General features: G+C 64.6%; 43 protein-coding genes, 1 pseudogene and 1 riboswitch. Of the genes and pseudogenes, 33 read left to right on the forward strand and 11 right to left on the reverse strand.

Annotated elements, in window-relative coordinates; translation table 11 throughout:
• The 9 genes from LJE63_11755 to LJE63_11795 all read left to right on the forward strand — a co-directional run.
• On the forward strand, window positions 1–719 hold a 719-nt coding region (locus LJE63_11755; GenBank protein MCG6907280.1), incomplete at its 5' end, for a TRAP transporter substrate-binding protein DctP.
• Window positions 720–838: 119 nt separating this feature from the next.
• Window positions 839–1339 (forward strand): TRAP transporter small permease subunit, encoded by a 501-nt coding sequence (locus LJE63_11760; GenBank protein MCG6907281.1) that lies wholly within the window; start codon window positions 839–841, stop codon window positions 1337–1339.
• Between the two features lie 6 nt (window positions 1340–1345).
• Window positions 1346–2689: a TRAP transporter large permease subunit gene (locus tag LJE63_11765; GenBank protein ID MCG6907282.1), complete on the forward strand. Its 1344-nt coding sequence runs from the start codon at window positions 1346–1348 to the stop codon at window positions 2687–2689.
• Window positions 2690–2796: 107 nt separating this feature from the next.
• Entirely contained in the window at window positions 2797–3546 is a 750-nt protein-coding gene (locus tag LJE63_11770; protein ID MCG6907283.1) for a (Fe-S)-binding protein, read from the forward strand.
• On the forward strand, window positions 3539–4969 hold the full coding sequence (locus LJE63_11775; GenBank protein ID MCG6907284.1) for an iron-sulfur cluster-binding protein: 1431 nt from the start codon (window positions 3539–3541) through the stop codon (window positions 4967–4969). The genes LJE63_11770 and LJE63_11775 overlap by 8 nt, the downstream gene beginning before the upstream one ends.
• Window positions 4962–5621: a lactate utilization protein gene (locus LJE63_11780; protein MCG6907285.1), complete on the forward strand. Its 660-nt coding sequence runs from the start codon at window positions 4962–4964 to the stop codon at window positions 5619–5621. The genes LJE63_11775 and LJE63_11780 overlap by 8 nt, the downstream gene beginning before the upstream one ends.
• A 112-nt stretch (window positions 5622–5733) precedes the next feature.
• A complete protein-coding gene (locus LJE63_11785; GenBank protein MCG6907286.1) occupies window positions 5734–6231 on the forward strand; it encodes a universal stress protein in 498 nt (165 codons plus the stop codon).
• 452 nt (window positions 6232–6683) lie between these two features.
• Window positions 6684–6763: riboswitch (cyclic di-GMP riboswitch) on the forward strand.
• A gap of 67 nt (window positions 6764–6830) precedes the next feature.
• Window positions 6831–7262 carry a hypothetical protein gene (locus tag LJE63_11790; protein MCG6907287.1) on the forward strand — a complete coding sequence of 144 codons (432 nt, stop codon included), beginning with the start codon at window positions 6831–6833 and terminating at the stop codon, window positions 7260–7262.
• 51 nt (window positions 7263–7313) lie between these two features.
• A complete protein-coding gene (locus LJE63_11795; protein MCG6907288.1) occupies window positions 7314–8054 on the forward strand; it encodes a hypothetical protein in 741 nt (246 codons plus the stop codon).
• A gap of 210 nt (window positions 8055–8264) precedes the next feature.
• Here the strand turns inward: LJE63_11795 and LJE63_11800 are convergent, their stop codons facing one another.
• Together LJE63_11800 and LJE63_11805 are read right to left on the reverse strand one after the other, a co-directional pair.
• The gene (locus LJE63_11800; GenBank protein MCG6907289.1) at window positions 8265–8663 is read right to left on the reverse strand and encodes a GatB/YqeY domain-containing protein; all 399 of its coding nucleotides are present in this window, start codon (window positions 8661–8663) and stop codon (window positions 8265–8267) included.
• Window positions 8664–8735: 72 nt separating this feature from the next.
• The gene (locus LJE63_11805) at window positions 8736–10007 is read right to left on the reverse strand and encodes a M48 family metallopeptidase (protein ID MCG6907290.1); all 1272 of its coding nucleotides are present in this window, start codon (window positions 10005–10007) and stop codon (window positions 8736–8738) included.
• Between the two features lie 131 nt (window positions 10008–10138).
• Between LJE63_11805 and LJE63_11810 the strand changes: the two genes are divergently transcribed.
• The 4 genes from LJE63_11810 (at window position 10139) to LJE63_11825 (ending at window position 11979) form a co-directional block, all read left to right on the forward strand.
• On the forward strand, window positions 10139–10348 hold the full coding sequence (locus LJE63_11810) for a zinc ribbon domain-containing protein (GenBank protein MCG6907291.1): 210 nt from the start codon (window positions 10139–10141) through the stop codon (window positions 10346–10348).
• A 518-nt stretch (window positions 10349–10866) separates the two neighbouring features.
• Window positions 10867–11064, forward strand: a complete 198-nt coding sequence (locus LJE63_11815; protein ID MCG6907292.1) for a hypothetical protein — start codon at window positions 10867–10869, stop codon at window positions 11062–11064.
• A gap of 4 nt (window positions 11065–11068) precedes the next feature.
• On the forward strand, window positions 11069–11500 hold the full coding sequence (locus LJE63_11820) for a hypothetical protein (protein ID MCG6907293.1): 432 nt from the start codon (window positions 11069–11071) through the stop codon (window positions 11498–11500).
• Between the two features lie 44 nt (window positions 11501–11544).
• Window positions 11545–11979, forward strand: a complete 435-nt coding sequence (locus LJE63_11825; GenBank protein ID MCG6907294.1) for a hypothetical protein — start codon at window positions 11545–11547, stop codon at window positions 11977–11979.
• A gap of 178 nt (window positions 11980–12157) precedes the next feature.
• Here the strand turns inward: LJE63_11825 and LJE63_11830 are convergent, their stop codons facing one another.
• Genes LJE63_11830 through LJE63_11840 form a run of 3 tightly spaced genes read right to left on the reverse strand, consistent with a single transcriptional unit; the run spans window position 12158 to window position 15653 of the window.
• Window positions 12158–12967 (reverse strand): CoA pyrophosphatase, encoded by an 810-nt coding sequence (locus LJE63_11830; GenBank protein MCG6907295.1) that lies wholly within the window; start codon window positions 12965–12967, stop codon window positions 12158–12160.
• Window positions 12967–15372 (reverse strand): PD-(D/E)XK nuclease family protein, encoded by a 2406-nt coding sequence (locus tag LJE63_11835; protein ID MCG6907296.1) that lies wholly within the window; start codon window positions 15370–15372, stop codon window positions 12967–12969. The genes LJE63_11830 and LJE63_11835 overlap by 1 nt, the downstream gene beginning before the upstream one ends.
• The gene (locus tag LJE63_11840; GenBank protein MCG6907297.1) at window positions 15351–15653 is read right to left on the reverse strand and encodes a hypothetical protein; all 303 of its coding nucleotides are present in this window, start codon (window positions 15651–15653) and stop codon (window positions 15351–15353) included. Before LJE63_11840 ends, LJE63_11835 begins: the two co-directional genes overlap by 22 nt.
• Window positions 15654–16145: 492 nt before the next feature.
• Between LJE63_11840 and LJE63_11845 the strand changes: the two genes are divergently transcribed.
• Window positions 16146–17642, forward strand: a complete 1497-nt coding sequence (locus LJE63_11845; GenBank protein MCG6907298.1) for a succinate CoA transferase — start codon at window positions 16146–16148, stop codon at window positions 17640–17642.
• A gap of 56 nt (window positions 17643–17698) precedes the next feature.
• Window positions 17699–18892 (forward strand): phospholipase A, encoded by a 1194-nt coding sequence (locus LJE63_11850; protein ID MCG6907299.1) that lies wholly within the window; start codon window positions 17699–17701, stop codon window positions 18890–18892.
• A 124-nt stretch (window positions 18893–19016) separates the two neighbouring features.
• Here LJE63_11850 and LJE63_11855 read toward each other — a convergent pair whose 3' ends face one another.
• Window positions 19017–19595, reverse strand: coding sequence for a response regulator (locus LJE63_11855; GenBank protein MCG6907300.1), 579 nt, complete (start codon window positions 19593–19595; stop codon window positions 19017–19019).
• 266 nt (window positions 19596–19861) lie between these two features.
• Here LJE63_11855 and LJE63_11860 point away from each other — a divergent pair, with 266 nt between their 5' ends.
• From LJE63_11860 to LJE63_11890, 7 genes are all read left to right on the forward strand, one after another.
• Window positions 19862–20938, forward strand: coding sequence for a patatin-like phospholipase family protein (locus LJE63_11860; GenBank protein ID MCG6907301.1), 1077 nt, complete (start codon window positions 19862–19864; stop codon window positions 20936–20938).
• Between the two features lie 316 nt (window positions 20939–21254).
• Window positions 21255–23072: an indolepyruvate ferredoxin oxidoreductase subunit alpha gene (locus tag LJE63_11865; protein ID MCG6907302.1), complete on the forward strand. Its 1818-nt coding sequence runs from the start codon at window positions 21255–21257 to the stop codon at window positions 23070–23072.
• A 22-nt stretch (window positions 23073–23094) separates the two neighbouring features.
• Window positions 23095–23658, forward strand: coding sequence for a 2-oxoacid:acceptor oxidoreductase family protein (locus LJE63_11870; GenBank protein ID MCG6907303.1), 564 nt, complete (start codon window positions 23095–23097; stop codon window positions 23656–23658).
• 22 nt (window positions 23659–23680) lie between these two features.
• A complete protein-coding gene (locus LJE63_11875) occupies window positions 23681–24982 on the forward strand; it encodes a phenylacetate--CoA ligase (protein MCG6907304.1) in 1302 nt (433 codons plus the stop codon).
• Between the two features lie 78 nt (window positions 24983–25060).
• Entirely contained in the window at window positions 25061–26083 is a 1023-nt protein-coding gene (locus LJE63_11880; GenBank protein ID MCG6907305.1) for a TRAP transporter substrate-binding protein, read from the forward strand.
• Between the two features lie 70 nt (window positions 26084–26153).
• Complete coding sequence (locus LJE63_11885; GenBank protein MCG6907306.1) at window positions 26154–26648, forward strand: TRAP transporter small permease; 495 nt, start codon at window positions 26154–26156, stop codon at window positions 26646–26648.
• Window positions 26645–27949, forward strand: coding sequence for a TRAP transporter large permease (locus LJE63_11890; GenBank protein MCG6907307.1), 1305 nt, complete (start codon window positions 26645–26647; stop codon window positions 27947–27949). The genes LJE63_11885 and LJE63_11890 overlap by 4 nt, the downstream gene beginning before the upstream one ends.
• Window positions 27950–27992: 43 nt before the next feature.
• Here the strand turns inward: LJE63_11890 and LJE63_11895 are convergent, their stop codons facing one another.
• The 3 genes and pseudogenes from LJE63_11895 to LJE63_11905 all read right to left on the reverse strand — a co-directional run bounded on the left by LJE63_11895 (window position 27993) and on the right by LJE63_11905 (window position 32402).
• On the reverse strand, window positions 27993–30968 hold the full coding sequence (locus tag LJE63_11895) for a PAS domain S-box protein (protein ID MCG6907308.1): 2976 nt from the start codon (window positions 30966–30968) through the stop codon (window positions 27993–27995).
• Window positions 30969–31051: 83 nt separating this feature from the next.
• The gene (locus tag LJE63_11900; protein MCG6907309.1) at window positions 31052–31891 is read right to left on the reverse strand and encodes a DMT family transporter; all 840 of its coding nucleotides are present in this window, start codon (window positions 31889–31891) and stop codon (window positions 31052–31054) included.
• 205 nt (window positions 31892–32096) lie between these two features.
• Window positions 32097–32402: pseudogene (locus tag LJE63_11905) on the reverse strand (septal ring lytic transglycosylase RlpA family protein).
• A 551-nt stretch (window positions 32403–32953) separates the two neighbouring features.
• Between LJE63_11905 and LJE63_11910 the strand changes: the two are divergent.
• The 10 genes from LJE63_11910 (at window position 32954) to LJE63_11955 (ending at window position 45222) form a co-directional block, all read left to right on the forward strand.
• Complete coding sequence (locus LJE63_11910) at window positions 32954–33277, forward strand: cupin domain-containing protein (protein ID MCG6907310.1); 324 nt, start codon at window positions 32954–32956, stop codon at window positions 33275–33277.
• Between the two features lie 337 nt (window positions 33278–33614).
• Complete coding sequence (locus LJE63_11915) at window positions 33615–36062, forward strand: PAS domain-containing protein (protein ID MCG6907311.1); 2448 nt, start codon at window positions 33615–33617, stop codon at window positions 36060–36062.
• Between the two features lie 628 nt (window positions 36063–36690).
• Window positions 36691–37071: an RNA-binding protein gene (locus LJE63_11920; GenBank protein MCG6907312.1), complete on the forward strand. Its 381-nt coding sequence runs from the start codon at window positions 36691–36693 to the stop codon at window positions 37069–37071.
• Window positions 37072–37672: 601 nt separating this feature from the next.
• A complete protein-coding gene (locus tag LJE63_11925; protein MCG6907313.1) occupies window positions 37673–38575 on the forward strand; it encodes a response regulator in 903 nt (300 codons plus the stop codon).
• 41 nt (window positions 38576–38616) lie between these two features.
• Window positions 38617–40566: a DASS family sodium-coupled anion symporter gene (locus tag LJE63_11930; GenBank protein MCG6907314.1), complete on the forward strand. Its 1950-nt coding sequence runs from the start codon at window positions 38617–38619 to the stop codon at window positions 40564–40566.
• A gap of 223 nt (window positions 40567–40789) precedes the next feature.
• Window positions 40790–41509, forward strand: a complete 720-nt coding sequence (locus LJE63_11935) for an SDR family NAD(P)-dependent oxidoreductase (protein ID MCG6907315.1) — start codon at window positions 40790–40792, stop codon at window positions 41507–41509.
• Window positions 41506–42741, forward strand: coding sequence for an FAD-dependent oxidoreductase (locus LJE63_11940; protein ID MCG6907316.1), 1236 nt, complete (start codon window positions 41506–41508; stop codon window positions 42739–42741). The genes LJE63_11935 and LJE63_11940 overlap by 4 nt, the downstream gene beginning before the upstream one ends.
• Window positions 42738–43475 (forward strand): DUF1365 domain-containing protein, encoded by a 738-nt coding sequence (locus LJE63_11945; GenBank protein MCG6907317.1) that lies wholly within the window; start codon window positions 42738–42740, stop codon window positions 43473–43475. The genes LJE63_11940 and LJE63_11945 overlap by 4 nt, the downstream gene beginning before the upstream one ends.
• The gene (locus LJE63_11950; protein MCG6907318.1) at window positions 43472–44731 is read left to right on the forward strand and encodes a cyclopropane-fatty-acyl-phospholipid synthase family protein; all 1260 of its coding nucleotides are present in this window, start codon (window positions 43472–43474) and stop codon (window positions 44729–44731) included. Before LJE63_11945 ends, LJE63_11950 begins: the two co-directional genes overlap by 4 nt.
• Window positions 44728–45222 (forward strand): DUF2878 domain-containing protein, encoded by a 495-nt coding sequence (locus LJE63_11955; GenBank protein MCG6907319.1) that lies wholly within the window; start codon window positions 44728–44730, stop codon window positions 45220–45222. Before LJE63_11950 ends, LJE63_11955 begins: the two co-directional genes overlap by 4 nt.
• 40 nt (window positions 45223–45262) lie before the next feature.
• Here LJE63_11955 and LJE63_11960 read toward each other — a convergent pair whose 3' ends face one another.
• Window positions 45263–46303, reverse strand: coding sequence for an ADP-ribosylglycohydrolase family protein (locus LJE63_11960; GenBank protein MCG6907320.1), 1041 nt, complete (start codon window positions 46301–46303; stop codon window positions 45263–45265).
• Between the two features lie 110 nt (window positions 46304–46413).
• Window positions 46414–47124, reverse strand: coding sequence for an SDR family oxidoreductase (locus LJE63_11965; GenBank protein MCG6907321.1), 711 nt, complete (start codon window positions 47122–47124; stop codon window positions 46414–46416).
• A gap of 463 nt (window positions 47125–47587) precedes the next feature.
• Between LJE63_11965 and LJE63_11970 the strand changes: the two genes are divergently transcribed.
• Window positions 47588–47897, forward strand: a 310-nt coding sequence (locus tag LJE63_11970) for a CBS domain-containing protein (protein ID MCG6907322.1), incomplete at its 3' end; no start/stop codon positions are given.

Raw genomic sequence — 47897 nt, forward strand, 5'->3', positions numbered from 1 at the left:
TGTATGAAAAGGGCGGGCTGGAGATGATGCAGGAGATCTATGGAAAATTCAACCTCTTTGCCCTTCCCGGGGGGCAGTGCGGCCAGGAAATGGGGCTTTTCTCCAACAAGCGTGCCACCAAGATGGAGGACTTCAAAGGCATGCGAGTGCGCACCCCGGGCTGGTACATGGACATTTTGAACAACATGGGTGCCTCGGTCAGCCCCCTTCCCGGCGGCGAGGTGTACCTGGCCCTGGAGCGCGGCGTCATCGATGCGGCCGAGTTCTCCTCACCAGCCATCAACTACCCCATGGGTTTCGATGAGATCACCAAGTTTGCCATTCAGCCGGGCGTCCACCAGCCGGGCATCCAGTGCGCCCTCTTCTTCAACAAGGACGCCTACGACAAGCTGCCCGAAGATTTGAAGTGGATCATCGACATCTGCGCCAAGGAAACCCAGCTCTGGAGCTACAACTGGATCAACAGCCTCAACGCCGAGGCGATCCGGCGGTTCAAGGAAAAAATTGAGATCGTCAAACTGGACACCGAGACCCTGGTCGATTTCCGCAAGTTCACCAAGGCCTATCTCGACGAGGTCAAGGCCAAGTACCCCGACGTCAAAAAAGTCCTCGACAGCCAGGAAGCCTTCCTGGAGAGCTTTGCCGACTGGCGTGACGCCCGCAGCGGCGCCACCCCGTGGCCGTATGAAACTTACATCACGGGCCGGATCACCGAATAAGCGGCCGCCGCTCCGGGCCGCCCGCAACGGGCGGCCCGAACCCTGCGGCCGCGGCAGGGGAAGTAAAGCGCCAAGCCCGGCGGCCGTTTTCGCCCAACCCAAGCCAAAAGGACCACCCCATGTTCGCCACGATTTCACGTGCCATCGACACGTTCAACAAAAGGCAGGGCGAAGTCACCTCGCTGCTGGTTCTGCCGCTGCTGGCGGTGGTGATCTACGAGGTTTTCATGCGTTACGTCTTCAATGCCCCGACCATCTGGGGGTTTGAGGTCACCACCTTTCTCTACGGCCTCCACTACATGTTCGGCTATGCCTACACCGATGTTCTGGACGGCCATGTCCGGGTGGACATTTTCACCGCGCGCATGTCGCCCCGCGCCCAGGCGCTCCTGGCGATCATCACCAACGTGGTCATTTTCCTGCCGGTTATGACCTGCCTGACCATCTGGACGTTCAAGTACGGTATCACCTCCCTCAAGGGCCTGGAGGTCAACTCCACCAGCTGGGCGCCGCCGATCTACCCCATCAAGCTGGTCATGGCCGCCTGCTTTCTGTTTCTGCTGCTCCAGGGGATCTCCAATCTCATCAAAGACGTGAAAACGCTTTCGGCTGCGAGGTAATCACCCATGAGTCCTGAAATTCTCACCGTGGGCATGTTCGCCACCCTGATTTTCGCCATCACCTTGGGGCATCCCCTGGCTTACACCCTGGCGGGAGTGGCCACCCTCTTCGGCCTGATCGACAACGGCTTCAACATCCCGGGGCTCTTCGACCTGTTTGCCAACAACGCCTGGGGGCTGATGAACAACTACACCCTGGTGGCCATCCCGCTGTTCATTCTGATGGCTCAGCTGCTGGATCGCTCCAAGGTGGCCGAGGCGCTCTTTGAGGCGCTCTACATCGTTCTGGGCGGCATCAAGGGTGGTCTGGGTCTGGCGGTGGTCGTGGTCTGCACCGTTTTCGCCGCGACCACCGGGATCATCGGCGCCTCGGTGGTGGCCATGGGCCTGCTGGCGACCCCGGCATTGCTGGGTAAGGGCTACCAGAAGGAGATGACCAGCGGCATCATCTGCGCCGCCGGCACCCTGGGGATCCTGATCCCCCCCAGCATCATGATGGTGGTCTACGGCGGCCTGACCGGGCTCAAGGAAACCTCGGTGGGCAACCTTTTCGCCGGCGCCATCTTCCCGGGCCTGATCCTCGCGGGGCTTTATTTCCTTTACATCTTCATCCGCTGCAACCTGAACCCCGCCCTCGGCCCCCCGATTTCCAAGGTGGAGGCCAGCCGGTGGTCCGCCCGCCAAAAATGGGGCATGACCCTGAAATCCCTGGTTCCCCCGCTGGCACTGATCCTGGCCGTCATGGGTACCATCCTCGCCGGTGTGGCCACCCCCACCGAAGCGGCGGGACTCGGTGCTTTCGGCGCCCTGGTGCTGGCCATCCTGAACCGCAAGTTCAGCTGGGAGGTTCTCAAGCTCTCCTGCCAGTCGACCCTCAAAACCACCTCCATGGTGATGATGCTCTTTATCGGCGGCACCTTTTTCTCCACCGTTTTTCTGAGCATGGGCGGCGGCGACGTGGTGGCGGATGTCCTGATCGGCAGCGGTCTAAACCGCTGGATCGTGCTCATGATCATGATGGCCATCGTCTTTTTGATGGGCATGTTCATCGACTGGGCCGCCATTTTGCTGGTCACGGTCCCGATCTTCATGCCCATCGCGATGGAACTCGATTTCAATCCGCTGTGGTTTTCGATCCTGATGTGCGTCAATCTGCAGACTTCCTTCCTGACGCCGCCCTTCGGCTACGCGCTGTTCTACTTCAAGGGCGTCGCCCCGGAGAGCTACAGCATGACGCACATCTACAAGGGGATCATGCCGTTCGTGTTGCTGCAGCTCTTGGCGATGGTGGTCCTGAGCGTCTTCCCGACCGTGACCACCTGGCTGCCGCAACTTTTCTTCGGCGGGTGACACAGCGACAGTCCCAGCCGTAAAAACCGTGCCAGCATCGCTATTCTGTGACCCTGCCCCGGCGGAGCCGACCGCCGGGGCCACCCCAAATCGGAAAAGGCAGTGCCATGCGAAGCTACCCCCTCAAACCGGAAACGGTCTATTTCTTCGGAACCTGCCTGGTGGACATGGTCTATCCGGATGCGGGCATGGCGGCCATCCGCCTGCTGCAACGTGAAGGCCTGCACGTCGTCTACCCCCAGGCCCAGTCCTGCTGCGGCCAGCCGGCCTACAACTCGGGGTTTCCGGACGAAGCCCGGGCCGTGGCCCGCAAACAGCTGCGACTGTTCCCCAAGGACTACCCGATCGTCGTGCCCTCGGGGTCTTGCGCCGGCATGATGCACCGCCACTATCCGGCCCTTTTCGCCGAGGATTCGGACCGGGCGCTGGCGGAGGAGTTTGCCGGACGCGTCTTCGAGTTGACCGAGTTTCTGGTGCACGTGCTGCAAATCCGGTTGGAAGACCGCGGCGCGCCGGTGACGGTCACCTGGCACTCCTCCTGCCACGCCCTGCGGGAAATGGGGGTGATCCAGGATTCCAAGTCGCTCATCCGCCAGCTCAAGAACGTCACCCTGCTGGAGCTCGAAAACGAGCACGAGTGCTGCGGCTTCGGCGGGACTTTCGCCGTCAAGCAGCCGGAAATTTCGGCCGCCATGGTGGCCGACAAGGCCGCCGACATCCGCCAGACCGGCGCCACCACGGTCCTCGGCGGTGACTGCGGCTGCCTGATGAACATCACCGGTGCCCTGCAGCACCAGCGGGTGCCCGTCACCGGGCAGCACATCGCCCAATTCATCTGGGAGAGAATCCATGGCTGAAACCACGGGGTTTGATTTCGCCAAAAACATCCGGCAGGCGCTAGGCGATCAGCAGCTGCGCAAGAACTTCAAATTCGCCATGGGCAGCATGATCCAGAAGCGCCGCCTGGTTTTCGCCGACGAGGACGAGTTCGAACAGCTGCGCGCCATCGGCCAGGCGATCCGCACCCGGGCGCTCGCCAAACTGCCCGAACTGCTGGCCCAGCTGGAAGCGCGCTGTACCGCAAACGGCATCCAGGTCCACTGGGCGGAGACCGCCGAGGAGGCCAACGCCACGGTGCTGGAGATCATGCAGCGCCACGGTGCCACCCGCATGGTCAAGGGCAAGTCGATGGTCTCCGAGGAAATGCACCTCAACCGCTTCCTGGAGGCCCGGGGGATCGCGGTCACCGAGACCGACCTGGGGGAGTTCATCATCCAGTTGGCCGGCGAAACCCCATCGCACATCATCGTGCCCGCCATTCACAAGAACAAGGAGCAGATCGCGCGCCTGTTTCACGAAAAGATCCCCGACACCCCCTACACCGAGAAGGTCGAGGAGCTCAACGCGATCGCTCGCCGCACCCTGCGTCAGAGGTTTTTCGACGGCCAGGTGGGTCTCAGCGGGGTCAACATGGCGGTGGCCGAGACCGGCACCCTTTGTCTGGTGGAAAACGAGGGCAACGGCCGGATGTGCACCACCGTCCCGCCGGTTCACATCGCCGTGATGGGCCTGGAAAAGGTGGTCGAGAAGCTCTCCGACGTCCCGCCGCTGCTGCGCCTGCTGACCGGTTCGGCCACCGGCCAGCTGATCACCACCTATTTCAACATGATCACCTCGCCCCGCAGGCCGGGGGAAAAGGACGGCCCGCTGGAGGTGCATCTGGTCATCCTGGACAACGGCCGCTCGCGGATCCTGACCGACCCCCAATTCCGCCAGACCCTGCAGTGCATCCGCTGCGGCACCTGCCTGAATCACTGCCCGGTCTACACCCGCATCGGCGGTCATGCCTTCGGACACGTCTACCCGGGGCCCATCGGGGAAATCCTCACCCCTCAGATGGAGGGTCTGCAGGAGGCCGGTGTCCTGGCCACCGCCTCCAGCCTGTGCAACGCCTGCGAGGCCGTCTGCCCGGTCAAGATCCCGATTCCCGGTCTGATCCGCGAACTGCGCAACGCGAGCTACACCGCCACCCCCACCGGTCGCGTGCCCGGTGAGGGGTTCAAGCGCAACCTCCCGGAAACCCTGGCCTGGAAAGCCTGGGAAAAGGTCAACCGCACCCCGGCCTTGAATGCCGTCGTCACCCGTCTGGCCGGTCTCCTGGGGGACAAGGCACCCCGTTTGGGCCCCCTGAAAATCTGGAGCCGCTATCGAACGCCCCCCCGGGTGGCTCGGCGCAGCCTGCACGCCATGACCCGCGCCCAAGGAGTCGATAATGAGTGACACCGCCCGTGAAAACATCCTGCGCAAGCTCGCCGCCGCCCACCGACCCGCCCAAATTCCGGAAACCGGGGCGCTGCCGATCGCCGCGCTCTGCCAGGCGGAAAAAATCGAACAGCTCAAGCATTTCATGGAGGCCGTGAGAGGCGAGGTGCACGTGGTCAAGAAGGAGGGCTGGATCGCCCGGCTTCAGGATCTGCTGCGCCCGCGCGCTTTGAAGACCCTGCTCTACGGCCCGGCAACGCCCCTCGGCAAAGCCCTGGCGGCCGGGTGGCCCCCCGAAGACCCGGGGCTGCCCCGACTGGTGCCCTATGCCGCGCCGGTGGAGGATTTCAAGTCCGAGCTGTTCCAGCTAGATGCCGGCATCACCGGTACGCTGGGCGCCATCGCCGAAAACGGGGCCCTGATCCTGTGGCCCACCCCCGAGGAGCCGCGCCTGATTTCACTGGTGCCGCCGATTCACATCGCCCTAGTGGACGCCCGCGACATCTACTGCAATTTTGCCGACGCCCTCACGGCCGGCACCTGGAAGGCGAACATGCCGACCAATGCCCTGCTGATTTCCGGTCCGTCCAAAACGGCGGACATCGAACTCACCCTGGCCTTCGGGGTCCACGGCCCGCGTGAGGTGCTGGTCCTGGTCCTGGAAGCGTGACGGCGGCGTAGAAGCCCGCTTGGTGCGTTGCACCGGGTGGGCCCCGGGATTGCGCCGGAGCAGAAAACCCCAGCCGCCAATAGACACTCAGAACCTGTCCATGGAGATCGCTATGTTACCGGAAATAAAAAAGATCCTTTACGCCACGGACCTCTCCGAAAACGCCCGCTACGCCGCCCGCTACGCAGTCGCGCTGGCCGAACGCTTCAATGCCGAGATCACGACTGTGCACGTCATCGAGCAAATCTCGGCCAACATTCACAGCCGGGTGGCGGCGATGCTGGGAGAGGCCGAGTGGCAGGAAATCCAGGCGCGCCGCCGGGAGGAGACCTTCACCACGATCCAGACGCGGCTCAGGAATTTCTGCCGGGACCTCCAAGACCAGCTGGCCGGCTGCCGGCTGGAGCAGGCCGACATCGTCACCCGTGAAGGGGAGCCGGTCTCTGAAATCCTGGCGCTGGCAAAAGAACGGCCTTTCGATCTGATCGTGATGGGCACCCGCGGTCTGGGCGCCCTGGCCGACGCCGTGATGGGCAGCACGGCCCGCCGGGTGATTCGCCGCGCCCAAATCCCGGTGATGGTGGTCCGCCTGCCCGGGGAAACGAGCTGATTGCTCTCCGGGCACCCGAGCCGGCCGTGCAACCCGGGGTCGCCGGCCGACGGCCCCGTTGTGATGCGACGCCGCCGGTTGAGGCGCCGCCTGATTCTCCCTGCCGCGGCGGTCCTGCAGATCTGCAAGGCCGCCACCTGCTTCTGGCCCGTCTGCGATGGCCCCTCCAAACCTTCAGCGGCAGGCTCCAGGGGACCCTCCAGCTTCCCCTTCACCCCGTTTTACCTCGCTTCCCCCACCCCCTGAGACATGAAAAAAAAGTAACAATCATCCCTTTTTTACCCAATTTAGCGGGAGGGAATTTACCCAAAGCCACTTGATCTGGCGCCCACGGGGCGGCGGCCGGTGGCTTTCTTACGTGCGGCGGGCCGCCGTCGGCCCCAACGGCCCCGGGACGCGCCGACGTCCAGGCGGCCGGTGGCACCCTTATTGCTCCAGAATTGACTACGCCAAAGCGTCAAAGCCAAACCCCGAGTGATCGGGCGACGGAAAGCCGCGGGTCTTGCGCCACCAAGACAGCCGGGTTGCCTTTACGAAGGTCGCCCGGCTTTTTTGTAGGCCGGCATGCACCCCTTGCAACCGAGAAAAGGGAGGAGATCATGCAGAGAGTGTTTCGAATCGCCCGTCTGGCCGGGGTACTGCTGGCCGTCGGCGCCCTTTGGGTCCCGGTGGCCGCCGCCGAACCGCAGGCTGAGCCAATCACGGGCGGGATCGTGATCGTACGCAACTGCCCCAAGAGCGAGATCAAGAATTTCAGCTATATGCTCTCCAGTGTGCCCGGCGGCGGCTGGGCGGAAATATCCAACGCCGGGGAGAGCTTCCGACTCAACTTTTTCTCCTTCACCCCGGAGGACCTCGAGGCCTTCAACCAGCTGGGCAGTCGCACGGAACCGCGGATAAGCGTGATCCTCTACAACGGCGATTTCGTCTTCATGGTGCGGTCCTCCAAAGAGGAGTACCGGGGAGCGCCGCCACCTGAAATCGAAGACCCGCCGGTGGTGGGCAAGGGCGCGCCGACGGTTGATCTTTAGCCGCACCACCTCCCGGCCCATAAAGTTTTGACCGGCAACAAGGAGAACCCGATGAAATCCCTTCGCCACATTGTTCCGACCGTCGGTCTGATCGCTGCAGCCTTCCTGGCCGTTGCGGCCGCTGCGGCGGCCGAAAGTGAAAGTCAGCGGATTTCACGCTTGCGGGCTCAGCTGTGCACGACCCACATCGAATACCTGGACGGGGCCGCAGGCAGCGTCGCGGATCTTGCAAGAGCCCTTGGCGCCCTGGCCCGCCAGCTTCCCGACGACCCAAGCACCGCCGACCTCGGGCAGCGCGTCGCCCAAGCCGCCGAGGAGGCGCGTGCGCTTCTGGAGGCCCTCGACCTCCAGCTGACGGTGGCCGTCAATGCCTGCGACAACCTGGCGGCCCGCATCAAGCAGCCCACCCTGATGCGGCCCGACGAGGGTCAAAGATTCTCTAAAAGTAACGTCATCCGCGGCCTCCGGGAGGAGCTCTGCAGCCTCTACGTGGACAATTTGGCCGAAATCCTGCTGCGCGGCGACTGGATCCTGGAGGATCTGGCGGCGATTCAGGCCGACCCCGCGGCAGCCAGGCTCCGGACGGCCAAGGGAATCGACCTGCCGATGGCCGAAAACCGGCTGCGGCAGCTGGTGGACACCGCCGCCGGCCAGTTCTTTGCCTCGGAGCTGGCGTGCCTGGCCATCGGTGAAAGAGCGGCCAAAAGGGATTTCTGGCGGGCAGCCGAAGCCGGTCTGCAGCCGGGCCTGACCACCAACCCCTATTTGGTGCTGTTGCGAATCTACGACTGATGAAGCGCCGCAGCAGAAAGCCCTTGTCAAACCCAGGGCGATCGACTATTTTTGATCAGGATGGCAGTTTGCCCGGCGGCGACAAAACGCCCGAATATTCAGCTGACCTGTAGGAAAAGCCGTTTATTCCGGCCCGTCTCCCGTCCGCGGCAGTGGATGCCGACCTACAGCGGCAGCCCCTGCCATCCACTTTTAGTGCCCCCACACCCCTCACATGCCCTGCAGGAGCGCCTTGACACGGCTGCCGTCGGCCCGCGGACCGAAGTGTTTCATGACCGCCCCGACGGCCTGCATCTTGTTTTTGAACTGGGTAAAATCGATATTCTGCCGCACCCAGGAAGTGATTTCCTCCTCGGAAGCCATCTGCGGCAGATAGGACGCGAGGATCGTGATGAAGGCCGAATCCCCCGCCATTCCCCTGCGGTCCAGCACCTCGCGCTCCGCTTTGATCAGCTTCTTCAGAATCCTGATGACATCCTCATCGCCGAGCTGTTTCGTCTCCTGCCGCCCGAATTCCCCCAGGACCACGCGCAGGGCTTCCTTGCGGGCCTCGTCGCGGGTTTTGATGGCGGCTGTGAGGTCCTCCTTGAGTTTTGCCTGAATGGACATTCGTGCCTCGCTTTCGATTTTGCGGCCCATCGCCGCTCGGGTCGTTACCAGGCGCCCGATCGGCAGGGCGCGTCAGAAAGTTTTGGGATCCCAACCGAACAGCCGGGGATCCCGGATGGTTTCAATCGCCGCGATCCGCTGGGTGACCGGCGGATGCGCGTAATGCAGCCAGACATAGAACCGGTGCGGGCTGAGATTGGCCAGGTTGTGGGCCGAGAGTTTTTTAAGGGCGCTCTCCAGGGCCTCTTTGCTGCCGGTGGTGGCGACCGCGAAGCGGTCGGCGGCCAGTTCGTTTTGGCGCGCAAGCGCCCGCAGCGGGAGCCCCACCAGAAATTCCAGGGGTCCACAGAGAATCCCGAAAAAAACCAGGCCGGCGTGAACCGATGGGGTCTCCAGAAAAAAGGCGGCATACAGCGCCGGGCAGGAGAGGACAAGCGCCAGCAGGTAGCAGATCACCCCGGCATGCACCACCGCGATGACCAGGGCCTGGTCCATATGCCGTTTTTTGAAGTGCCCCATCTCGTGGGCCAGGATCGCCACCATCTCGTCCACGCTGTGGCGCTTAACCAGGGTGTCAAACAAGACGATGCGCTTGTGCCGGCCCAATCCGGTAAAAAAGGCGTTTGATTTTCCCGAACGGCGCGAGCCGTCCATCACCAGGATATTGTCCAGTGGAAAGCGGATCCCACGGGCATAGGCCAGGATGGCCTGCCGCAGCCGCCCCTCGGGCAGGGGCTGGAAGCGGTTGAAAAGCGGCAGGATCCAGGCCGGCGCAGCCAGCTGCAGCCCCAGCATGAAGAGACTCAGGGCAAGCCAGCAGCCCCACCAGGCATGGTCCCCGGCATAAATCAAAAAACCCAGCAGGGCCGCCAGCAGCGGCCCCCCGAGAACCAGGGCCAGCCCGAGCCCTTTGACCCGATCGGCCCAGAAAACCGCGGCGCTGGTACGATTGAAACCGAAGCGCGCCTCGATTCCAAACGTTGCATAGAGATCAAAGGGCAGTCCCAGGACCAGCTTCAAGCCGGCCAGAGCGCCCACAAAGGCAAGCCCGGTCGGTATCGGGCCCCAGCCGAAGCCGCGCACCCAGCCGTCCAGCACGCCGAACCCGCCCCCAAACCAGAACAGCAGCAGGACCAGGGTATCAAAGCCCCTCACAGCCCACCCCAGACGGGTGTTTGCGGCCAAATAGGCCTGGGCTTTGCGATAGCGCTCGGGGTCGTAGACGTCACGGAAGTCGGCGGGCACTTCGGCCCCGGCCAACCGCAAGTTGAGAAAATCGGCCAGGGTGTTCAGCAGTAACTCGGCCGCAAGACCCGCCAGAATGAGGACGCCGATCCAGTTCATCGATTTTGCCCTCCCGGGGGTCTTCTGCCGGCACCCCACCCGCGTCCGCACCGCCCCGCATGCCTGTTTGGCCTTGACTTGGAGGTCGAAGCAATTATTATCTGAGCGTCAAAAATCAAAAGGAGTCTGTGATGCCCATCTATGAGTTTCTCTGTGAAAACTGCTGCTGTCAGTTCGAAGAACTGGTTCTGAGCCCCGCCGACCCCCCGCCCAGATGCCCCGGATGCCAGTCGCAAGCGGTGAAGAAGATCATGTCGGCCGGCGCGATTCGCCCCAAAGGCATCGCCACAGGCGCCGGCGGCTTCAAGGCTCCGACCTGCAAGCCTGCCTCGGGCGGCTGACGGATCTGACCGTTTTTCTCAGTTTGAGAAAAATCGCAACGCCGTAGCCCAATCTCACACCCGACGGACCTCCGGGAGCCCAGTTAAAGTTGATGAACCAGTAAAAAGTCAAAAACGAGACAGTTTCGTAAAAAGGTCAAGTTCAAGGCGCGCAAATCTCGAGGAGTGAGGCGTACTTATGTACGCCGCAGCGACTTCGAGATGCAGCGCAACGCGGAAATTGGCTTTTTTACGGAACTGTCAAAGTTGGTCTCCGGAAAGGGCCAGGTGACGACCTTCAGGCCCCGAACAGCCGGGCAGGCATTGGGTTCGCCCCAATGGCCTGAAGATAGCGTGCATCGCGCCGCCTGAGCGCCGGCAGAGCCCGCCACCCCGGGGCGCTGAAGCCGAACGCGACGGTCTGAGTGCCGTGCCAATCATGCCGCTTCCTTGACCGCTGCCGGCCCGGTGGGCTATAAGGAGCGCTGAAACGGGGCTGGCAGATCGCCTTCCCCGGCCCCTTTTGAGAAATCCAAAGTATGAATCTGATCACACAGGTGGTGCTGGTTCTGGTGTTGTGGCTGATCACGGGCCTGGGGTTTCTGTCCAAGGCCTCGGAAACCCGGCGCAAAGGGCAGCCCATGACAGCTGCCTGGTTTTCGTGGGAGGGCCTCTTCTTCTTTTTAAGCGTGATCGTGCCGCTGGCCCTTCTGATCCACCGCAACATCGACGGTTGAACTCATGCTGCCCCTGGCTTCCAGGCCCACCCGGCACCTGCGCATCCCTGCGGGGAATGGAAAAGAGGGCGGCGGCGGCATCGCTCCCCGTGGGGAGCCGCAACAGCATCCGGCCGACGCTGAAGCCGCGATCATCTGCCGCAGCTGCCGCCACCCGGTCACCCATCCCCAGGAGCGGATCGCCATGGCCGGCAGCCACCGCCATACTTTCGCCAACCCCGCAGGCCTGGTGTTTGAAATCGGGTGTTTCCGCCAAGCGCCGGGATGCCGCCATGCCGGGCCGGCTTCCCACGAGTTCAGCTGGTTTCCAGGCTACCACTGGCGCATCGCGCTTTGCCGCGGCTGCCAGGTGCAGCTCGGGTGGCGCTTCGAATCTCCGGTTGACAGGGGCTTCAGCGGGCTGATCCTGGATCGCCTGGTTTCAACTAGTCCTTGATGCGGCCCGAGCCGGAAACGCCAGCCCAAAGAAAGCGAGATGCCATGCTGCTCTCCGAATTCGGCAACGAGGTGCTGTCCAGAGGATCGGCCGCGGTCTTACCCCAGAACCTGGACCAGAAATGGCTCGGCATTCTCCAGCGACGGGCGGACGAATTTATCGACAGCCATTTCGAGCTGGAAACCTGCCCTGATCACGCCCGCGGCGTGGACCCCCTCCTAACCGTTTGCGTGTCGGAAATTCTCCAGCACCAGGCGGGTGGCGCCGTCAAGACCACCGAAGAGGAACTGATCCGCAAAACCACCATTTACGCCGTTGCCGTCACCATGGAATCCATCCACCGGGGGGCCCGGCGACCCCTGGAGCCGCCGACCCTGGAAAACATTTTTGCCACCGAACGGCTGACCCGCTTGAAGAGGGCCTACCCCGAGCTGGAAGCCTTTTTGGAGCGAGTGTGCGTCACGGCCGCGACGGTCTGAGGGTCGCGGCAAGAAATAATTCAACAATATGGCGAAGGATTTTGGTTCGTCATCAAGGCCCATCCGCCGGCGCATATCGGGATATGTGCCGGCGGGTGTAACGCCGAGGACGGGCCAAAAGACAAGCAAGATGTGGAATTATTTTTTGCCGAGGCCCTGAAGGCTGCGCCGCATGTCCTCAGCCCCCGGTGAGATAATGGCGCCGGATACGGCCCGAGATCACCGGCAGCCGCGCCGGGTCGGGCGGCTGGAAACCGAACACCAGCTCCAGAAACACCATCACCACCCGGAAGGTGACCCCCCAGAGCAGCTCCCGCCCATCAGCCGCCTCGAAGAGGAAACAGGGGAAATCCTCGCTGCGTCCCCTGAAGCGGGTCGCCACCGCGGCTGAAATCTGCAATCGGTAGCGCACGTAATGGGCCGGGTTGAGTAGGCAGCGCAGGGGGACGGACACAATTTTTTCCACCTCCCAGTTGGGCACGAACCGCTGCCCGGCGGCAACCCAGGCCGCCATCGGGTAGATGATCCGACGGAAGAGAAGCAGCCGCTGAGCCGGCAGGGGCCCCAGAAACCGGACGCCCAGAGGATTCAGCCGCATCTCCTCGAAGCTCTCGCGCAGGCTGGTGGCCAGCAGCAGGGCCAGCCGCCGGGCATCGGCCGGGGCGTTGCGCCGCCAGCTGCGCCACGGCGGCCAGTTGCCCAGGGGCAAGAGCGGTAACCCCAGCAGTCTTCCCACCAGGGCGTCCACGCGCGGGGAAATACTGCCCCCCGGGCAGCAAAGATCACCGGGCTGCTTGACCCGCCGCGAGCGCTTATTGAGAATCAGACACGGCTCGCGCCCCACCTCCCCCAGCAGGAAAAGCACTGCCGAGGATTTGCTGCCCGCATCCGGAATTTCCAGGCAGGCACGGCTCCGGCGGCACTGACGGGTCAGCACCCGGCTGATCCGGGCCTGCAGGGCCGGCGTGTCGGTGAGCAAATGGGCCACTAAGTGTTCGCCTCCCAGAAGGACCGCAGCCCCCATGCCAGCTGCCCCGCACCCGGGACCGCCAGCGGGCGCCACACCGCGGGCAGCAACGTTGCATAGCGGGCGGTGGTGAAGCGCTGATCCATCAGGACCACCACCCCGCGGTCGTCCTCGGAGCGGATCACCCGGCCGGCCGCCTGCAGCACACGGTTGATCCCCGGGTAGAGATAGGCGTTTTCAAAGCCCAGCTCGCCGCGGGACTCAAAATAGGTCCGAATCAGCTCCCGCTCAAGTGAAACCCCCGGCAGCCCCACGCCCACCACCGCCACGCCGCAGAGACGTTCGCCCACCAGGTCGACGCCTTCGCCGAACACCCCGCCCAACACCGCCAACCCCACCAGGGTGGCGGGGTTGTCGAGATCGAAGCGCTCCAGGAAGGTCTCGCGCTCGGCCTCGGACATCGCGGGGCGCTGGGAGATGACCTCGACCCCCGGGAGCGACGGATTCAAGACCCCCCGGACGAGCTCCAGATAGTCATACGAGGGAAAAAAAACCAGGTAGTTGCCTTTGCGCTGGGTCACCAGGGTTTCAATGCCGTGGGCCACCGCCGGTGCGGTTCGGCTGCGCTGGCGATAGTAGGTGGCCGCGGCGGTCGCGAAAACCCCCAGATGCTGCGGGGCAAAAGGCGACGGCAGCCGCAGGCGGCGGGCGTCGCGGCGGCAGCCGAAGATCTTTTCAAAATACCCCGCGGGCGTCAGCGTGGCCGAGAAGAAGACCACCGAGCGGCAGCGCTGAAGGGCTTCCGCCAGCTGCGGGGCGGGGTCCAGGCAGAAGAGGCGAACCTTGACGTCCGTTCCCAGACGCTCGTAGCAGGTGGCATAGGTGGCGTCGAAGCGCTCCGCCACCCGCAGAAAACCGCTGACAATGAAAAAGGCCTCCAGCATCTCCTGGCGGAAGGGGGCCGGGGTGTTTTGGGTCAACCAGCTTTGGGCGGCGCCCGCAAAGCGCTGCAGCCGGGGCAGCAAGCCCGCCGGCGGGGACTCTTCGGCACGCGGGTTGGTCCCTTCCTGACAGCTTCGGCGGGCCTCCAGGAACCAGTTGTTGACCCCGTTTAACGCGCGCAAAACCGCCGGCAGCCGCCCGCTTAAGCTGCGCCGTAGCCCCATCAGCGGCGCTTTGCGAAGTTCGGCGGAAAACATCTCGCGGGAGCGGTCCACCAGGTTGTGGGCCTCGTCCACCAGGAAGGTGTAAACGCCGTTTTCCTCACCGAAAAAGCGCCGCAGGTAAACCCGCGGATCAAAGGCGTAGTTGTAATCACAGATGATGCAGTCGGCAAAACGGGACAGATCCAGGGAAAACTCGAAGGGACAGAGACTTTCGGCCGTGGCGACGGTCTCCAGGAACTCGCGGGTGAACGCGTCCTGGCCGAAGGCGGTTTCGATCGCGCCGTTCAGGCGATCATAGTAGCCGCTGGCAAATGAACATTCCTCGGGGCTGCAGGCCCGGCCGGGGTTGAAACAGATTTTCTCCTTGGCCGTGATGGTCAGTGATTTGACGCAGGCCCCGCCGCGGCGCAGGACCGCAAAGGCCTTTTCGGCCGCGGCGCGGCCCGTGGTGCGCGCCGTGAGGTAGAAAATTTTTTCGGTCGGCCCCCCGGCCAGGGCCTTGAGTGCCGCAAAGAGGGCCGCCATGGTTTTGCCGATCCCGGTGGGCGCCTCCACCAGCAACTGGTCACCGTTTTGGACGGCGCGGTAAACCGCCACGGCCATCTCCCGCTGCCCCGCGCGGTAATCCGCATACGGAAAGCCGATCCCCGCCAGGCTGGCGTCACGGCGGGCCTGCCAATCGGCCAGGGTGCGCGCCCACTGCAGGTAGCGGCCCACCAGATCATCGAAAAAGACCCGCAGTTCGGCTGCGGCCGCCAGCCGGGGAATGCTGCGGACCTCCCCGCTGTCCAGCTGGCAGTAGGTCAGTTGAACCACCACGGTGCTCAACCCGTGGGCCAGGGCGTAGAGAAACGCGTATACCTTGACCTGCCCCCAGTGCAGGGGGTTTTCGCGCCCCAACACGGCGTCCATATCCCCGGTGGTGGTCTTGATCTCCTCCACCACGCTCCGGCCGCCCTCCTGGTAAACCCCATCGATTCGGCCGGTGACCTGAAGGCGAAACCCGCTGGCATCGACCCGGTGGCTGACCGCCACCTCCGGGGCATAACCGGTGGGTCGCGAACGCTGAATGCGCTGATGGGCGCGGATGGCCTCCAGCGGTCGGGCGCTACCCAGGAATCCGGCTTCCAGGTCACCCGTGCGCAACCCGTGCGCCACCAGAGCCCGCACGCCGATGGTGATCTGCCGCGGCGCCCCTGCCGGCGCCGCGATCTCTTCGCGGGCAGCCGTCACGGCGGTCATCGCTGCGGCCGGCGGCATGCCCGCCGCAGGAGGCGGGCCACCGCCCACAGCCCCAGCGCCCACACCAGGCTGTTGACCAGGATCGGGACGGCTATCCAGCCGCCCGGAAACCAGGCCCGGGGGAAAAGCGACAGACTGATCACCGGGAAATAGAGGACCTTGGCCACGGCCACCAGCAGCCGGGTGACAAGGGGCAGGTGGGGTTCGAAAACGTGGTCGGCGGTCTGGTGCAGGATCAAGGCGCCCACCGCCCGGGTGGCGGCCCAATGCACCAGGGCGATGGCTCCGAGAATGAGCATCTGCTTTGGGCGTGTCACACTTTGCCTTTCACTCCATCCGGCCGCGGGGGGAAATTGCCGCGGGGTGCCTGTGACGCCGCCCGTCACCGCCCCCCCTCCCACACAGCCCGAAGCCGGGGCGGGCCTGTCCTGGGGAGGCCGGTTGCGCTATAAACCCCGTGCATGCCGTCCGGGGTTTTATAACCGGTTTAGGCCGCGCAGGCAAGCAGCCGGATCCCCCCGGGACTTTCCCGGGCAGGACCCTTCGAGTCGAGCCGCGGTCGGCCACCGTTGCTGAACCAAAAGTGGCTTTTGGCAGCGCACAATTTCTGATATGATCGCCCCAACGGTTTTGTGGCATTTTTCCGTCTGCCGCGCCCTTTGAGGTTTCGGTCCACAACCGGCTCCCCGCCTGGCTGCCGCGAAGGCCTGCGGCCAGAAAGCGCCGGAAACGGGCCAAAGCCTGGCCGGTCCAACGAAGCCCCCTGCCCCCTCTGAAAGGAGTGCCGCACCATGCGCAGCTATGGCCCGTTTGCGCTGCTGAGCGCCGCAGAAGCCATCACCCACGTCAAAGACGGCGACACGGTCGCCTTCAGCGGGTTTAGCCCCGCCGGGGCGGCCAAGGCCGTACCCACCGCCCTGGCCGCACTGGGCCGCGAGGAGCATCGCCGGGGACGCAGTTTCCGGGTCAGGGTGCTGACCGGCGCCTCCAGCGGCCACTGCATCGATGAACTCCTGGCCGAAGCCGAGGTCATCGCCTGGCGCACCCCCTATCAGTCCGGCGAGGCCCTGCGGCGCCAGATCAATCGTCAGGAAGTGGAATATGTGGACATGCACCTCTCCCACCTGCCCCAGACCGTGGCCCAGGGGTTTTTCGGGCGGATCGACGTGGCCGTCATCGAGGCCACCGAAATCGCGCCGGACGGACGGGTCTACCTGACCACCTCCATCGGGGCCTCCCCCACCTACCTGCAACACGCCGAAAAGGTCATCATCGAAATCAACCGCCACCAGTCGCCGCGCCTGCGCGAGATGAGCGATGTCTTCATCATGCCGCCGCCGCCGCATCGCTACCCCATCCCGATCTTTGACCCTCTCACCCGCATCGGCTGCCCCTACGCCACGGTGGAGCCCCGAAAGGTGGTGGGCATCGTCGAAAGCCACGAACCGGACAAAATCGGCGCTTTCGCCCCGCCTGACGCGGTCAGCAATCAAATCGCCGGCCACGTGGTGGCTTTTTTGCTGGCGGAGAGGCGCGCCGGCCGGATTCCCCCCGAACTGCTGCCGCTGCAGGCCGGTGTCGGCAACGTCGCCAACGCGGTTTTGGCGGCACTGGGCGAACACCCCGACATTCCGCCCTTCAAGATGTACTCCGAGGTCCTTCAGGATGCCATGGTGGACCTGCTGGCCGACGGCAAGTTGATCGGCGCCAGTGCCACCGGGTTGACCATCTCCAGCGGCAAGCTGAAACAACTTGTGGACGACATCGACTTCTTCGCCCCGCGTATCGTGCTGCGCCCCCAGGAAATCTCCAACCACCCCGGCATCATCCGGCGACTCGGGGTGGTGGCGATGAACACCGCCCTGGAGGCCGACATCTACGGCAACGTCAATTCCTCCCACGTTTACGGCATGGACGTGATCAACGGCATCGGCGGCAGCGGCGAGTTCGCCCGCAACAGCTACATCTCCATTTTCATGACCCCCTCGGTGGCCAAGGGCGGCAAAATCTCGGCCATCGTCCCCATGTGCCCGCACGTTGACAGCAACGAGCACTCCGTGCAGATCCTGGTCACCGAACAGGGGCTGGCGGACCTGCGCGGTCTGGGGCCGATGCAGCGCGCCCGAGCCATCATCGACCGCTGCGCCCACCCCGCATACCGGGACTATCTCAACCGCTACATCCGCGAGGCCCGCACCGGGCACATCCGGCACGACCTGCAGCGCTGTTTCGAACTGCACCGCAACCTGCTGGCCACCGGTGCGATGCTGCCCAGCGGAAACGACTGAGCCGCGCGCAGGAAGCCGTTTCCGCAATCGATTTCACCCCGGTCCTGGAGGAAAACATGCGCGCATGGCAGGTTACCGTCGTTTCCATCTGGCTGCTGGTGGGGGGCCTGCTCGAGGCGGCGCAGCTCGAAACCATCCTGAAACCCCCGGAGGCACCCGCCCAGGCCGGCGGGGCGGCGGTCATCACCCTTTTTTTCGCCAACTCCGGCGCGCAACCGGCACACGTCGACCTCGGAGCCCTCGGCAGCGGTCGGCTCTCACGTGAGGAAGCGCAGCAGGCGGTCGCCATCAGGTATCTGGAGCCCCCGGAAACCCCGCTGGTGATCCCCCCGGCAGGGTTTCGCAAGATCGCCGCCGAGGTGGCGCTGCCGGACGGCTGGAGCGGCATGGTCAGTCTGACCATCGACGGCCTCGGGGGTCCGCCGGTGGTCTTCCCCGTCCAGGAGGCCGCGCAATCCCCGACAGCCGAACCCCAAGGCTCTCCCGCGCCGCCGCCTTGTCCACCACCGAACACGGACCTGGGCTATTTCTGGGACAACTTCTCGGGCCACGAGCCGATCTACTTTCTCTACGGCCCGAACCCCGCGGACGTCAAGTTCCAGATTGGCTTCAAATACCACATCCTGAATTCCGACGGCCCCATCGTCAACCGCTGGCCCCTGCTGGACGGACTGCACTTGGGCTACACCCAGACCTCCTTCTGGGACCTGGAGACCGCATCCCAGCCGTTTGACGACACCAGCTACCGCCCCGAAATCTTCCTGCTGCATGCCGACCTGCGCCAGCGCTGGCTGCCCCAAGCCAGCCGCCTGGACTTCCAGGCCGGCCTGCAGCACCAATCCAACGGCCAGGGCGGCGATGCCAACCGCAGCCTCAACATCGCCTATGCCCAACCCACCTGGACTTTCGGCGACCCCCGGAACCAAGCGTTCACCGTCGCCCCGCGGGTTTTCGCCTACCTCTCCCGGGCCAGCGAAAACAATGACATCGAAAACTACCGCGGCTATTCCGAACTGCTGCTCAAACTCGGCCGCTGGGACGGCGTGGAATGGGCCACCACCCTGTGCAAGGGCACCCGGGCCGGCAAGGGTAGCTGGCAGATGGATGTTTCAACCCCCATCGGGGAGCTGCTCTTCGACAATCTGGATCTCTTCTTTCATGCCCAGTTTTTCACCGGTTACAGCGAAAGCCTGCTGCGCTACGACGAGAGCGATACCCGTCTGCGGCTGGGCTTTTCGTTTTACCGCTGAGGCGCTGTGGGGATTGCAGCAGAAGCGGAGGTTTTGCCGCTGCTGGGAGAGAATGCGGAAGGCAGCGGGGGGGCAGCGGTTTTCACCGGCAGGGGAGCCGGGGCGTGCGGGCTGGAGATGGACCTCAGGATTCTTCGAGCTTGCGCTTGATTTTGAGGGCGCAAGCGGGGCAGAAGGTGGAGGTCACCCGAAAGCGCGTCTTGTGGCCGAGGTAGTCTTCCATCCTCACCCATTCACCGCAGCCGGGTGTCGTGCAGCTGTCGTCGCGCACTTTTTTGCAAACGCTGCAGACCGGCAAAATTTTGCCGGCGGCGGCCTTCTGGCGCCGCGACGCCCGTTTTTCCAGGCAGCGGGCCACCCGGCGCTTCATTTCGGCGGGCTCACAGGGCTTGAGGATATAGTCGTCGGCGTCCATCTGAAGCGCCTCGATGATGAACTCCAGATCTTCGTAGCCGGTGTGGAGCATCACCATGGTCTCGGGGCAGCGCGCCTTGGCCTCCTGCAAAACCCCGATGCCGTTCACCTCCCCCATGAAGAGGTTGGTGATCACCAGATCGAAAGCGGTTTTGCGCAGCAGGGTGATGGCATTTTCGCCGCTGCTGCGGGTTTGGACGGTGTGGCCTTCCCGCGTCAGGAGAACCCGCAGGCTGTCACGAATCCGTTTCTCGTCGTCCACAACAAGGATGTTTCCGGTCTCGGTCACACCGACCTCATCACTTTTGGGGGGGTGAAACCCGCCGCCGGCGGACCGCACCGGGCGATGGCGCCTGTTGCACGCAAATCGTTCAGGAAAATAGGGAAAAGCAGGGGACTACTCCCCTCTATACCTAAAAAATCGGCCTTGTCAAACATGAACCCGTTGAAGGCCGCCCAAATCCGGGGCTTTCGACCCCAGGGGGCCGTTTTTGCAGCGTAAGCGGATTCAGGCCCACCATGATCTTAGGCCGCTTGTTAAAGGAGTCGCAACGGATGCCATCCAATCTCCGCATCCAGGCTGGAGCGCGCGCGCTGGCCGTCCTGCGGGACGGGGGGCTGAAGCCGGAGACCGTCCAGGTGATCGCCGGTGCCGCCGGCGGCCCCAAGTGGCTGATTCTCAGCCACATCGACCGCTTTCTTTTCGGCGGCTGGAGCACCGGCCGCAGGATGCCGCTCTACCTGGTCGGATCCTCATCGGGGGCCTGGCGTTTCGCAGCCGCGGCCCAGGCCAACCCCGTGGCCGCCATCGACCGGCTGGAACGGGCCTATATCGCCCAGCGCTACGATCCCCGCCCCGCCCCGGCCGCCGTGAGCCGCACGGCCAGGCAAATCCTGGAGAGCTTCATCACCCCCCGGAAGACCGCTCAGATACTGGACCACCCCTTTCTGCGGCTTAATTTTCTGGCCGTCCGCAGCCGCGGATCGCACCGTTGCCGACGGCCGGCTCGGATGTGGCTGCGGATGGCGGCGGCGACGACGCTTAACGCCTTCAAGCGGCGGTGGCTGGGTCTTCTTTTTGAACGGGTCCTGTTTCACGACCCCCGCGGCCTGCCGCCGTTCTATCCCATGCCCGGCTTTCCCCTGCGGACCGTTGCGCTTGAAAGACGCAACCTTGTCCCGGCATTGCGGGCCTCGGGCGCCATCCCCCTGGTTATGGCCGGCGTCGACGCCATTGCCGGCGCGCCCCCCGGTTGCTATTGGGACGGCGGGCTGATCGACTATCATCTGGACTTGCCTTACGATCACCTGGGCGACGGCCTGGTGCTCTTTCCCCACTACACCGACCGCCTGGTTCCCGGCTGGCTGGACAAACGCTTTACCCGCCGCCGGCCGGAGGCCGCCCACACCCGCAACGTCCTGTTGGTCAGCCCTTCGGCGACCTTTCTGCGCCGCCTGCCCCTGGGCAAAATCCCCGATCGGACCGACTTCGTCCGCTTCCGCGGCCACGATCGGGAGCGCATGGCCTACTGGCGCCGGACGGCTGACGCCGGCGCGGCCCTGGCCGAGGATCTGGCCGATCTTCTGACCGGCGGCCGGCTGCGATCCACAGCCACCCCATTGTCGGCCTGAGGTGCGCCCTGCCAGGGGGGAATTGGCGCTTGACAAACCCCGGGCGCTTGGGTAAGGGAGATAGCAGTTTAAAGGCAATCGGTGGGTCGAACAGCATCTGGGCGCCCGAACGCCGGGGACAAAATGAAATACTTGCTCTGGTTCTGGTGGTGGCAGCCAACAGGAAGCGCGCCCGCCGGAATGAAACCCGAATAAACGATTCGTCCTGGGCAGCTTCAGCGGTCGCCGCGAAGAAGGCCCACGACATATGGTGAACACGCTAAGCCGGGGCCTCTCACGAGCGCCCCGGCTTTTTTATGGACACGGGAGGTGTCACGTGAACCGCAAAAATCTCGCCTTGGGCAACGAGGCCATCGCCCAGGGCCTGCTGGAAAACGGCTGCGCCATCGCCACCTCCTACCCCGGCACCCCGGCCTCGGAGATCCTCTCGTCGCTCGCCCGGCTGCAGCGCCAGACGGGCGCCGCCCTGCACGCCCAGTGGGCGGTCAACGAGAAGATCGCCTTCGAAATCGCCTATGCCGGCTGCCAGGCCGGGCTGCGCACCGCCGTCAGCATGAAGCAGGTGGGCTTGAACGTGGCCGCCGACCCGCTCATGAGCGCCGCCTACATGGGCACCAGCGGGGGGTTTGTGGTCATCAGCGCCGACGACCCGGGCCCGCACTCCTCCCAGACCGAGCAGGACAGTCGGTTGATGGCCATGATGGCCAAGATCCCGGTCCTCGACCCCGACTCCCCCGCCCAGGCCCGCGAGCTGGTGGCCGTGGCCTATGCGCTTTCCGAGGCGTTCCGCATCCCGGTGATGCTGCGGCCCACCACTCGGGTCTGCCACGCCCGCCAGGACATGGCGCCCCTCTCCCCACGGCCCCCCGAGCGCCAGCCGGCCTTTGAAAAAAATCCGGCCCGCTGGGCCGCGACCCCCAAGTTCCGCAACCAGTTGCACCACGAACTGGAGCGCAAACTGGCCGAGATCGCGATTTACCCGGCCACCGCACCACTCAAACTGAACGCGGCCGGTGAGACCCCCAAGGCTATTGTCGTCTCGGGCGTCGCCGCCGCCCACGCACGCGAGATCATGGCCGATCTGGGGATCGGGGACCGGATCGCCCTCTACCAGGTGCGCCAGCCTTTCCCGCTGCACACCGACTTCACCGCCCAACTCCTGGCCGCCCACAGCGAGATCCTGGTGATCGAAGAGACCATGGGGGTGATCGAAATGCAGCTGGCCGACCGGCAGCGGGTACGGGGCAAGCTTTGCGGCGCGGTGTCCCGGGTGGGGGAGATCCTGCCGGAGGCGGTGGAAAACAGCATCCGCCAGTTTGCCGGGCTGCCCGGACGCGTGCCCAGCCTGCCGACCGTTCCCGGCCGGCGCCCCACCCTGTGCGCCGGCTGCCCCCACCGGGCCAGCTACTTCGCCATCAAGCGGGCCGCCCCACGGGCGATCTACACCGGCGACATCGGCTGCTACACCCTGGGGCTCAACCTGGGCGCGGTGGACACGGTGCTCTGCATGGGGGCTGCCATCAGCCAGGCGGCCGGTTTTTACCACGCCTTCAAAAACGCGCCCAAACCGCCGGACATCGTGGCCACCATCGGCGATTCGACCTTCTTTCACGCCGGCGTGCCGGCCCTGATTGACGCGGTGGTCCAGGGGGTCAAGTTCGTCCTGGTGATCCTGGACAACCGGACCACCGCCATGACCGGCAACCAGCCGACACCGGCAACCGGGACGGGCGCCATGGACGAGCCGCTCAACCGGGTGGCGATCGAAAGCCTGGTGCGCGGCTGCGGCGTGAGCCGCTGCGAAACCGCCGATCCCTACCAACTCGAAGCCTTCACCCGCACGGTGCGCGCGGCGGTCAAATACAGCCGCAGCAGCGGGCCCGCGGTGGTGATCGCGCGCCACCCCTGCCTGCTGGACAAGCGCCGGCAGGAGGCGGCCGCCCTCGCCCAGGCGCCCACGGTGGGCGACGCCTGCGACGGCTGCGGCTACTGCCTCAAAAACTTCGAATGCCCGGCGATGGGCATGGATCCCGAAACCGAGCGGGTCCGGATCGACCCGCTGGTCTGCAGCGGCTGCGGCGTGTGCCTGACCATCTGCCCGCAGAAAGCCATCGCCGCCTGCGCCCGAGATTAGCGCCGCAAGAACGGGAGACGCAATGCAAGCGCCACTAAATCAACAAATCGTCATCAGCGGGGTGGGCGGCCAGGGGGTCCTGTTCGTGACCCGCCTGCTGGCCGAAGCGGCCATCGCCAAGGGCCTGGCGGTGCTCTCCTCGGAAACCCACGGCATGGCCCAGCGGGGCGGCACGGTGCTTTCGCACTTCAAGGTGGGAGACTTTTCAAGCCCGCTGATCCGCCCCGGGCACGCCGATCTGCTGCTGGCCTTGAAGGCCGAAGGCATCGCCCAGCACGCGGCCTTTCTCAAGCCCGACGGCTGGATCGCGGTCAACGCGGCGGCCGCCCCGGCCGACGGCGGCAACCGCTGCTGCCTGGCGCTCGACGCCGACCGTCTGGCCCGCGCCGTCGCCCCCAAAGCCGTCAACCTGATCCTGCTGGGTTTTGCCCTGGCCGCAAGCCCGGCCGAGAGCGAAAACCCACTTTTCTGTGATTTGGCGGAGATTCAAAGCGTGCTGCAAAAGCGCCTGGACGCCCGACCGCAGCTCCTGGAAAACGCTCTGGCGGCCCTTGCCGCCGGCGCCGCGGCCCCGGCGGCCGTATAAAAAACACCCCAAGGAGAGTTTGATGCCGTTCATTCCCCAAGAGCTGCCCCCGGAGAGGCTGCAGCGCCTTCAACTGGAGGGCCTCAAGTGGACCGTGGCCCACGCCTTCAACAACTCGGCGGCCTACCGCCGCAAATTCGATGCCGCCGGGATCACCCCGGCGGACATCCGCACCCTGGCCGATATTGCTCATCTGCCGTTTACCGACAAGGAGGACCTGCAGGCGGAGTACCCCTTTCCGCTGCGGGCGGTGCCCTTTGAGGAGATCACCCGCATTCACGCCTCCTCGGGCACCACCGGCAAGCGCAAGGTGCTCTGCTACACCCAGCGGGACGTGGACGTCTGGGCCGAGCTTTTCGCGCGCTGCTATGAACTGGCCGGGCTGACCCGCCGCGACCGCGTTCAGATCGCGGTTGGCTACGGGCTGTGGACCGCCGGGGCCGGCTTTCAGGCGGGCTGCGAGCGCTTCGGCGCGATGGCGATCCCGCTGGGGCCGGCCAACGCCGAGATGCACTGCGAGATGCTGGTGGACATGCAAGCGACCGTCTTCTGTTCCACCGCCTCGATGGCGCTCTTGATGGCCGAAGAAATCCAGGCGCGCAACCTCGGCGGCAAAATCCGCCTGGAAACGATCATCCTCGGGGCCGAGCGCCACAGCGACGCCATGCGCGCCCGCATCAAGGCCCTCACGGGCGTCGAACACATCTTCGACATCTACGGGCTGACCGAACTCTACGGGCCCGGCACGGGCCTGGACTGCCGCTGCCACAGCGGCATCCACTACTGGGCGGATCACTTCATCTTCGAAATCATCGACCCGGCGACCCTGCAACCTGTGCCCGCCGGCGCCCAGGGGGAACTGGTGGTCACGACCCTGCGCAAGGAGGCCAGCCCCCTGATCCGCTACCGGACCCACGACCTGACCCGCCTCATCGAGGGCCCCTGCCCCTGCGGCGTCCCCTTTCCGCGCCACGACCGGATCATGGGCCGCAGCGACGACATGTTCATCTACCGGGCGGTTAACATCTACCCCAGCCAGATCGATCACGTCCTCAGCCGGGTTGGGGGCACCGGCAGCGAGTTCCAGATCCACCTGATGAGCCGTGAAAGCGGCCGCGACCGAATGGTCATCAAGGTCGAACGCGGCCAGGAGGCCGGCCCCACCGACGATGCGCACCTGGCCGAGCGGATCGCCACCGAGATCCGGCGCAAGGTGCTGGTGCGCAGCGACGTGGAAATCGTCGCCTACGGCAGCCTGCCGCGCACCCAGCGCAAAAGCCGGCGGGTGTTCGACCACCGCAACGGCGACGATCCCGGCGCCTGACACTTTCAAAACCCCGGCCGGGGCAAAGGGCCGGCCGGGGATCACCGCGGACACCACACAAGGAGGAGGGAATCCACCATGGCTTCACGCTTCAAACTCATTCGATGGGGCATCCTGCCGGCGCTCGCAGCCTTCTTCAGCCTGGCGGCGCCCGCTGCCGGCGCCGCTCCGGTCACCCTCAGCTACGCCAACTTCCCGCCGGCGCCGACCTTCCCCTGCGTCCAGATGGAGCGCTGGAAGCAGGAGGTGGAAAGCCGCACCCGGGGGCAGGTCCAGATCGACACCTTTCCCGGCGGCACCCTGCTGGACGCCAAGGACATGATGGACGGCGTGATCGCCGGGCAGGCGGATATCGGCTGTCTCTGCATGGCCTACCAGCCCGGCCGCTTCGTGGTCACCAACGCCACCAGCCTGCCGCTGGGGATCCCCAACGCCCGGGTGGGCAGCCGGGTGCTCTGGGAACTCTACCAGAAATACCAGCCCCAGGAGTTCGCTGCCGTCAAGGTGCTCACGATGTTCACCACGGCACCGGCCAACATCATGTCCAAGAAGCCGGTGCGCAGCCTGGCGGACCTCAAGGGGCTCGACCTGCGCGCTTCCGGCGGTGCAGCCGAGATTCTCAAGGCCTGGGGGGCCAACCAGGTGGGCATGCCCATGTCGGCCACGCCGGAGGCCCTGCAAAAAGGCGTGGTGCAGGGGCTGTTCTCCTCGCTGGAGGTGATGAAGGACCTCAAGTTCGCCGAAATCTGCAAGTACGCCACCCTCACCGACACCGCGATCTACCCCTTTGCTGTGGTGATGAACCTGGAGCGCTGGAACGCCCTGCCGCCGGAGGTGCAACAGGTCATGGACGACCTGCGGCTGGAGCAGGCCGAGTGGACCGGGAGCTATATGGACAACCATGTCCAGGAGGCGCTGACCTGGTCCCGCGACACTCACCAGGTGGAGGTCATCACCCTCTCGGAAACCGAGAAGGCCGATTGGAACCGCCCGCTGCAGCCGATCACCGACGCCTGGGTGCAGACCAACGGGGCCAAGGACTTTCCGGCCGCGGCGATCGTCGGCGACATCCAGGCCCTGATCCAGCAGCACACCCGCTAGCTCCAGGGCGCACCTGACCCCAGGACCCCGGGCCAAAGGCGCCCGGGGCCGTCTCCGGACCGCAACCGCCATGGAAAAAGCGCTCGCAAAACTGATCGGTTGGATCAACCGCTGGCTGGTTCTCTCGGCCGGGGTGTTTCTGGTGGGCATGATCCTGCTGACCTGCGCCAATATCGGGCTGCGGATCGCCTGGCTGCCCCTGCGGGGGACCTTCGAGCTGATGGGCTTCTTCGGCGCGCTGGTGACCGCCTTGAGCCTGGCCTACACCCAGGCCCAGCGCGGCCACATCGCCGTGGACGTCCTGATCAACACCTTCCCGCCGGTGGTGCGGCGCCTGCTGGGTCTCATCAACAGCGCCGCATGCGCCGGCTTTTTTGCCCTGGTTGCCTGGCAGCTGGCCGAGAAGGCCGCGGTCCTGCGGCAAACCGGAGAGCTCACCGAAACGCTGCGGGTGCCCTACTATCCTTTCACCTACGGGGTGGCGGCGGGCTGCGCGATGCTGGCGGTGGTGTTTTTGGCGGAGCTCCTCAAGGGGCTGCGCCCCATCCGGGGGGACCGCCGATGAGCCTTACCTGGGTGGGGATATCCGGCATCGGGATCCTGATGTTCATCCTCTTTTTTCTGGGCATGCCGGTGGGCTTTGCCATGGCCATGGTGGGTTTCGGCGGCTTCTGCTACGTGGTCTCGCTCAAGGCCGGACTCAACATGGTGGGCGCGGTCTTTTGGACGACCTTTTCGCAGTACGGCTTGACGGTGATCCCGCTGTTTATCTTCATGGGCCAGATCGCCTATTATTCGGGCGTCAACGAGAAGCTCTACACCGCGGCCTACCGCTGGGTGGGGCATATCCGCGGCGGGTTGGCCATGGCCACCGTGCTGGCCTGCTCGGCCTTTTCCGCCATCTGCGGCTCCAACGCGGCCACCGCCGCGACCATGTCCACGGTGGCGCTGCCCGAGATGCGGAAATACCGTTACAACCCGAAGCTCAGCACCGGGGCCGTGGCCTGCGGCTCCACCCTGGGGGTGGTGATTCCGCCCAGCGTGGTGCTGATCGTGATCGGACTTTCCACCGAGCAGTCGATTGCGCGGCTCTTTTACGGGGGGATCGGGGCGGGCATCGCCCTGACGCTGTTTCTGCTGGGGACCGTTTTTCTAATGTGCCGGCGCCACCCCGACTGGGGCCCGGTGGGCCCGCGCTTCAGCCGCGGCGAGCGGATCGCGGCGCTTTCCGGGGCGCTGGAAATGGCGGTCCTCTTTCTGCTGGTGATGCTGGGCCTATATTTCGGGGCCTTCACGCCGGCCGAGGCCGGCGCTGCCGGCTCGTTTTTCGCCGTGGCGATCAGCCTGGGCCGGGGGCTGCTCTCCTGGCAGGGCTTTTCTTACGCCGTCAAGGACACCCTGCGGATCTCCTGCATGGTGATCGCCATCGTGGCCGGCGCCGTGATCTTCGGCCGCTTCCTGACGGTCACGCGCATCCCGTTTGAGATTGCCGCCTGGGTGGTGGGCCTGCCGGTGCCCAAGGTGACCGTGATCGGCATCATCTTCGTCATCTACATCATCGGCGGCGCCGTGATGGACGCCCTGGCCCTGCTGCTGATCACCATCCCGATCTTCTTTCCGGTTGCCACCCAGCTGGGCTACGACCCCATCTGGTTCGCGGTCACGATCACGGTGATCACCACTCTGGGGGCCGTCACCCCGCCGGTGGGGGCGACCACCTACGTGGTCGGCGCCATGGCCAAGGACGTGCCCCTGGAGGACGTCTTCAAGGGCACCGCCTACTTCCTGCCGGCCTACGTCCTCTGCATCGTTCTATTGATGCTCTTTCCGCAGATCGTGACCTTTCTTCCGCGCCTGATCCCCTGAAGCGGTTTAAAGAAGCCGGCCTGGGGGCACTGCCCCAGCCCGGTTATTCGGCGACGGCCGCCTGGATCTTTTCGGAAAGCTGGCCCATGTCGAAAGGCTTCTGGATAAACCCGTTGCAGCCCCGCGCCAGGATCTCGCTGGCGCGGCCGTCGATGCTGTAGCCGGAGCAGAGCAGCACGCGCACCGCCGGGTCGATGGCCTTGAGGTGGTCGTAGGTCTCGCCGCCGTTCATCCCCGGCATGATCATGTCCAGAATCACCAGGGTCACCTCATCGCGGTGCGCGCGGTAAAGCGCCAGCGCCGCCTGACCGCTTTCGGCGGTCAGCACCCCGTAGCCGAGCTTCCGGACCATGGCGGTGACCACCTCTAAAATCACCGGTTCGTCGTCCACCAGCAGAATCGTCCCCGATCCCTGGTGAAGCTCTTCCGGCAGCGGCGGGGCCTCGGTGACCGCGGTCTCGGTGGCCGGCAGGTAGACGTGGAAAACCGCCCCCTCGCCCCGGCGGCTGAAGACGGTGACGGCGCCGCCGTGGTTCTGGACGATGCCGTAGACCGAGGCCAGCCCCAGGCCGGTGCCGCGCCCCCGCTCCTTGGTGGTGAAAAAAGGGTCGAAGATGCGCGGTTGGATGACGGGGTCGATCCCCTCACCGGTGTCGGCCACCGCGATGCGGACATAGCGCCCGGCGGCCAGACCCAGGGGCCGTGCGACATCCTCCGCCAGATCCCGGTTTTCGGTTGCAACCTCCAGGGTCCCCCCGGCGGGCATGGCCTGCCAGGCATTGACGAACAGGTTGAGCAGCACCTGTTCGATCTGGCTGCGGTCACCGGCCACGGACCAGACCGCCTCCTGGAGGTTGGTCTGAATGTTGATTTCGCGGTGGGTCCGACCGAACATACGGCTGCAGCCGGCGATCAGTCGGTTGAGGTCCACCGGCTTGACGACGTACTTGCCCCCGCGCGCAAAGCCCAGCAGCTGCCGGGTGAGATCGGCGGCGCTGAGGATACAGGCGTCGATGCCCTTCAAGTTTTCGCGGTGCCGGGGCGGGAATTCGGGATCGCACATCATCAGTGAGGTGTGCCCCTGGACCCCCATCAAAAGGTTGTTGAAATCGTGGGCGATGCCGCCGGCCAGGGTGCCGATGGCCTCCATCTTCTGGGCCTGCTTGAGCTGGGCCTCGAGCCTTTCCTTCTCCGCAAAGGCCGCTTTCAACTCGCTGATGTCGCGGGTCACCAGCAGCAGATGGGGCTCATCGCTGATCACCAGCGGGCGGCCGGAAACCAGCCCGGGCAGCACCCGGCCGTCCTTGGCGCAGAAGTCGATCTCCGTGCTGAGCACCTGTCCGCTGCGCCGGAGCTCGGCCATCATCCGCTTGAGGTCGCCGGGGTTTTGCCAGATGCCGATCTCCAGGCTCGTCCGGCCGATGACCTCCTCCCGCTGGAAGCCGGTCACCTGGCTGAAGGCCTGATTGACGTCGCTGTAGGTGCCGTCGGACAGGCGGGTGAGGGTCACCGGGTCAGGCAGCGTCTGGTAGACCGCCCGCAGCCGCTCCTCGCTGGCCCGCAGGGCGATTTCGGCCTCTTTGCGGGCGCTGATGTCGGTGTACACCGCCACAACCCCCTGCAGTTCGCCCTTGACCATGATCGGTGTGCCCGCTGCGATCACCGGGATGGGGCGGCCGTCCTTGGCGTAGCGGACCGTTTCCAGCGGCTTGAATTTTCCGCCGGTCAGCACCAGCCGGGTGATCGCCGCGGCTTCCGGGTAGACGTCCGCGCGGGCCACCAGATCATCCAGATTACGGCCGACGGCCTCCTGGAAGGTGTAGCCGAAAAGATTTTCGGCCCCGGGGTTCCATTCCAGAACGCGGTGCTGGGTATCCAGCGTAACGATGGCGTCGGGGGCATGGAAAAGAATCGACTCCAGGAACCTCTGGCGCTTGACGAGCTCCTCCTCGGCCTGCTTGCGGGCAGTGATGTCCTCGGCGATCCCCGTCAGGCGTGTCACGCGGCCGTCCGCCGCCGAGATGGCCACCCCGCGGTCGGCGATCCAGCGCACCGCGCCGTCGGGGCGCACAATCCGATACTCGCGGGTCTCCGCCCCGCGGGTGGCCGCGATGCGCGCCAGCCAGCCCTCGGCCGCCTCGCGGTCATCGGGGTGGATGCTGCGGGCCCACTCGTTATAATCGGCCAGCAACGCCGCCGCCGGGCGTCCCCAGATGGCTTCGTAGGCTGGGCTGGCGTAGACCATTCGCTGCGCCTCCCAGTCCAACAGCCAGAAAACCTCGCGCACATGCGCGGCCATTTCACGGAAGCGCTCCTCGCTCTGGCGCAGGGCGTCCTCGGCCTGACGGCGGTCCTCGATTTCCTGCCGCAGCTGGGCATTGATCCGGCGCAGCTCGCCGGTGCGCGCCCGGACCCGCGCCTCGAGGGTTTCCTGGGACTGCTGGAGGGCGTTTTCGGCCCGTTTGCGGGTGATTTCAACGGCCGCGAGATTGCCCAGCAGGAAAAGGGTATCCAACTGCGAAGCGTCAAAATCGGTCCGACGCCGGTTGAAACCATAGAGCACCCCGAGGTTCTGGTCGCCCATCTGGATCGGGACCCCCATGCCGGAGATCAGCCCCTCGGCGGCCACGGCGGCCCTCAGCTCGGGGTCAAGGCCTTCAAGCTCGGCATAATTCGGCACGATCCGGCCGCGGCGTGCCCTGGAGACCAGCCCGGCCAGCCCATGGCCGCAGGGGATGCAGAGTTCTTGCATGGGCGTGGAGCGGATTCCGGCGCTGACGTGCATGCAAAAAGCACCGCGGTCTTCATCGCGCAGGGCGATGAAGGCCGCCTCGACCCCCAACAGGCGCCGGCAGATGGCAACTAACTGTCTCAGGTTGTCATCCAGGCTGTGGTCGGCGGTCATGGCCACGGCCAGGTCGTAGAGCACCCGAAATTTCTGCAGCTCCCGGGCCAGGGGGGCTTCCACCCTGGGGTTGGCCGCGGTTTCGGGCTCGCCGCTTTGGATCTTGATTCCCATCCGCGCTCCCGTCGCTGGTGGGTCGCCGTGAAGAATTCGAACCGGGACTCGGGCCTGTGGGCAGCGGGTCCAAAAACGCCGCGCTATCCGGCCGAGATCAGCGCAACGCCGCAGATGGCCAAGGAGATCCCCGCCAACTGAACCCGTTGCGGCCGCTCGCGCAGGATCACGGCCGCCAGGCTGACCGTGACCGCCGGGTAGAGCGACCCCACCACCGAGACCACACTCAGCATGCCCTGGGTGGTGGCCAGACTGAAGGCGTATACCCCCAGGGCATCCAGTACCCCCACCCCCAGAATGGCCGGCAGGTGGCAACGCGCCGCACCCAGTGCCGGACGGGTCACCAGGACCACCGGCAGGAGGCACAGCCCCTCGGAGAGCCGCACCAGCAACGCGGCCCAGAGGGGGTCCGGACCGCTGGCGAGATCGATCAGGATAAAAAAGCTGCCGAAGGCCAGGGCCGCCCCCAGCGCCAACCCGGCGCCGGCGGCGATGCTGGCGCCAGCCGCGCCGGCCCCCTTTTCCCGCACGGCCATCACGGCACCGATCACGGCCGCCGCCATCCCGGTCAACTGCAACCCCGATGGGTCGTCGCCGCCATAAAGGCCCATCAGGACCGGCAGGGCCACCCCGGTTGCGCTGACCGCGGCGACCATCGCCATGGAACCGATCGCCATCCCGCGGAAAAGGCACAGCAGCCCCAAAACCCCCACCACACCGGCGGCAGGCGCGAAAAAAAGGACCGGATCCGCCGGCGGCGGCATGCCCCGCACGGCCACCAGAACGGCCATCAACACCAACCCGCTGAGACACGAGAGCGCCAGAACGCTTAAGACCGGCACCACCCGGCTTTTGAGGCCGCCGATGAAATCGCCGATCCCCCAGCCCAGACAGGCGGCAAAGGCGAGGCTCAGCGCCAGCATGCAGCCCACCCCCCCGGGTTTGGCAGATGGGGTGCGCCGGCCGCCGCGGCCTCCTGGCGTAAAGAACAAGGGATCATCAAAGCCTCTTTGGATCTACTCGGGAAAAGCCGTCCGGAAGCTTCGCCGGCCGACGGGCGGCAGCCCCGCAAAAAACCCAGCCACACCCGGACTAACCTTGATGGATCGGTAGACGGAACTGTCAACCATCCACCGCAATCGCCGCCACCCGCACGCGGGCGATGCCCGCCTCGTAAAACCCCAGCCGGCGCGCCGCCGCGGCACTCAGATCGATGATCCGGCCGTCCACGAACGGTCCGCGGTCGTTGACGCGCACGACGATGCTGCGCCCGTTTTGCAGGTTGGTGACCCTGGCGTAGGTCGGCAGCGGCAGGTGCTTGTGGGCCGCCGAGAATTGGCTCGGATCAAAGGCCTCGCCGTTGGCGGTCATGTGGCCGCCCGGGCGCTTGAGAGTTTCGTTGCCGTACCAGGAAGCGACCCCGGTTTCACGGTAGCGGCCGGCTTCGGCCAGGGACATCGGCACGTAGCGCCGACCGTTGACGACGTAGGGCGACATTTTAACCCGCCCCTGCCGAATCGCCTCCCGGGGCGTGAGACCGTCAATGGTTTCGACTTCCTCATGGGTAAGCGGCCAGACCAGCGGCGCCATCACCACCTTGAAGGTGTAGCCCCCCACCCGGCAGACCGCCTTGCCGACCCCGATGGCGGCGCAGGTCGCCAGTTTCCCTACCGCGTAAGTGGCCTTGCCCGTCCCTCGGGCGGCACGCCAGGTGGTGTCGAACATCCCGCAGGCTGAAAGCAGAACCGGCGCCAGCACAACCCAAGAGGTGACCCGTGGAAATTTGGCGAGGCGGGGGTGGGGATATCCTTCGGCTTCGCTGGGCACGCAACTCTCTCCAAAATCCGGGGGCGTGACCGGCCGGAAATCGGCAGCCCCTGTCAGAATCGGTTTGACACCCGCCACCGGCCGGCCTATGGTGAGATTTCTGCAACAGGCCGGATCCGCAATGCGATTCCAATCTCCAGGTGAGGGGGCAGCTTCCCATGTTTCAACCACAAAATGGCGACGGCTACAAGAGCATACTGGACAAAATCAGGCAAAAAACCCTGGTTTATGGCGAAAAGACCCTGCTGGCCGAATTCCGCCTGGCCAAGGGCGCGGTGGTCCCGGCCCACCAGCACCCCCACGAACAAACCGGCTACCTGGTATCCGGCCGACTGGAGCTGACCATCGGCGGCCAATGCCACCTGGTCACCCCCGGCGGCAGCTGGTGCATTGCCGGCAACGTGACCCACAGCGCCGTGGCCCTGGAGGATGCGGTGGCGGTTGAAGCCTTTGCCCCCGTCCGCAAAGACTATCTGCCCTGAGGGCGCCCCCGCAAACGACCACCGTTGGCCGCCCTGCAGCGCCGGCGCCGCGGCCGACTTCGCCGCGATGGCCAGCCAAACCCCCGCCAGTCCCGCCACAGCCGCCGGACGGCGCTGCACAGAGCCTCCCGCAACCCCTGCCGCCGATTATTTTGGATTTGGGTAAACCCCCTGGCGATCCGATGAGATAAAAATTCGAGCCGGTCGCGGGCGGGGCCCCAAACGGCGGCGGAACCCCCCAGCAGCCGGTCCCCTGTGAAATACAACGCTTGCCGGCTGGAACCGCGTCTGCGCGCCAACGGGCGGCCACCGGCAAGTGAAGACGACCCGAAATCGGATGAAACTCAGCCTACCCTTTAAAATCTCCCTTTTCTATGCCGGCTGCGGAAGCCTCTGGATGCTTCTAGCCGACCGGACCCTGGCGGCCCTTTCCATCCCCGCGGCGGCTGCTTTGCAAAAATACCAGGGCTGGGTGTTTGTTCTGCTGACCACCCTGGCCCTGTGGGCCTTCGCCCGGCGCCAGGTGGCGGGGCGGCTGCGGGGGGAGGCCGCCCACCGTGAAACCGAACGGCAGCTGGCCTCCTTCGCGGGCGCCGCCAGCGACGGCTTTCTGTTGCTGGATGAAAACCTCACCATACTGTTTGCCAACCCGGCCGCCGAGAAAATGAACCGCATGGGCCGTCCCCTGGTGGGCATGCAACTGGCCGATCTGTCGCCCAGCGCCGTGTCCCAGGGACGCATCGACCAGTACCGCCAAACGCTTCGCTCGGGAAACCCGGTGAGCTTCGAGGACGTCAGCGTGGAGTTGCCCTCCGGCAGCCACCACCTCGCCATCAGCGCCTTCAAGACCAGCGAGGGCATCGGCTTGATCCTGCGGGACATCACCGCCCAAAAACAGAACGCCATGGAGCTCAAACGCCAGAAAACATTCCTGGTCAAAATCCTCGAAAGCATCCAGGGCGGCATCAGCGTCATCGACCGGGACCTCTCGATTGTGATGACCAACCAGGTCATGCAGCGCTGGAGCGCGGACTGCGCCCCCATGGTGGGCCGCAAATGCCACGAGTGCTATCCCGCAGACGCCCGGGCCTGCGATCCGTGCCCGGCCCGGCGCTGTTTCCAAACCGGCCGCAGCGAGCGGCAAATCAAGCCGGCTCCTCCCGGGCTGGGGGCGGAATGGATCGAGGTCTTCTGCTACCCGATCCAGGACGAAACCAGCGGCGAGATCACCGGCGCCGTCAAATTCGTTCGCGACATCAGCGAACAGGTCAAAACCGAACGGATGTTGCGCAACTACGAGAAGATGGTGATGGCCTCCAACGATCACCTCGCCATGGTGGACCGCCATTACCTTTTTCAGGCCGCTAACCCCACCCTGGCCAGTTTTTTGGAGATCCCCCGGGAGGCCCTGGTCGGCGCCTCGGTCCCCGCCATTTTCGGCCCCTCGTTTTTTGAACAGCGCCTGAAGGCGGACGTCGACCGCTGCCTGAACGGCGAGGAAATTCGCCACAAAGGTTGGTTTGCCTCCAAAACATCCGGCAAGCGCCTGATGGACATCGCTTTTTATCCGATATTAGAGCACGGCGGCCAGGTCCAGGGAATGGCGGTGATCGCCCGCGACATCACCGAGATCAAGCGCCTGGAGGAACAGTTCATCGAAGCCCAGAAGCTGGAGGCCATCGGCACCCTGGCAGGCGGCATCGCCCACGATTTCAACAATCTCCTGATGGGCATTCTGGGCCACACATCCCTTCTGCTGGCCACCGCGGATATGGCCGCCGGGGCCGCGGCACACCTCAAGGCCATCGAGGAATGCACCCGCAGCGCCTCGCACCTCACTACCCAGCTGCTGGGCTTCGCCCGGGGCGGCAAATACGAGGTCAAGACCACCGACCTGGCCCAGCTGATCCAGTCCGAGAGCGCCCTTTTCGCCCGCACCCGCCGCGAAATCCGGGTGGAAACGGTCTGCAGCCCGGACCTGCGGCCAGTGGAGGGCGACCGCAACCAGATCGCCCAGGTGCTGCTCAACCTTTTCGTCAACGCCTGGCAGGCTATGCCCGCGGGCGGCAGCCTGCAGATCAGCGCCGACAACGTCGTGGTGGATGCCCCAAAGGCCCGGGCCTGCGAGGTCGCCCCGGGCCCCTATGTGCGGGTGGCCGTCCGTGATACCGGCGTGGGGATGAACGCCGAAACCCGCCAGCGGATATTCGAGCCTTTTTTCACCACCCGCCGCCGCGACCGGGGCACCGGGCTGGGGCTAGCCGCGGTTTACGGCATCGTGCGCAACCACAAGGGGTTCATCACCGTCAGCAGCCTGCCCAACAAGGGAACCACTTTTGAAATTCTCCTGCCGGCCTCAGACCCCGCGCCGGCCCCGCCGGAGGCGCCACCCTGCCAGGACCCCGGGATCGGCAGCGGCCGCGGCAACGTGCTGCTGGTGGACGACGAGGAAATGATCCTCACGGTGGGCAAGGCCATGCTGGAGAAATTGGGCTATAGCGTCCAGACCGCGCTTTCGGGGCAGGAGGCTTTGGCGGTTTACGACCAGCAAAAAGAGGCACTGGACCTGGTCATCCTGGACATGATCATGCCCGATGCGGGCGGCGATGAGACTTTTGACCGACTGCGGGTCATCAATCCGGCAGTACGGGTGCTGCTCTCCAGCGGCTTCAGCCTCGAGGGCAAGGCCAGCCAAATCATGGCGCGCGGCTGCAACGGTTTCATTCAGAAGCCTTTCTCACTGAACGCACTCTCCCAGAAAATCCGGGAAGTCATGACGGCCTGACGGCGGCCGGTTCTGCGGTCCGAAACCCAGCAGGGCGGAAGCGGTCCGGGAAAAAATAGAATTTTTAGGCCTCAGCCCCGGCGCCCGCTCCCCCCGGCCAAATCTCCGACTGCCGCCTCTGACAGGGGCAAATGGCATTAAAAAAAGAAGGTTAAGACGGTTTCGCCCCTGCTGCGCTGCCCGATGGGGCAGCGCGGCGGCGACCTTTCGCACCCAGCACCGGGTCCCGCCAGCGGTTCCAAAGAAAAAAACCCTTGCCCCAATCCCAATCGTGCCGGATAATAATCTTAGACGTGCAAGAAGCGGCGACGCCCATCGGCGGGAGTTGCGCCTGCCCAGCCGCCCGAACCCCAACAGTTGGTAACACGCGCGGCGCCACCCCCGGCACTGCTGGAAAAATTCGCTTTTCAGTCGCGGCCAGAGGCGGTCCGCTTGTCCATCCGCCGGAGATCCCGTGGAAACAACCTGCCAGTGGAAGCATTAGAAAAGCAGGCCTGAACAGACCCATTTTGAAGATTCTCTACCCCAACGCCCCCCAATTATCCGGGGCATCATTTTTGGCAATCGTGAGCCCCCAAATGCCCAAATCGTGAAACGATTTGGCGCGCCATCGAAAAGGAGTGCCGCAATGAACATCTATGTCGGGAATATGTCGTACAACGTGAATGAGGAGGATCTGCGGGGGGCTTTCGAGGCCTTCGGTAAAGTCGATTCGGTCGCCATCATCAAAGACAAGTACAGCGGCGAATCCAAGGGCTTCGGTTTTGTGGAGATGCCAACCGCAGCCGAAGGCCAGGCGGCCATCGAGGGCCTCAACGGCAAGGAGTTCAAGGGCCGCACACTGACCGTCAACGAAGCGCGCCCCAAAGCTGAAGGCGCCAGAGGCGGCCACGGCGGCGGCCGGGGTGGGGGCTACGGCGGTGGCGGCGGCTACGGTGGCGGTGGCCGCGGCGGCGGCTACGGTGGCGGCGGCCGTGGCGGGGGCGGCGGCGGTCGCGAGCGGCGCTGATTGACCGTCTTCAAACTGCTGCAACACCTGTCGACCCGGCGGCGCTGACCGCATCCTGCGGCGCCGCCGGGTCACATGCCGCCCAAGCGACGGCCGACGGACCCCGTTGGCCTCGCGCCGAGCCCTGCCAATTCCACTGCGGACCTGCAGCCGCAGCAGCACCTGCCCACCGCCCCGCGGACCCCTGAAAAACCTCTCCCCATTGGGTCGCCCAGCAACCCAAAGCGAATCCCCCCAGAAGCGTAAATCATTGCCCCTTCAGGTCGTAAAAAAACCCGACACAAGCCGGCCGCAGCCGATTTTCCGAAAACGGTCTTGAGTGATCGAATTTTATGCGATTTTAGCGGGTTATCAATCTTTCGATTTTTGCCGGTGCTGGCACAGGACTTGATAAACATGACCCCCAAGAACCGGGGAAATGTGGCATTCAGCGGTCTTCTGCGGCCCGCGCGACACCCGCCCCGACTCTCTGGGGAGGTGCCGACCAGTGACGGCCGCCGGGCGGGCGGAAGACGCCGGGGCGAAGAATGGATTTTTGCAACCTGTAAAAAATGATGACACCGTCCCGGATGCACTGCCGAATCAGACAAGGAGGATTGAAATGCAGCAAAAAATTAGGGTCCTCATGGTGGATGACGAAGCCCAGTTTCGGGCGACGACATCCAGAATCCTCACCAAAAAGGGCTTTGCGACCACCATTGCCGGCAGCGGGGAGGAGGCGCTGGCCATCCTGACCCAAAACCCCCAGGATGTGGTCATCCTGGACATCAAGATGCCGGGCATGGATGGACACGAAGCCCTGGGGGAAATCAAAAAATTACGCCCGGAAACCCAGGTGATCATGCTCACCGGCCACGGCGCCGAGGCCTCGGCCAAAGCTTCCCAGGTCAAAGGCGCCTTCGACTACCTCAGCAAGCCGTGTGACATCGATCTTCTGGCCCTGAAAATCAACGAAGCGTTCAAGACCTCCCACAAGGATTTGAAAAAGGAGGAGAAAACCGCCGGCAGCATCATGATCCACGTGGAAGACTACAGCGCCATCGGGCCCCAGCAGACCGTGCGGGAAGCCATCGAGGCCCTGATGCGCTCATTCAAATCCCTGGTTTCCTCCAGCCGCCTGATGGAAACCGGCCACCGCTCCCTGCTGGTCTGCGACGAAAGCCAAGAGGTGATCGGGATGCTGAGCATCCTCGACCTGATCCAGGCGGCCCGCCCGGCCTACCTGAGCGCGGCCAAACCCTCCATGGCCGACAGCATGCAGTATTCGCGCATGTTCTGGAGCGGCCTTTTTACGACCCAGGTCAAGGCCCTGGCCGACAAAAAAGTTGAGGAGGTCATGTCCGACACCCCGCCGTGCCTGGACGAGGACACCAACCTGATGGAACTGGCCGATTTCATGTACACCGAGCAGGTGCGGCGGGTGCTGATCACCCGCCAGGACAGAGTCGTCGGCGTGGTGCGCGAACAGGAGCTCTTTTTTCAAATGGCCGACATCATCATGTGACCGCATGGACTGAACACCGATTGATAGGGAGGAGGAGTTTTATGGATCCATCCGCCAAAATCGACGATACCCGCGCCACCGCCGGGAAGGTTGCGGGGTCTGATGCGCGCTCGGGGGCAGGAGCGCCCGCAAGCCGCAAATCCGCCCTCAAGAAAAAGAAGGCCACCGGCTACGACAAATACGTCGATTGGAAGCTGTTCGTCATTCCACTGGTGCTGCTGTTCGGCATTCTGTTCATGCCGACCCCCTACAGCATGAAGGACGTGGGCACCGAATACAATGTCGGCCCCAAGGCGGTGACCGTCTATCTGGCCAAGGAGCTGTTCGATCTTCAAACCTCCGATTTGGAGCAGTGGCAGCTGGTCACAGTCCAGATCATGGACCACAACATGCGCATGGGGGCTCTGGGAAAGGACCGCTTCCTGAAAAGGGACGCCAGGTGGCTCAGGCAGAACAAGATCCAGAGCGACACCACCAATCTCGCCCGGGCCCTGAGCTGGGTGGAGGAAAACGTGGCGCCCGAGCGGTTTCGCAGCCTGATGCAAAACGCCCTGGAGCTGCGGCGCGACGGGCTCAAATACGAGGAGCTGTCCGATAAGGACCGGCAGGCCGCCGACAAGGGCGCCTGGCACATCCAGGTGGCCATCGGGATGGGGGCCTTTGTCGTTTTCTGCTTTTTGACGGAGTGCATCCCCCTTCCGGGGGTGGCCTTCTGCATCGGGCTGCTGCTGGTCTTTACCGGCGTCACCTCGCGCCAGGAAGTGGCCATGCTCTACTGGGATGACGCCGTCTGGTTCATCATGGGCAGCCTCATGTTCGCCGCGGCCTTCGTCAAGACCGGGGTGGACAAGCGGGTCTGCCTGGCCATGTTCAAAAAGCTGGCGGTGCCCAACGTCAAGTGGATCACCCTGATCTTCTTCGTCATCATCTCGCCCCTGGCGGCGGTCATCTCCGACCACGCCCTGGCGGCGATGTTCCTGCCGATCGCCATGCTGCTCTACCAGAACAGCCTCAGCGACGAGGTCCCGGAAGACCTGGAGCTGGGAAAGATGATGATGATCGCCATCGCCATGGCCTGCAACATCGGCGGCCCCGGCGCCCCCTCGGGCGGCGCCCGCAACGTGATCATGATGACCTATCTGAACGACATGTTCGGGATGGATATCGGCTATTTTGAGTGGATCACCTACTGCATGCCCTATCTTTTCATCATGATTCCGCTCACCTGGCTGCTGGTCAACTGGCAGTTCAAGCCCCGCATCCGCTCCCTGGCACCGGCCATGGAACACCTCAAAAAGGAAATCGACAAGATGGGCGGCTGGAACCGAAACCAGATCAGCGCCCTGATCATCTTCGTGGTCATGGTCTTCGGCTGGTTCACGGAAAAGACCTTCTATCAAAATGGGATCCTGCCCATCCGCCTGGGCCTGGGGGTTTTGGCCATGGCCGGTGCGGTGGCCTATCTCCTGGCCGGCATCGTCAACTGGCGCGACTACCAGGAAAAAGTGGACTGGGGTGTCGTCTGGCTGTACGCCGGGGCGATCATTTTCGGTCGCACCCTGGACGGCACCGGCGCGGCCTACTGGCTGGCCCGCAGTGTGATGGACCTGCTGGCCCCCCTGGGGATGAATGCCGGTCTGCCGCTTATGGCCGTATCCAACGGCATCACGGCGGTTATGACCAACCTCATGGCCGATGGGCCCGCCGCGGCGGCCGTGGGGCCAATCGCCCTCAACATGGCCGGCTTGGCCCATCCGGGCACAACCTTCCTGCCCTTCATGGCCATGTCCACGGCGATCGCGTCCTCGTTTGCCTTCATGCTGGTGATCGGCACCCCGCCCAATGCCATCGTCTATGCTAGCGGCTATCTGGAGCCCAAAGACTTTCTGCGGGTGGGCATCCCGCTGTGGTTCATCGCCAACATCGTGCTGCTGCTGCTGACCGCCGGCTACTGGATGCTGCGGGGGTTCGGGGCCCTGCCGAACTTCTGACCGCGTTTGTCGGCCCGGCGCCTTTTCGGCCCGTGCGGTTTTCAGGACACGGGCCGAAAAGAGGGCCTGAAAGCGCAAAATCACCTGATTTTGCGCTTTTACCGGTCCCTCGAAATTGACAGCCCCGCAAAGGATGAAAAGTTTTGGAACAAACTTAAAGAATTTCCGCGACCCCGGGGGGTGGCAAAAGGGGAAGCCACCCCCAAAGCAAGAAGGCGGCACCATGAAAATTCTCATCACCGGCGCCACCTCCGGCATCGGCCGACAGCTGGCGCTGGACTATCACCGCGAGGGGCACGAGGTCTGGGCGCTGGGCCGCAGCCGGGAAAGGCTTGCGGCCCTTGAGAGCGTGGGCCTCAAGACCGGCGCGGTGGACCTCTTGAACCGCGAGGAAACGCTGAGCTGGTTTTCGGGGCTGGAGGTGATCGACCTGGCGATCCTCTCGGCCGGGTCCTGCGAGTACATCGACCTGCCCGTCTTCGACAGCGCCCTGCTCAGCCGGATGATGCGGGTCAACGTCGAAACCATGGGCCACAGCATCGAGGCGCTCCTGCCGCTTTTGCGCCGCAGCCGGGCGCCGCATCTGGTGGGGATCGGCTCCGGAGCGGCCTATTTGCCCCTGCCGCGGGCGGAGGCCTACGGGGCGTCCAAAGCGGCCGTCGCCTACCTGCTGGAGACCTTGCGGATCAGCCTGTTCAGGGAAAAGATCGCGGTCAGCCTGGTATGTCCGGGATTTGTCCAAACACCCCTGACCGACCGCAACGATTTTCCGATGCCTTTTCTGATCAGCAGCGCCCGGGCCAGCCGGGCGATCCGCAGGGGAATCGCCCGCAGACAGCCGGAAATCCACTTTCCGCGGCGTTTCACCTATATTTTGAAGGCCCTGTCGCTCCTGCCGGATGTGCTCTGGCTGCGGCTGGCCCAAAAGATGGTCCGGTCATGAAGCAAATCGCCGTCATCGGCAGCGGCATCGCCGGGCTGACCAGCGCTTACTACCTCTCCCGTCGCCATGCGGTGACGGTGTTCGAGGCCAACGATTACATCGGCGGGCACACCCACACCGTCGACGTCTCCCTGGCGGGCGAAAAAAGCGCCATCGACACGGGCTTTATCGTCTTCAACGACCGCACCTATCCCAATTTCATCCGACTGCTGGAGGAACTGCAGGTGGCTTACCAGCCAACGGAAATGAGCTTTTCGGTGCGCAACGATGCCATCGATCTCGAGTACAACGGCAGCGACCTCAATCGCCTCTTCGCCCAGCGCGAAAACCTGCTGCGCCCGGCCTTCTGGCGGATGCTGCTGGACATCGTGCGCTTCAACCGGGCGGTCAGGCGGGAGGCGGCCCGCCCCGGCGCCCGGACCATCGGGGATTACGTCCAGCGGCAGCACTTCGGGGCGCTCTTCGCCGACAATTACCTGCTGCCCATGATCGCCGCCATCTGGTCCATGGGCCTTCAGGACGCCAGGGACTTTCCGCTGCAGTTTTTTGTGCGCTTTTTCGAAAATCACGGTTTGCTGAACCTCGTCGACCGTCCCCAGTGGTACACGATCGTCGGCGGGTCGCGGGCCTACATCGCCCCTTTGACCGCGCCGTTCAGGCAATCCGTTCGGCTGAAGACCCCGGTGACGCGCCTCCAGCAGGCCAACGGCGGCATCAAACTCACCAGCCGCGCGGGGACCGAGACCTTTGACGAGGTGGTGGTCGCCTGCCATGGCGACCAGGCCCTCGCCCTGCTGGCCGAGCCCGGCGCCCAGGAGCGAAAGGTGCTGGGGGCCCTATCCTGCACCGAAAACCGGGTGGTGCTGCACACCGATACGCGCCGCCTGCCCCGGCGCCAAAGCGCCTGGGCCAGCTGGAACTACTACTGCAGCGGCAGGCATGCCGGCCGGGCCACCCTGACCTACAACATGAATATCCTGCAGCGTCTGAATAAACGGCAGCCCTATCTGGTCAGCCTGAACCAGGAGGTCGCCGAAGACAAGGTCCTGGGGCGCTTCACCTACGCCCACCCGATGTTCAATCCGGCCGCAATCGAAGCCCAGCGGCAGTGGCACACCATTTCCGGCATCGATCACGTCCATTTCTGCGGCGCATACTGGTTCAACGGCTTCCACGAAGACGGCGTTAAAAGCGGCCTGCGGGTCTGCCGCGCCCTGGGGATTGAACCATGAAACCCGCGCTCTATGTCGGCACCGTCACCCACCAGCGCTTTATCCCCAGGCGTCACCGTTTCCGCTACCCGTTTTTCATGTGGTACCTGAACCTCGACGAGATCGACCGCCTGCCGGACGTGGGCCGCTGGTTTTCAGCCCGGCGCTTCGCCCTGAGCCGGTTCCAGCGAGCCGACTATCTCGACCGACCATGGGAGCCGCTGCACCTCAGGGCCAAGACCCGCATGCAGGAACTGACCGGGCGGCCGGTCAGCGGCCCGGTCTGCGCACTCCTCAATCTCCGGACCCTCGGGCTCTACTTCAGCCCGGTCAATTTTTATTTCGGCTTCGATCGCAGCTCCCGCCCGTCGCACTTTCTGGCCGAGGTGTCCAATATTCCCTGGAACGAGCGCCATCTTTACAGCCATTATCTGGGCAGCGGTCCGCCCGCACCGATGCATGCCAAGGCGTTTCACGTGTCGCCGTTCAACCCCCTGAACCAGTATTACCGTTGGCAGATCAGCCCCCCCGGCAAACGGATCAGGATCGGGATTGCGGTCCACGATCCCCGCGGCCGGGTCTTCGAAGCCAGGCTGGACCTAACACGCCAGCCCTTCAACTCGGTCTCCGTAAGACGGCAGCTGCTCAGAAAACCGGTGATGACCGCCGCCATCGTCTCGGCGATCCACTGGCAGGCGCTCAGACTCTACGCCAAAGGCGTGCCCTATGTACCCTACCCCAAGGAGACGACATGAGAGACCTCACCCACCCCTCACGGCGCCCTCGGGCTACCCTTTTACAGGGCCTTCTGCCGGACTGGTCCAGATCCCTGCTGTTTAACCTCCTGGCCAACCTGCGCTACGGCCAGATCACCTTTCACGATCAGGACGGCGCCCGCACACTGGGGCAGCGGCCGCAGCTGCAGGCGACGATCACGGTGCATGACCCGGCCTTCTACCCCCGGGTGCTCTTCGGCGGATCGATCGGTGCCGGAGAAGCCTATGTGGACGGCCTCTGGGAAACCGACAGCCTCGCCACCCTGGTGCGCATCATGGTGCGCAACATGGACCTGCTGGACCGCATGGAGCAGGGCCTCGCCTGGCTGCTCTGGCCCTACCAGCGGCTCCGGCACCTGCGGCGGGACAACCACCGTCAGGGGGCGAAGAAAAATATCCTGGCCCATTACGACCTGGGCAACGACCTCTACGGGGCGTTTCTGGATCCGACGATGATGTATTCGGCGGCGATCTACCCCCGGGAGAACAGCAGCCTGGAGGAGGCCGCGCGTTTCAAACTGGACTATATCTGCCGCCGGCTGCAACTGACACCCCAGGACCGGGTGATCGAAATCGGCGGCGGCTGGGGCGGCTTCGCCATCCACGCCGCCGCCAATTACGGCTGCCATGTGACCACCACCACCATTTCCGATGCCCAGTTCCGGGAGGCCCAGCGGCGGATCGAGGAGGCGGGCCTCGGCCACCGGATCACCCTGCTGCAAAAGGATTACCGGGATCTTAACGGCCGCTACGACAAGCTGGTCAGCATCGAGATGATCGAGGCCGTCGGTCACCGCTACCTGCCCGAATTTTTCAGAAAGTGCGGCGCCCTGCTGCGGCCTGAGGGCCTGCTGCTGATCCAGGCGATCACCATCGCGGACCAGAAATACAGCCAATACGTGCGAAACGTGGATTTCATCCAGCGCCACATCTTTCCCGGCGGCTGCGTACCCTCCATTACCCGCATGCTCTCCCTGATCACCGCCAAAACCGACCTGGTGGTGCGCAGCATCGAGGATTTCGGCTTCGACTACGCCCGCACCCTGAGGGACTGGCGCAGCCGTTTCCTCGGGGCTTACGATGCGTTGAAAACACGCGGTTACGACGAACGCTTCAAGCGCCTCTGGGAGTTCTATCTGGCTTACTGCGAGGGCGGGTTTCGGGAGCGGGCGCTTAGCGTGGTGCAGTTGATGGCCTCCCGCCCCCTGAACCGCACCGCTTTGAGGCGCCTATGAACTGGCTGGTCAATCTGGCCATCTACGAGGGCGCCTGGTTCGCCTGCGTACTGGGCGGGGACGCCCTGGCATGGGTCGCCGCGCTGCTCCTGGCGGTTCATCTTTACCTGACACCCTGCCCCAAAGCCGACCTGCTCCTGGCAGGTGCCCTTTTGCTCGTCGGCCTGGTCCTGGACGGCACCTTGAAGGCCGTCGGCTTCTTCAGCTTCGACTCGCCCATCGTACCGATACCGCTCTGGCTGATGGGCGTATGGGCCACGTTTGCCACCTTGCCCAACCACAGTCTGGCGTGGCTCAAAAACCGCCTGCGGCTGGCGGCGGTCCTGGGGGCTGTTGGCGGGCCGCTGGCCTATTGGGCCGGGGTCCGGATGGGGGCGGCGACCTTCAACTGGCCGCTGCTGCCCTCCCTGTTTCTCCTGGCGGTGATCTGGGGGATTCTCATGCCCGGGGTGATGCGCCTCAGCAGCCGTCTGGCGCCCGAGCGCGGATAGCGCGCCGGCAGCTCTTTGAAATTCGCCGTTTGGGGTCTGCTCAGACGGCAGCCATCGGCCCGGGCGTGTTCAGTGTCGGGGGCGGGTGCAGCAGGCCCCTCCGCCAGCGGTCGGGTATGGCGGCCACCCCGTTGGCCGCACCCAGCAGGGCGCCCAGAACGGCGCCGCGGCCGGCGTTGTCGCCCCCGAGATTGGTGTTGACCACCAGGGCTTGTTCCAGGTCGGCGGCATACTTCAGGGCCAGGTAGGCAATGGCGGGGATGGCGTCTTCGACGTAGCAGGCCGGACTGAGGCGCTGACCGATGACCACGTCGTCGGGGTGATTCAGCCACTTCTCCAGGGGGTGTCCCAGAAGCGGGTTGACTTGGCGCCGAATGATGTCCGTCAGCACCCGGCCCAGCGGAGCGCCGCCCAGCACCGGTAGCAGAACGTCCAGCAGAAAGGCGCCGGCAGCCTCCATTCTGGGTCCTAGATGGGTGAGGTGCAGATGCTCCAGGGCCTTGGCACGCGCAGCAGGTGGTGAGTCGGCATAGAAGACCGCTACCGGGATCATGCCGATGATCCCGCTGACATGTTTTTCGGCCACCCCGCAAGCGGTGGGGGGGCTGCCGGTGGCATAATGGGCGAAAAAGCGGCGGTGATACTCCTCCACGTAGGTGTCGGCGTGGCTGCCGGGCGTGGTCATGTACCGGATGTAATCATCGGCGAAGGCCTCGGCGCGATAGGCGCGGTGCTGGTTGAGGCTTTCGATCAAAAGCACGCAGAGTTTAAGGTTCAGAGTGTTTTCGCCGGCTTGCAGGAACTGGTGGTAGTGGATGCCGGCCCGGCCCCAGAAGCGGGCCTGTGCATGCAGGATGTCGCCCTTCGGCCCGGAGGGCCGGTAGCTGGAGCGCCACAGGATGCTGTCGGGATGGGGATTGCGGGGCGCCAAATAGTCGGTCACATACCCGTAGTCCCGGGCCAGTGCCTGGCGGTTGTAGTACCAGTGCACGGGCATGGCCAGGGCATCACCGATGAACATGGCCGTCAGCGCGCCGGCGCGCCGCTGGGAGGGGTTGATCGCGTGGTCGGATAGACTCATGGGAAAACGACCTTCCTTGTCGGCCTGTAATGTAGTGTGGCGCTTTTAAGGGTTTAACGGCACCGTCGCGTTGACGGATTCCAGGCGCTCAGGATGGGCAAATGTCAGGGTCATCTGAAGGTCTTCAGCGCCCCCATGCCGCCGTCCACGTGAAAGATTTGCCCGGTAATCCAGCCGGCCGCCTGACGCAAGAGGTAGCACGCAAGGCCGGCGGCATCCTCGGCCACCCCGATGCGGCCCAGTGGATGGCGTTCGGCCGCCGCCCGGCGCTTCTGATCGCTGGACAGCAGACCGGCGGCCAGGCCGGTGTCGGTCAGGGAGGGAGCGATGGCGTTGACGCGAATGCGGGGGGCGAACTCCGCCGCCAGGGCCCGCGTCAGCCCCTCCACGGCACCCTTGGCGCTGGCAATGCTGCTGTGAAAGGGCATTCCGGTTTGAACGGCCACCGTACTGAAGAGCACGATGGATGCGCCGGGAGCCTTTTTGAGGGCGGGCAAACAGGCCTGGATGGCGCTCACGGCCCCCAGCAGATTGGTTTGCAGCTCGGTCAGGAAATCCTCGCGCGTCAGCCTCTGAAAGGGCTTCAGGGTGATGGAGCCCGGACAGTAGACCAGCCCATCGAGGGGCACGGGGATCACCTCCGGGGGGACGTCGCAACGGGCGGCATCAAAGGCGAAGCGCTGCACACCGTCCCCGTCCCGCGGTCCATCCGCCTGGCGCGAGCTGTAGCTCACCATGGCGTCCTCGGCGTGCAGCATCGCCACCAGGGCCTTTCCGATGCCGCTGCCGCCGCCAAAGACGATGAAATTTTGGGATTTCACGGTCAACACCTGTCAAATTTTTGGATGAAAACGGCGGCGGTTTCGACGCCGCCAGGCGGATGCCCGGTCTTACGGGTAGCCGCCGAAGGGACGGTGGGATTACCCCGAAACGGCGACTAACGCCGAAAGACTAGCGGCACTCTCCCGGCCCGGGGACGGCGAGCGATCGATGCCAGCGAAAATGTCCCTGAGGCGGTCAGCGCCATCGCAGCCGTGATCGCCGCAAGGGACATGCCCCCGTTTAACCCGGTCAGAACGGCCAGCGCGAGACTTGCCAGGACGACTATAACCAGCGCTGCGTTGACAGCGTTTAAGTGACAAAAGTTCATCGCACACCTTCCAACGATTGCTGATGGAGGGGAGGAAAGCAGGCTCCAGCCGGCATCACCGGCGTGCCCGACAAAAGCCGTTTATTCGTGAACAACCCAAACATAGCCATTCATACCCCGGAGGCAACAGAATCATGAAAACAATCCAAGTCAAAGATTTGATGGTTTCGCTGGCGGATTACGCGACCGTGTCCCAGGACGCCACCCTCTACGATGCGGTCCTGGCCCTGGAGGAGGCTCAGAAACGATATGAAAGCGATCTCAGCCCCTATCTGCACCGGGCGGTCCTGGTCTACGACGAGAACAGGAAAATCGTCGGCAAGGTCAGCCAGCTGGACATTTTGATGGCCCTCGAGCCCAACTACAAGATCGTGGATCTCAACAAGTTGTCGCGCTTCGGCTACAGCCTGGATTACATGCAGTCATTTGCCAAGACCGGCCTCT

It is taken from the genome of Desulfobacteraceae bacterium, from assembly GCA_022340425.1.
In the GTDB taxonomy this organism is placed as follows: Bacteria; Desulfobacterota; Desulfobacteria; order Desulfobacterales; family JAABRJ01; genus JAABRJ01.

What these genes read in the sequence shown, in the direction of transcription:
- LJE63_11845 (MCG6907298.1), top strand. Translation starts at nt 16,146, where the DNA reads ATGCGCAGCTATGGCCCGTTTGCGCTGCTGAGCGCCGCAGAAGCCATC.
- LJE63_11930 (MCG6907314.1), top strand. Translation starts at nt 38,617, where the DNA reads ATGGATCCATCCGCCAAAATCGACGATACCCGCGCCACCGCCGGGAAG.
- LJE63_11895 (MCG6907308.1), bottom strand. Translation starts at nt 30,968, where the DNA reads ATGGGAATCAAGATCCAAAGCGGCGAGCCCGAAACCGCGGCCAACCCC.
- LJE63_11950 (MCG6907318.1), top strand. Translation starts at nt 43,472, where the DNA reads ATGAGAGACCTCACCCACCCCTCACGGCGCCCTCGGGCTACCCTTTTA.
- LJE63_11775 (MCG6907284.1), top strand. Translation starts at nt 3,539, where the DNA reads ATGGCTGAAACCACGGGGTTTGATTTCGCCAAAAACATCCGGCAGGCG.
- LJE63_11800 (MCG6907289.1), bottom strand. Translation starts at nt 8,663, where the DNA reads ATGTCCATTCAGGCAAAACTCAAGGAGGACCTCACAGCCGCCATCAAA.
- LJE63_11935 (MCG6907315.1), top strand. Translation starts at nt 40,790, where the DNA reads ATGAAAATTCTCATCACCGGCGCCACCTCCGGCATCGGCCGACAGCTG.
- LJE63_11920 (MCG6907312.1), top strand. Translation starts at nt 36,691, where the DNA reads ATGAACATCTATGTCGGGAATATGTCGTACAACGTGAATGAGGAGGAT.
- LJE63_11790 (MCG6907287.1), top strand. Translation starts at nt 6,831, where the DNA reads ATGCAGAGAGTGTTTCGAATCGCCCGTCTGGCCGGGGTACTGCTGGCC.
- LJE63_11885 (MCG6907306.1), top strand. Translation starts at nt 26,154, where the DNA reads ATGGAAAAAGCGCTCGCAAAACTGATCGGTTGGATCAACCGCTGGCTG.
- LJE63_11815 (MCG6907292.1), top strand. Translation starts at nt 10,867, where the DNA reads ATGAATCTGATCACACAGGTGGTGCTGGTTCTGGTGTTGTGGCTGATC.
- LJE63_11760 (MCG6907281.1), top strand. Translation starts at nt 839, where the DNA reads ATGTTCGCCACGATTTCACGTGCCATCGACACGTTCAACAAAAGGCAG.
- LJE63_11870 (MCG6907303.1), top strand. Translation starts at nt 23,095, where the DNA reads ATGCAAGCGCCACTAAATCAACAAATCGTCATCAGCGGGGTGGGCGGC.
- LJE63_11840 (MCG6907297.1), bottom strand. Translation starts at nt 15,653, where the DNA reads ATGCTCATTCTCGGAGCCATCGCCCTGGTGCATTGGGCCGCCACCCGG.
- LJE63_11795 (MCG6907288.1), top strand. Translation starts at nt 7,314, where the DNA reads ATGAAATCCCTTCGCCACATTGTTCCGACCGTCGGTCTGATCGCTGCA.
- LJE63_11860 (MCG6907301.1), top strand. Translation starts at nt 19,862, where the DNA reads ATGCCATCCAATCTCCGCATCCAGGCTGGAGCGCGCGCGCTGGCCGTC.
- LJE63_11780 (MCG6907285.1), top strand. Translation starts at nt 4,962, where the DNA reads ATGAGTGACACCGCCCGTGAAAACATCCTGCGCAAGCTCGCCGCCGCC.
- LJE63_11825 (MCG6907294.1), top strand. Translation starts at nt 11,545, where the DNA reads ATGCTGCTCTCCGAATTCGGCAACGAGGTGCTGTCCAGAGGATCGGCC.
- LJE63_11835 (MCG6907296.1), bottom strand. Translation starts at nt 15,372, where the DNA reads ATGCCGCCGGCCGCAGCGATGACCGCCGTGACGGCTGCCCGCGAAGAG.
- LJE63_11770 (MCG6907283.1), top strand. Translation starts at nt 2,797, where the DNA reads ATGCGAAGCTACCCCCTCAAACCGGAAACGGTCTATTTCTTCGGAACC.
- LJE63_11880 (MCG6907305.1), top strand. Translation starts at nt 25,061, where the DNA reads ATGGCTTCACGCTTCAAACTCATTCGATGGGGCATCCTGCCGGCGCTC.
- LJE63_11805 (MCG6907290.1), bottom strand. Translation starts at nt 10,007, where the DNA reads ATGAACTGGATCGGCGTCCTCATTCTGGCGGGTCTTGCGGCCGAGTTA.
- LJE63_11955 (MCG6907319.1), top strand. Translation starts at nt 44,728, where the DNA reads ATGAACTGGCTGGTCAATCTGGCCATCTACGAGGGCGCCTGGTTCGCC.
- LJE63_11785 (MCG6907286.1), top strand. Translation starts at nt 5,734, where the DNA reads ATGTTACCGGAAATAAAAAAGATCCTTTACGCCACGGACCTCTCCGAA.
- LJE63_11910 (MCG6907310.1), top strand. Translation starts at nt 32,954, where the DNA reads ATGTTTCAACCACAAAATGGCGACGGCTACAAGAGCATACTGGACAAA.
- LJE63_11850 (MCG6907299.1), top strand. Translation starts at nt 17,699, where the DNA reads ATGCGCGCATGGCAGGTTACCGTCGTTTCCATCTGGCTGCTGGTGGGG.
- LJE63_11810 (MCG6907291.1), top strand. Translation starts at nt 10,139, where the DNA reads ATGCCCATCTATGAGTTTCTCTGTGAAAACTGCTGCTGTCAGTTCGAA.
- LJE63_11890 (MCG6907307.1), top strand. Translation starts at nt 26,645, where the DNA reads ATGAGCCTTACCTGGGTGGGGATATCCGGCATCGGGATCCTGATGTTC.
- LJE63_11925 (MCG6907313.1), top strand. Translation starts at nt 37,673, where the DNA reads ATGCAGCAAAAAATTAGGGTCCTCATGGTGGATGACGAAGCCCAGTTT.
- LJE63_11900 (MCG6907309.1), bottom strand. Translation starts at nt 31,891, where the DNA reads ATGCTGGCGCTGAGCCTCGCCTTTGCCGCCTGTCTGGGCTGGGGGATC.
- LJE63_11960 (MCG6907320.1), bottom strand. Translation starts at nt 46,303, where the DNA reads ATGAGTCTATCCGACCACGCGATCAACCCCTCCCAGCGGCGCGCCGGC.
- LJE63_11940 (MCG6907316.1), top strand. Translation starts at nt 41,506, where the DNA reads ATGAAGCAAATCGCCGTCATCGGCAGCGGCATCGCCGGGCTGACCAGC.
- LJE63_11820 (MCG6907293.1), top strand. Translation starts at nt 11,069, where the DNA reads ATGCTGCCCCTGGCTTCCAGGCCCACCCGGCACCTGCGCATCCCTGCG.
- LJE63_11945 (MCG6907317.1), top strand. Translation starts at nt 42,738, where the DNA reads ATGAAACCCGCGCTCTATGTCGGCACCGTCACCCACCAGCGCTTTATC.
- LJE63_11765 (MCG6907282.1), top strand. Translation starts at nt 1,346, where the DNA reads ATGAGTCCTGAAATTCTCACCGTGGGCATGTTCGCCACCCTGATTTTC.
- LJE63_11915 (MCG6907311.1), top strand. Translation starts at nt 33,615, where the DNA reads ATGAAACTCAGCCTACCCTTTAAAATCTCCCTTTTCTATGCCGGCTGC.
- LJE63_11875 (MCG6907304.1), top strand. Translation starts at nt 23,681, where the DNA reads ATGCCGTTCATTCCCCAAGAGCTGCCCCCGGAGAGGCTGCAGCGCCTT.